General features: G+C 69.0%; 49 protein-coding genes (2 of these 49 only partly in view). 27 read left to right on the top strand and 22 right to left on the bottom strand.

The window, feature by feature from the left end; genetic code table 11:
- The 3 genes from QMO76_RS00520 to sigJ form a co-directional block, all read left to right on the top strand.
- A protein-coding gene (locus tag QMO76_RS00520; RefSeq protein ID WP_306359125.1) for a VCBS repeat-containing protein crosses the window boundary here: on the top strand, positions 1-631 show its 3' portion. Its footprint begins 497 nt before the window's first position; only the last 631 of its 1,128 coding nucleotides appear in the window; its start codon lies beyond the left edge, outside the window; it ends in the stop codon at positions 629-631.
- A gap of 59 nt (positions 632-690) precedes the next feature.
- Positions 691-1,620: a cobalamin biosynthesis protein gene (locus QMO76_RS00515; RefSeq protein WP_306359124.1), complete on the top strand. Its 930-nt coding sequence runs from the start codon at positions 691-693 to the stop codon at positions 1,618-1,620.
- A gap of 219 nt (positions 1,621-1,839) precedes the next feature.
- On the top strand, positions 1,840-2,775 hold the full coding sequence (sigJ, locus tag QMO76_RS00510) for an RNA polymerase sigma factor SigJ (RefSeq protein WP_306359123.1): 936 nt from the start codon (positions 1,840-1,842) through the stop codon (positions 2,773-2,775).
- 13 nt (positions 2,776-2,788) lie between these two features.
- Here the strand turns inward: sigJ and ald are convergent, their stop codons facing one another.
- A complete protein-coding gene (gene ald / locus QMO76_RS00505) occupies positions 2,789-3,904 on the bottom strand; it encodes an alanine dehydrogenase (protein ID WP_306359122.1) in 1,116 nt (371 codons plus the stop codon).
- A gap of 140 nt (positions 3,905-4,044) precedes the next feature.
- Here ald and QMO76_RS00500 point away from each other — a divergent pair, with 140 nt between their 5' ends.
- The 3 genes from QMO76_RS00500 (at position 4,045) to QMO76_RS00490 (ending at position 5,636) form a co-directional block, all read left to right on the top strand.
- Entirely contained in the window at positions 4,045-4,560 is a 516-nt protein-coding gene (locus QMO76_RS00500; protein WP_306359121.1) for a gamma carbonic anhydrase family protein, read from the top strand.
- A 142-nt stretch (positions 4,561-4,702) separates the two neighbouring features.
- Positions 4,703-4,876 (top strand): hypothetical protein, encoded by a 174-nt coding sequence (locus tag QMO76_RS00495; RefSeq protein WP_306359120.1) that lies wholly within the window; start codon positions 4,703-4,705, stop codon positions 4,874-4,876.
- A 121-nt stretch (positions 4,877-4,997) separates the two neighbouring features.
- The gene (locus tag QMO76_RS00490) at positions 4,998-5,636 is read left to right on the top strand and encodes a TetR/AcrR family transcriptional regulator (RefSeq protein WP_306359119.1); all 639 of its coding nucleotides are present in this window, start codon (positions 4,998-5,000) and stop codon (positions 5,634-5,636) included.
- Here QMO76_RS00490 and QMO76_RS00485 read toward each other — a convergent pair.
- From QMO76_RS00485 to QMO76_RS00475, 3 genes are read right to left on the bottom strand one after another with little or no spacing between them, the layout of a single operon-like run.
- A complete protein-coding gene (locus QMO76_RS00485; RefSeq protein ID WP_306359118.1) occupies positions 5,605-6,828 on the bottom strand; it encodes an acyltransferase in 1,224 nt (407 codons plus the stop codon). The two genes, QMO76_RS00490 and QMO76_RS00485, sit on opposite strands and share 32 nt — an antisense overlap.
- Positions 6,828-7,733, bottom strand: coding sequence for an SGNH/GDSL hydrolase family protein (locus tag QMO76_RS00480; protein ID WP_306359117.1), 906 nt, complete (start codon positions 7,731-7,733; stop codon positions 6,828-6,830). The genes QMO76_RS00485 and QMO76_RS00480 overlap by 1 nt, the downstream gene beginning before the upstream one ends.
- A gap of 12 nt (positions 7,734-7,745) precedes the next feature.
- Positions 7,746-8,138, bottom strand: coding sequence for a hypothetical protein (locus tag QMO76_RS00475; RefSeq protein WP_306359116.1), 393 nt, complete (start codon positions 8,136-8,138; stop codon positions 7,746-7,748).
- Between the two features lie 204 nt (positions 8,139-8,342).
- Here QMO76_RS00475 and QMO76_RS00470 point away from each other — a divergent pair, with 204 nt between their 5' ends.
- On the top strand, positions 8,343-10,031 hold the full coding sequence (locus tag QMO76_RS00470) for a hypothetical protein (protein WP_306359115.1): 1,689 nt from the start codon (positions 8,343-8,345) through the stop codon (positions 10,029-10,031).
- Positions 10,032-10,065: 34 nt separating this feature from the next.
- On the opposite strand, the gene gndA is transcribed toward QMO76_RS00470, so the two are convergent.
- The 4 genes from gndA to QMO76_RS00450 all read right to left on the bottom strand — a co-directional run bounded on the left by gndA (position 10,066) and on the right by QMO76_RS00450 (position 13,719).
- Complete coding sequence (gene gndA, locus QMO76_RS00465) at positions 10,066-11,508, bottom strand: NADP-dependent phosphogluconate dehydrogenase (RefSeq protein WP_306359114.1); 1,443 nt, start codon at positions 11,506-11,508, stop codon at positions 10,066-10,068.
- Between the two features lie 67 nt (positions 11,509-11,575).
- Positions 11,576-11,707: a hypothetical protein gene (locus QMO76_RS00460; protein ID WP_306359113.1), complete on the bottom strand. Its 132-nt coding sequence runs from the start codon at positions 11,705-11,707 to the stop codon at positions 11,576-11,578.
- Between the two features lie 280 nt (positions 11,708-11,987).
- On the bottom strand, positions 11,988-12,689 hold the full coding sequence (locus QMO76_RS00455) for a hypothetical protein (protein ID WP_306359112.1): 702 nt from the start codon (positions 12,687-12,689) through the stop codon (positions 11,988-11,990).
- A 100-nt stretch (positions 12,690-12,789) separates the two neighbouring features.
- Positions 12,790-13,719 carry a PDR/VanB family oxidoreductase gene (locus QMO76_RS00450; RefSeq protein WP_306359111.1) on the bottom strand — a complete coding sequence of 310 codons (930 nt, stop codon included), beginning with the start codon at positions 13,717-13,719 and terminating at the stop codon, positions 12,790-12,792.
- A 141-nt stretch (positions 13,720-13,860) separates the two neighbouring features.
- Between QMO76_RS00450 and QMO76_RS00445 the strand changes: the two genes are divergently transcribed.
- The 8 genes from QMO76_RS00445 to QMO76_RS00410 are packed head-to-tail and all read left to right on the top strand — an operon-like array spanning position 13,861 to position 21,637.
- Positions 13,861-15,021, top strand: a complete 1,161-nt coding sequence (locus QMO76_RS00445) for an acyl-CoA dehydrogenase family protein (RefSeq protein WP_306359110.1) — start codon at positions 13,861-13,863, stop codon at positions 15,019-15,021.
- Between the two features lie 14 nt (positions 15,022-15,035).
- Complete coding sequence (locus QMO76_RS00440) at positions 15,036-15,560, top strand: YiiD C-terminal domain-containing protein (RefSeq protein ID WP_306359109.1); 525 nt, start codon at positions 15,036-15,038, stop codon at positions 15,558-15,560.
- Positions 15,560-16,450 carry an alpha/beta fold hydrolase gene (locus QMO76_RS00435; protein WP_306359108.1) on the top strand — a complete coding sequence of 297 codons (891 nt, stop codon included), beginning with the start codon at positions 15,560-15,562 and terminating at the stop codon, positions 16,448-16,450. The genes QMO76_RS00440 and QMO76_RS00435 overlap by 1 nt, the downstream gene beginning before the upstream one ends.
- A gap of 10 nt (positions 16,451-16,460) precedes the next feature.
- Positions 16,461-17,591 carry an ABC transporter ATP-binding protein gene (locus QMO76_RS00430; protein ID WP_306359107.1) on the top strand — a complete coding sequence of 377 codons (1,131 nt, stop codon included), beginning with the start codon at positions 16,461-16,463 and terminating at the stop codon, positions 17,589-17,591.
- Positions 17,592-17,623: 32 nt separating this feature from the next.
- Entirely contained in the window at positions 17,624-18,991 is a 1,368-nt protein-coding gene (locus QMO76_RS00425) for an ABC transporter substrate-binding protein (RefSeq protein ID WP_306359106.1), read from the top strand.
- On the top strand, positions 18,988-19,872 hold the full coding sequence (locus QMO76_RS00420; RefSeq protein ID WP_306359105.1) for a metallophosphoesterase: 885 nt from the start codon (positions 18,988-18,990) through the stop codon (positions 19,870-19,872). Before QMO76_RS00425 ends, QMO76_RS00420 begins: the two co-directional genes overlap by 4 nt.
- Positions 19,873-19,926: 54 nt before the next feature.
- Positions 19,927-20,835, top strand: a complete 909-nt coding sequence (locus QMO76_RS00415; RefSeq protein ID WP_306359104.1) for a carbohydrate ABC transporter permease — start codon at positions 19,927-19,929, stop codon at positions 20,833-20,835.
- Positions 20,825-21,637, top strand: coding sequence for a carbohydrate ABC transporter permease (locus QMO76_RS00410; RefSeq protein ID WP_306359103.1), 813 nt, complete (start codon positions 20,825-20,827; stop codon positions 21,635-21,637). Before QMO76_RS00415 ends, QMO76_RS00410 begins: the two co-directional genes overlap by 11 nt.
- A gap of 117 nt (positions 21,638-21,754) precedes the next feature.
- On the opposite strand, the gene QMO76_RS00405 is transcribed toward QMO76_RS00410, so the two are convergent.
- The 7 genes from QMO76_RS00405 to QMO76_RS00375 form a co-directional block, all read right to left on the bottom strand.
- Positions 21,755-23,323 carry a PfaD family polyunsaturated fatty acid/polyketide biosynthesis protein gene (locus tag QMO76_RS00405; RefSeq protein ID WP_306359102.1) on the bottom strand — a complete coding sequence of 523 codons (1,569 nt, stop codon included), beginning with the start codon at positions 23,321-23,323 and terminating at the stop codon, positions 21,755-21,757.
- Positions 23,320-25,344, bottom strand: coding sequence for a beta-ketoacyl synthase (locus QMO76_RS00400; protein WP_306359101.1), 2,025 nt, complete (start codon positions 25,342-25,344; stop codon positions 23,320-23,322). The genes QMO76_RS00405 and QMO76_RS00400 overlap by 4 nt, the downstream gene beginning before the upstream one ends.
- A complete protein-coding gene (locus QMO76_RS00395; protein ID WP_306359100.1) occupies positions 25,341-31,628 on the bottom strand; it encodes a polyketide synthase in 6,288 nt (2,095 codons plus the stop codon). The genes QMO76_RS00400 and QMO76_RS00395 overlap by 4 nt, the downstream gene beginning before the upstream one ends.
- Before the next feature lie 33 nt (positions 31,629-31,661).
- Positions 31,662-32,261 (bottom strand): SGNH/GDSL hydrolase family protein, encoded by a 600-nt coding sequence (locus tag QMO76_RS00390; protein WP_306359099.1) that lies wholly within the window; start codon positions 32,259-32,261, stop codon positions 31,662-31,664.
- A complete protein-coding gene (locus QMO76_RS00385; RefSeq protein ID WP_306359098.1) occupies positions 32,258-33,511 on the bottom strand; it encodes an NAD(P)/FAD-dependent oxidoreductase in 1,254 nt (417 codons plus the stop codon). The genes QMO76_RS00390 and QMO76_RS00385 overlap by 4 nt, the downstream gene beginning before the upstream one ends.
- A gap of 140 nt (positions 33,512-33,651) precedes the next feature.
- A complete protein-coding gene (locus QMO76_RS00380; protein ID WP_306359097.1) occupies positions 33,652-35,328 on the bottom strand; it encodes a long-chain fatty acid--CoA ligase in 1,677 nt (558 codons plus the stop codon).
- 87 nt (positions 35,329-35,415) lie between these two features.
- Complete coding sequence (locus QMO76_RS00375; RefSeq protein ID WP_306359096.1) at positions 35,416-36,348, bottom strand: LysR family transcriptional regulator; 933 nt, start codon at positions 36,346-36,348, stop codon at positions 35,416-35,418.
- Between the two features lie 197 nt (positions 36,349-36,545).
- Here QMO76_RS00375 and QMO76_RS00370 point away from each other — a divergent pair, with 197 nt between their 5' ends.
- Positions 36,546-37,361 (top strand): amidohydrolase family protein, encoded by an 816-nt coding sequence (locus QMO76_RS00370; protein WP_306359095.1) that lies wholly within the window; start codon positions 36,546-36,548, stop codon positions 37,359-37,361.
- A gap of 10 nt (positions 37,362-37,371) precedes the next feature.
- On the opposite strand, the gene QMO76_RS00365 is transcribed toward QMO76_RS00370, so the two are convergent.
- From QMO76_RS00365 to QMO76_RS00355, 3 genes are all read right to left on the bottom strand, one after another.
- Entirely contained in the window at positions 37,372-37,749 is a 378-nt protein-coding gene (locus QMO76_RS00365) for a DUF5313 family protein (protein ID WP_306359094.1), read from the bottom strand.
- Positions 37,746-38,219: a MarR family winged helix-turn-helix transcriptional regulator gene (locus QMO76_RS00360; protein WP_306359093.1), complete on the bottom strand. Its 474-nt coding sequence runs from the start codon at positions 38,217-38,219 to the stop codon at positions 37,746-37,748. The genes QMO76_RS00365 and QMO76_RS00360 overlap by 4 nt, the downstream gene beginning before the upstream one ends.
- A 195-nt stretch (positions 38,220-38,414) precedes the next feature.
- A complete protein-coding gene (locus tag QMO76_RS00355; RefSeq protein ID WP_306359637.1) occupies positions 38,415-40,199 on the bottom strand; it encodes a cutinase family protein in 1,785 nt (594 codons plus the stop codon).
- Between the two features lie 274 nt (positions 40,200-40,473).
- On the opposite strand from QMO76_RS00355, the gene QMO76_RS00350 reads away from it, so the two are divergent.
- On the top strand, positions 40,474-41,715 hold the full coding sequence (locus QMO76_RS00350; protein WP_306359092.1) for a serine hydrolase domain-containing protein: 1,242 nt from the start codon (positions 40,474-40,476) through the stop codon (positions 41,713-41,715).
- A 2-nt stretch (positions 41,716-41,717) separates the two neighbouring features.
- Here the strand turns inward: QMO76_RS00350 and QMO76_RS00345 are convergent, their stop codons facing one another.
- Positions 41,718-43,076, bottom strand: coding sequence for a lipase family protein (locus QMO76_RS00345; protein ID WP_306359091.1), 1,359 nt, complete (start codon positions 43,074-43,076; stop codon positions 41,718-41,720).
- Between the two features lie 220 nt (positions 43,077-43,296).
- On the bottom strand, positions 43,297-43,659 hold the full coding sequence (locus QMO76_RS00340) for a helix-turn-helix domain-containing protein (RefSeq protein WP_306359090.1): 363 nt from the start codon (positions 43,657-43,659) through the stop codon (positions 43,297-43,299).
- A gap of 166 nt (positions 43,660-43,825) precedes the next feature.
- Here QMO76_RS00340 and QMO76_RS00335 point away from each other — a divergent pair, with 166 nt between their 5' ends.
- Positions 43,826-44,029 (top strand): hypothetical protein, encoded by a 204-nt coding sequence (locus QMO76_RS00335; protein WP_306359089.1) that lies wholly within the window; start codon positions 43,826-43,828, stop codon positions 44,027-44,029.
- A 116-nt stretch (positions 44,030-44,145) separates the two neighbouring features.
- On the opposite strand, the gene QMO76_RS00330 is transcribed toward QMO76_RS00335, so the two are convergent.
- Positions 44,146-45,624: a glyceraldehyde-3-phosphate dehydrogenase gene (locus QMO76_RS00330; RefSeq protein WP_306359088.1), complete on the bottom strand. Its 1,479-nt coding sequence runs from the start codon at positions 45,622-45,624 to the stop codon at positions 44,146-44,148.
- 90 nt (positions 45,625-45,714) lie between these two features.
- A complete protein-coding gene (locus QMO76_RS00325) occupies positions 45,715-46,806 on the bottom strand; it encodes a serine hydrolase (RefSeq protein WP_306359087.1) in 1,092 nt (363 codons plus the stop codon).
- A 79-nt stretch (positions 46,807-46,885) separates the two neighbouring features.
- Between QMO76_RS00325 and QMO76_RS00320 the strand changes: the two genes are divergently transcribed.
- The 9 genes from QMO76_RS00320 to QMO76_RS00285 all read left to right on the top strand — a co-directional run.
- Positions 46,886-47,272 (top strand): subtilase-type protease inhibitor, encoded by a 387-nt coding sequence (locus QMO76_RS00320; protein WP_306359086.1) that lies wholly within the window; start codon positions 46,886-46,888, stop codon positions 47,270-47,272.
- Positions 47,273-47,386: 114 nt separating this feature from the next.
- Positions 47,387-47,725, top strand: coding sequence for a YbaB/EbfC family nucleoid-associated protein (locus QMO76_RS00315; protein WP_306359085.1), 339 nt, complete (start codon positions 47,387-47,389; stop codon positions 47,723-47,725).
- 21 nt (positions 47,726-47,746) lie between these two features.
- Entirely contained in the window at positions 47,747-48,424 is a 678-nt protein-coding gene (locus tag QMO76_RS00310) for a hypothetical protein (RefSeq protein ID WP_306359084.1), read from the top strand.
- A 7-nt stretch (positions 48,425-48,431) separates the two neighbouring features.
- Positions 48,432-54,491, top strand: coding sequence for a putative T7SS-secreted protein (locus QMO76_RS00305; protein ID WP_306359083.1), 6,060 nt, complete (start codon positions 48,432-48,434; stop codon positions 54,489-54,491).
- An 8-nt stretch (positions 54,492-54,499) separates the two neighbouring features.
- The gene (locus QMO76_RS00300; RefSeq protein ID WP_306359082.1) at positions 54,500-54,952 is read left to right on the top strand and encodes a hypothetical protein; all 453 of its coding nucleotides are present in this window, start codon (positions 54,500-54,502) and stop codon (positions 54,950-54,952) included.
- A gap of 257 nt (positions 54,953-55,209) precedes the next feature.
- Complete coding sequence (locus tag QMO76_RS00295; RefSeq protein ID WP_306359081.1) at positions 55,210-55,587, top strand: hypothetical protein; 378 nt, start codon at positions 55,210-55,212, stop codon at positions 55,585-55,587.
- Complete coding sequence (locus QMO76_RS35230; protein WP_372341876.1) at positions 55,588-56,460, top strand: RHS repeat-associated core domain-containing protein; 873 nt, start codon at positions 55,588-55,590, stop codon at positions 56,458-56,460. It begins immediately after the preceding gene.
- A 15-nt stretch (positions 56,461-56,475) separates the two neighbouring features.
- Positions 56,476-56,739, top strand: coding sequence for a hypothetical protein (locus QMO76_RS00290; RefSeq protein ID WP_306359080.1), 264 nt, complete (start codon positions 56,476-56,478; stop codon positions 56,737-56,739).
- Positions 56,740-56,958: 219 nt separating this feature from the next.
- A protein-coding gene (locus QMO76_RS00285) for an HNH endonuclease signature motif containing protein (protein WP_306359079.1) crosses the window boundary here: on the top strand, positions 56,959-57,671 show its 5' end (the start). Its footprint extends 883 nt past the window's final position; only the first 713 of its 1,596 coding nucleotides appear in the window; it begins with the start codon at positions 56,959-56,961; its stop codon lies beyond the right edge, outside the window.

Genomic DNA, 57,671 nt, shown 5'->3' with positions numbered 1-57,671 from the left:
CCTGGTGCCCGCCGGGGTGAAGACCTGGATCGGCAAGGGCAACGGCGAACTCGACGGCAAGGGATCGACGATCATTCCGGGCGCGGCCGCGGCGTTCACGGTCGGCAACTTCGACGGGGACGGGAAACCCGATATCGCCATCAACAATGACGTGCTGCAACGGGTGCACGTGGCGACCAATCGCGGCGACGGCAGTTTCGAATTGCGCGGCGGCAGCACCTCCGGATTGATCACCGAGGATATTCGCGCCGGTGATTTCACCGGTGACGGTATCGACGACGTGATCACCGCCGATTCGTTCTCCTTCAGCACCACCCTGCTCGTTTCCGACGGCGAGGGCGACTTCTCGAAGACCAACCGCGTGCCACTGTCCGGACTCGGCCCCACCAGTATCGCGGTGGGTGACTTCGATCGCGACGGCAAGCTCGACGCCGTCATGTCCGCCGTACTGAACTCCAAGATCATGGTGTTCAGCGGGAACGGGGACGGGACCATCGACCGCGCCGGTGACCACGATGTCACCTCGCAGCCGCAGACTCCGGCACTGGCCGACTACGACGGTGACGGCAAGCTGGATGTGGTGGTGGCGGGCAGCGCCAACGAGCTCTCCTTCCTGAAGAACCAGTCCTGACCACACCGCCGCGCCCCCACCCGCCGGGGGCGCGGCGGCGCGTCGACTACCCTCGCCGGGTGCGTACCGGGACCTCGACCGCAGCGGGACTGCTGCTCGGATTCGCGCTGGATCGCCTGCTCGGCGACCCGCGCCGCTGTCATCCGGTGGCCGGATTCGGTTCGGCGGCAATGGCATTGGAGACCAAGACCTACCGGGACAGCCGGGCCGCGGGTGTGCTGCACGAAGTGGTGCTGGTGGGTTCGGCGACCGCCGTCGGGCTGCTGGCGTGGCGGGCGACGCCGGGCCGGGTGCTGCTCACGGCCGCCGCCACCTGGACCGTGTTGGGCGGGCGCAGTCTGGCCCGCACCGGCCACGCCATGGCCGACCGGCTGGCGGCCGACGACCTGGCGGGGGCGCGGGAGTTGCTGCCCTCGCTGTGCGGACGCGACCCCGAGGTCCTCGATGCCGACGGATTGGCGCGGGCCGCACTGGAATCCATTGCCGAGAATACCTCGGACGCGACGGTCGCCCCGCTGTTCTGGGGCGCGGTGGCCGGAATTCCGGGCCTGCTGGCCTACCGCGCGATCAACACCCTCGACGCCATGATCGGCTACCGGAACGAGCGCTACCGGAAGTTCGGCTGGGCGGCGGCCCGCACCGACGACGTTGCCAATCTCGCGCCCGCCCGCCTCACCGGCCTGCTCACCGCGGCGCTGGCCCCGCTCGTCGGCGGCCGCCCGACCGCGGCGTGGCGGGCGTGGCGGCGCGATGCGGACTCCCATCCCAGCCCGAATGCGGGGGTCGCCGAATCCACCATGGCCGGGGCCCTCGGCGTCCGCTTGGGCGGCCGCACCCAGTACCGCCACGGCGTCGAGATGCGTCCGACGCTCGGCGACGGCCCCCCGCCCCGCGTGGCGGACCTGCGCCGCGCAGTCACCCTCTCCGAAGCCGTCCAGCTCGCGGCGGCCCTCACCGCGGCGGGTATGGCGGCGGCTCGGGGACGCTGAACGGTGACCGCACCCCGCCGCCGGGGATTCCGCGGCGACCACCGCCGTACCCGCCGGCGAAAGCGGGCGACCGACCGGTTCGTGTAGAAATATCCCGACGCTCCGGACGACCGGTGGCCGCCTCCCGCAGCGGGATGTCACACCCGCCCGTCCCGTGTCGTCCTCCTGATACACAGGCAACACGTAGCCCCCGGGCGACCCCGAACGAACGGCGAGACAGTGGCGACCGACAACACCCCCGACCCGACCGACCTGGCCCGGCAGTTCGAGGAGCACCGTCCCTATCTGCGCCGGGTCGCCTACAGCACGCTCGGCAGCCTCAGCGACGCCGACGACGTGGTGCAGGAGGCGTGGCTGCGCTTGCAGCGGCACCACGAGGGCGATCCGGGAGTGGAGATCGAGAATCTGCGCGCCTGGCTGACCACCGTCACGGGCCGTCTGGCGCTCGACCACCTCGGTTCGGCGCGCGCCCGCCGCGAGCAGTACGTGGGCGAATGGCTGCCCGAACCGGAAGTGAGCGCCTGGGAGGACGATCCGGCCGACCGGGTCACCCAGGACGACCGGGTCACCACCGCCCTGCTGGTGGTGCTGGAATCGCTGTCCCCCGCCGAGCGCACCGCCTTCGTCCTCCAGGATGTGTTCGGCCTGACCGGCCCGGAGGTGGCCGAGGTGGTGGGCCGCACCCCGGCGGCGGTGCGGCAGTTGGCCTCCCGTGCCCGCAAACATGTGCAGCAGGGCACCCCGCGCTTTCCGGCCAGCCGCGACGAGCACGCCAAGGTGGTGTCGGCCTTCGCGGTGGCATGGCGTTCCGGCGATCTGAGCGCGCTGGTCGGCATGCTGGACTCCGACGTCACCTTCACCGCCGACGGCGGCGGCAAGGTGCTCGCCTTCCTGGAACCGCTGCACGGCGCGCAGACGGTGGCCGACACCTTCATGTCCTTCCTGCGCGCGGCGGGCGAGGTCGAGAACGCATGGCTGCGCAAGGTCACCGTCACCGGGCGGCCGGGTCTGGTGGTGTTCGACGGCAAGCACACCGGGGTCTTCTCCTTCACCGTCGACAACGGCCGGATCACGGCCATCGACGCGGTCCGCAATCCGGACAAGCTGCGCGACCTGCCGATGGACGGCGACCCGGACTGGACGCTCGGGCGCTAGCGCACCGACGCCGCTACGACCGCGTGGCGGCTCCGCCGACGCTGCCCAGGCCGTGCGCCTGGGCCACCTCCACCGCGTAGAGTTCGCCCGCATCGGCCGTGAGCCCCTGCGCCAGACCGGGATCGGCGTCGCAGGCTGCCCGCCAGCCCAGATCGGCAATGGCCGTCGCGTAGGGCAGCGTGGCATTGGTGAGCGCGGTGGTGGAGGTGTGCGGTACCGCGCCCGGCATATTGGCCACGCAGTAGAACAGCGAGTCCGCCACCCGGAAGGTGGGATCCGCGTGCGTGGTCGGATGTGAGCTCTCGAAGCAGCCGCCCTGGTCGATGGCGATGTCGACCAGGACCGAGCCGGGCCGCATGCGCGCCACCAGGTCGTCGGTCACCAGTTTCGGGGCGCGCGCACCCGGCACCAGCACCGAGCCGATCACCAGATCCGCGCTCAGCACCGCCCGCTCCACCTCGGCCGCATTGGAGCCGATGGTGGTGATGCGGCCGGAGAACCGGGCGTCGAGTTCGCGCAACCGCCGCGGATTGGTGTCCAGCACGGTGATGCGCGCACCCATCCCCACCGCGACGGCGGCGGCATTGGTGCCCGCCACCCCGCCGCCGAGCACCACCACATTGGCGCGCCGCACACCCGGCACCCCGCCGAGCAGCACCCCGCCGCCGCCCTGCGGCGACATCAGGTGATACGCCCCGACCTGGGTGCCGAGCTTGCCCGCCACCTCGCTCATGGGCGCGAGCAAGGGCAGCGAGCCGTCGGCGGCGCGGACCGTCTCGTAGGCGATGGCGGTGATCCCGGATCGCAGAATCGCCTCGGTGCATTCCCGCGAGGCGGCCAGGTGCAGGTAGGTGAACAGCACCTGTCCGGCGCGCATGCGCGAGTACTCCTCGGCGATGGGTTCTTTCACCTTCACCACGAGTTCGGCCGCGCGCCACACCTCGTCCGCCGTCGGCAGGGTCCGCACCCCGACCGCGGTGTAGTCGTCGTCGCCGAAGCCCGAGCCGACCCCCGCCCCGGCCTCGATCACCACCTCGTGCCCGTGGCGCACCAACTCCCCGGCCCCGGCCGGGGTGAGCGCCACCCGATATTCCTGCTGCTTGACCTCCCGCGGCACCCCGATCCTCATACCGCCATCGTGGACCACCCGACCCGCCCTCGCCATCACCGCCGCGCCCGACTCGCCGGTGTGATCAGCGACGACCCGTGATCGCTCCGGAATTCGATCCACTCTGCTCGGCTGGACGACCGTGCTCTAGGTTCAGCCTCATGAAGATTCGTTTGGGCGAGCACGAACCGCAGATCGACGAGAGCGCGTGGATCGCGCCGAACGCCACCGTGATCGGCCGGGTGAAGCTCGGCGCGCAGGTGAGCGTCTGGTATTCGGCGGTGCTGCGCGGCGATATGGACGACATCACCGTCGGCGAGCGGACCAATATCCAGGACGGCTGCGTCCTGCACGCCGATCCGGGCTTCCCGTGCACCGTGGGCGCGGGAGTCTCGGTGGGCCACAATGCGATCCTGCACGGCTGCACGGTCGGTGACGACGTGCTCGTCGGAATGGGCGCGACGGTGCTCAATGGCGCGGTGATCGGATCGGGCAGTCTGATCGCGGCCAACGCGCTGATTCCGGAGGGTGCGCAGATCCCGCCGAACTCACTGGTCGCGGGTGTGCCCGGCAAGGTGCGCAGGGAACTGGGCGAGCAGGAGTTGGAGCGGATCAAGCTCAATGCCGCGGTGTACCTGCACAACACGGGCCTGCATCGCGACGGTCAAGAGGCTTGACTCGCCACGGCATGTGAGACTCCACACACTGATCAAGCGACCATATAAGTCCGCTGCTAGCATCGTGCCCAGCGCTCCCGGCGGACCGGGCTCTGCCGTCGCCTGTCGGGCGCGCGCACGGGGCTAGCAGGAGGTTGCAACGGTGGCGTACGAGCAAGACGGTATGCACCGACGGCGGATCAGCGTGGCCGATATCGCGGCCCAGCCGGGGGGCATGGAGGCGCTACAGCGCCGGGTCCACGAATTACGCACCAATGGAATCGAATTCGCGGCGAACGCGATCGAGCGGGAAATGGCCGCGCTGAACGTGCGCTGACGCTCCCGACACGATCCTCCTCGACCGAGGAGTCCGCGCCACGCGGTGGCGATGCGATGAAATAATGACGCACGCCTTACCGCATCGACGCGGTCACCCCCACCGATCGACTGGAGATTCGATGCCTTCCGTGCCCAGCATGCTGCAGCGCATTCTCGACAAACCGCGCCACGACGGCGAGCAACTGCTCGAGAGCGCACTGTCGGCCTTCCTGGATTTCGGCATCAAGCGGACCAGCATGGGTGAGATCGCGCGCCGCGCGGGCATCAGCCCGGCCACGCTCTACCGCCGCTTCGAATCCAAGAACGAACTCGTCGAGGCCGTCAGCGTGCGCGAGGCACAGCGCTTCGTCGCCGAAATCGACAAGCGAGCACAGGCATTCGACTCGACCGAAGACCAATTGGTGGAGACCTTCGTCGCCTTCATCACCGCACTGGCGCGCAACGAGCTGCTGCGGCGGCTGCTGCGCACCGAACCCGACCTGGTACTTCCCCGCCTCACCACCGAGGCCGGGCCGATCCTCGAGGTCGGCCGCGTCTACCTGGCGGGCAAGTTGCGCGAACTCCAGTCCGCCCAGAACACCACCGACTTCGACGCCGATCTGGTCGCGGAGATCATGGCGCGGCTGGCGCTGTCGCTGGCCCTGACCCCGGACGGCCTCATCCCGCTCGGCGACGCGCAGGCGGCCCGCGATTTCGCCCGCCGCACCCTGCTGCCCATGGTGGGCGTCAAGCCCGCCGCCCGGCGAAGCGCTTCATGATCGGCACATCCGCCCAGTGATACAGCGCCGCGGCGGCCACCAGTGACACCACCAGGCTCAGGGCCGCGAACCCGGCCCAGCCGAGGAACCCGAACCGGTTGCCGCCGATGAGATACCGCGTGATCACCACCATCACCGGGAACTGGATCAGATAGAACGCATAGGACACATTGCCCAGCCACACCATGCGCGGACGCGCGTTCAACCCACGGATACCGACCAGATCCCGCGCCGCCAGGGTGGCCACCACCGCCGCCATCGGCACCAGCAGCAGCGCCGACATCTTGTAGTTCACCGGCACCACCCAGGTAGCGGCGTAAGCAACCGCCAACCCAAGCAGCGGCGGGCCCAGACGCGTACTGCGCCACCGTCCTTCCAGCACCATCCGGGCCGCCAGCACCCCGAGGAAGAACTCCGGCAGCCGCGACAGCGGAAAGTTGTAGCTCAGCCAGTACGACGGCGAGACGGGAATGTCCGGCTGCGCGAACCAGCGCGGATCGGCGTGCAACTCGAAGTACGGCGAGGCGTCCCCGGGCAGCAGACGCGGCGCGAAGGCATTGGCGATCCCCTTCGGCCCCGGCACCCACAGGTAATACGCCGTGTGCAGCGCGAAGACGAACAGCACCAGCAGCCCGGCGGCCAACAGCAGCCGCCGGGCCGGAATCCGCCGAATGAGCGGGTACACCAGCGGAAAGCTCAGGTAGAACAGCATTTCCGAGGCCAACGACCACGCCGGGACGTTCAACCCGCCCACCGTGGTCCACTTCGGCACCCAGGTGTGCACCAGGAACAGATTCGGCACCCACACCACCGCCCGCGACAGCGGCACACTCGCCGCCACCACGAACACCACCCCCGCCAGCACATGCGTGGGATAGATCTTCAGCACCCGCCGCCGATAGAACCCGCGCACCGACATCCCGGGCCGGAACGACCAGTAGATGATGAACCCCGACAACACGAAGAAGAACGTGACCCCCGCCGCCCCCAACTGCATCGGCACCAGATTGTGCAAGTGCCGGAACAACTCGGATTTCTGAAACGGATACACCGGCAAGAACACCAGCGCGTGCAGAGCGAACACCGCGAACGCCGCCCACCACCGCGCACCGGTCAACGACGGCAGCGCGGGCCGACGCTGCGCCGCCGACGCGAGCGCGCCGCTCGCGACGGCGGGTGCCACCTCGACCATCAGCGCTCGACCTGGGCGTAGATCCCGTCGGCCACCACGGCGTCACCCTGCTCGGACGGATGGAACGGAATGGCATCGGGATCGCGCGGATCCTGGAAGTCGTTGATCCACGGCTGCGGCGAGCACAGCCCGTGTCCGGCCGTCGCCGCCCGCGTGTCGTAGAAGTCGATATCGAGCAGCCGCGCCGCCTCCCGCTGCGCGCTGTCGAGCCGGTTCACGAATTCGATGGCCGCCCGCCCGCGCGGCTGGACGAAGCGCGCGACACCGAAGGCGTTGAAGCACACCGACTCCGGTCCCGAGCCGAAGAGTTCGGGATAACCGACCATGAGAATGCGGGCATTGGGTGCGTAGTACTGCACGTACTCCACCACCGGGCGAATCCGGGCGGCATAGGCGGTGCCGGTGACCTCCCGGTAGTCGGGAATGCGACCCTGTTCGGCGGCGTCGACACCGCATCCCTGGATGAGGTTGAGCACGCACTGCTGCAATGCGAACCACATGGTGGTGTCGTGTGCGCCCCAGCGGTCGTTGAGTCCGAATTGCAGGGTCACCAGTTCGGTGCGCGGACCGAACGCACCCTGTTTGTCGGCCTGTTTGGCCTCCCAGGCCGCGGTGTAGTTCGGCGGAGTGTCGAGTGACGCTCCGGGACAGGACATATCGAGGAAGTCCGGGGTGCCCGCCACACCCATGCGCTGGCTCAGCCGGGTGGGCCAGGAGGTCTCACCGTGCCAGCAGTCGATGGTCTCGGATTCCAGAATCCAGGCATTGGAGCTGAAAGAATCACCCAGGACGACAAGCGTTTTGCCCTCGGCGGGCGTGGCCGTGCCGACTCCCGCCCCCGTGACGGAGGCGGCGATCGCCAGTACCGCCGCCGCCACCCGGCGGACACCGATCCAGTTTCCCACCCGTGCCTCCGCTCAGTATCCGGCTCGCGGCTCGAATCCCGGGTCCGGCAGTGTCGGAGCGGGTTTCGGCGGTTCCGGCGCGGGCTGCTGCCCCGCGGGCACGGTCGGTGCGGCGGGCGGGGCGGGCGCCTGCGGCGTCTGCGCGGGTGGCGCCTGCGGCACGGCGCTCGGCGGCGCGGGGGCCTCCACGGACGGCGACGGCTCCGGCGACGGCTCCGGCGACGGCTCCGAGGCCGGTTCCGAGGTCGGCTCCGAAGTCGGTTCGGCCACGGTCGAGGGGGCCACACTGCTCGACGGCGCCGGGGCCTGCTCGTCATCACTTCCGGAACATGCCACCGCGCCCGACAGCAGTGCGATTCCGCCGACCACCGCCACCGCGAGCCGACCTCGGAGCCAAGACTTCATATGAACCTCGTACATAGATCTGAAACAACTACAGTTCACTAGGTCGAGAGTGTAAGCGCGCCGACACACAACCCGGACCGGTTCCGCGATCATTTCCCATGCGCGGTCCGCTGCCCATCCCCGAATTCCGTGGGCGGCGTGTCCGAAAGCGCTGCGCACCGCGCCCACCCGGCGTAAATCCGCCATCCTTCGTAAGCTGCCGCCATGACGAGATCGCACGCCGCCCCCGCCGAGACGGCGCGGTACTGGGCCCGCTTTCCCGACCGGCACGGCTGGACATCGGGTGAGCAGGCCACCACGGTCGTGCGGCGACGCGTGCTGCACGACCGCGTCTACGACGAATCGTTTCGCACCTGGGGCGGCTGGGCCCCCACCGCGGCCCTCTACGACATCGAGGACCCGCGCCCCTCGACGGTGCCGCATCTGGTGGAGATCAGCGCCGCCGACGCCGACCTGCTGCTGGTCGACCGGTTCGGCGTGATCGGCGCGACCGGGCAGGCGGAGTCTGTGATCGAGACTCCGGAACTGCCTGCGGCGGAAGCGGACTCGCTGCGCGCCCACTGGGATCACCTCACCCGGGTCGCCGGTGCGACGGCGAAAGCGCTCGACGAACTGCTCGGCGAGCTGCCCGCGTCCTATGCCGCGGGCCGGGTCGATCGCGCCCCCGTGAAATCGCCCGAATCGGTGCGGCGCCAGGTGGCGGTGCTGTACTCGGAGGGCGTCACGCTGCCCACCGCCCTGCGCGTGATCAACGACATCATCCGCTTCACCGTGGTGCTCGACGCCGACGCCTACACCGAGGCCGTCGACCGAATCACCGACCTGCTGGCGGCGCGCGGATTCACCCCGGTGCCCGGATCATCGGCGGACTCCTGGGAGAATCCGCGCTACCGCGACCGTCGCGCGGTGTGGACCGCCCCGGACGACACGGCGCGCCTCGAGATCCAGTTCCACACCGCCGCCAGTCTCGCGGCGCGAGAGCGCGACCAGCAGCTGCACGACTTCGCCCGGCAGTCCGAACTCTGGCCCGCCGGCGCCCATCCCGGCGGCGCGGCCTTCGTCCGGCACAGCTCGTGGTGGTGCGTCCCCGAATCCCCGGAGAACGGCCGCTCGATGGCCGCCCTACTCGGCTACCCCACCACCGAGGAGGCGCTGCGCGATCTGGTGGCCGCGCCCACCCGCCTGGCCTACCTGCTGAATCTCCCGACCAACGATCTGCACCCGCTGCTCCAGGTGCGCCGTCTGATCACGGCCTTCGTGACCGGTCCCCCGGTGCCGCATGTCGACGATGCCGACGCGGTGGCGGCGGCGACGGTCGCACTGACCTCCGCGCTGCTGTCCGAGATCGGCGAATCCGACGGCAGGGCGGTCATCTTCGGCGTGCCGCATCCGGCCACCGGCGATGCCGTCCTCGAGATCCGCCGAGCGGCTCGCCTGCTGATCGGCGCGGCCATCGTGCAGCGCGGTGATCTGGACGGGCAGCAGGGTGCGCGCGCCGCCCCGGCCGGATCCACGGGTGCGGTGGTCGCCGCACTGCTGGGTCTCGCGGATGAGGCCAGCGTGCACCGCGAGCCAGCCCTGGCCGCCCGGCGGCTCGCCTTTCTGCTGGGCATTCCCGCCCGCAACCCCACCGCGCTGCACATCCTCGCCCGCGTCCTGGAGACCTTCCTCGAACAGGCGCGGATCCCGCCGCTGGGCCATACCGACGAACTGATGGCGGAGACCGATCGGGTGGCGGGGGCGGCCACCCCGTCGTGTTCGGAGCTCTACCGCACGGCGGCCAGGGGTTTCGGCGTGTCCGACCTCAGTGCCGACGGTGCGGGCATCTACCGAATCTGTTCCCACGCCGCGGTTTTCCTGTTCAAAGCGGCACTGATCCGCCGGATCGACTGAGCGACCGCGGGTGCGCACCCGCGGTCGCTTCGCCTCACGCCCGTACTTCGCTGCGGTCGCCGCTCCAGAGGGTGTGGAACTTGCCCTCGGCGTCGACGCGCTCGTAGGTGTGCGCGCCGAAGAAGTCGCGCTGCCCCTGGGTGAGGGCGGCCGGGAGGCGTTCGGCGCGCAGCGCGTCGTAGTAGGACAGCGAGGACGCGAACGCCGGGACCGGGATGCCGAGCAGGGTGGCCGTGGACACCACGCGCCGCCAGGAGTCGATGGCGGTCTCGATGGCCTGCCGGAAGTAGGGGGCCAGGATCAGGCTCGGCAGGTCCGGGTTCGCCTCGTACGCCTCCTTGATCCGGTTCAGGAACCGCGCGCGGATGATGCAGCCGCCCCGCCAGATGGTGGCCATGTCACCGGGGGCGAGATCCCAGTCGTATTCGGCGGACCCGGCCGCGATCTGGTCGAAGCCCTGGGCGTAGGCGACGATCTTGGAGGCGTACAGGGCCTGGCGGATGTCCTCGGTGAACTGCGCGATGTCGGTGGGCCGCTCGGCCAGGGTGCCCGCGGCCAGCCCGACCGCGGCCTTGCGCTGAGCCCGCGAACCCGACAGCGCGCGGGCGAACACGGCCTCGGCGATACCGGTGACCGGTACACCGAGATCGAGCGCGGACTTGACCGTCCAGCGGCCGGTGCCCTTCTGCTCGGCGGCATCGACGATCACGTCGACCAGCGGCTTGCCGGTGGCGGCGTCGACCTGGTTCAGCACCTCGGCGGTGATCTCGACCAGGTAGGACTCCAGATCACCGGAGTTCCAGTCGGTGAACACGTCGGCGATCTGCTTGGCGTCCAGGCCCAGCGCGTCGCGGAACAGGTGATACGCCTCGCCGATGAGCTGCATATCGGCGTACTCGATGCCGTTGTGCACCATCTTCACGAAATGCCCGGACCCGTCGGGGCCGATATGGGTGCAGCACGGGGTGCCGTCGACCTGCGCGGCGATGGACTCCAGCATCGGCCCCAGCGACTCGTAGGACTCCGCGGGCCCGCCCGGCATGATGGCCGGACCGTTGAGCGCGCCTTCCTCACCGCCGGAGATGCCCGCGCCCACGAAGTTCAGCCCGCGCGCGGCCATCGCCTTCTCGCGCCGGATGGTGTCGGTGTAGAGCGCGTTGCCGCCGTCGATGATGATGTCGCCGGGCTCCATGGCGTCGGCGAGCTCGGCGATAACCGCGTCGGTGGCATCGCCCGCCTTCACCATGATCAGCACCCGCCGTGGCTTCTCCAGCGCGGCCACGAACTCGGCGATGGTCTCGGTGCGCACGAAATCACCCTCGCCGCCGTACGCCTCGAGCAGGGCGTCGGTCTTGGCGACACTGCGGTTGTGCAGGGCAACGGTGTACCCGTTGCGCGCGAAGTTGCGAGCGATATTGCTGCCCATGACCGCGAGGCCGGTAACGCCGATCTGGGCACGCGCTTCCGAGGTCGCCATGAAAGAGCCTCTTTCCGTTCGACAGGTGTGAATGCGAGGCAAACCCTACCCGGATGGCGCGGCCCGATCAGCGGGCGGTGAACTCCACCGGCAGTCGCTCCGGACCGCGGATCACCACGTTCGGTTTGAACACCGGCTCCGCCGTGCGCAGGCTCATCTCGCCCACCGTGCGCAGCAGCACCTCGAGCAGCACCTCCATCGGGTGGCGGCCTCCGTCAGCTCGCTCACGCGCGCGGCGACGGTGCCGTTGACCGGGGTGTCGGTGCTGGTCATGAATTTCCTCTCCTGCCGATCGAATGCCCGGCCATTCGATCGAATCCGGGTGAATTCCGCATGGCCGCAAGCCATTCCATTCCGATATCCGATCGGGTGATCGAGATCGCGGCCGCACCGAACTCCCCGTCCGACCGACGAGACCCCCGCCCGGACCGAGGTCCGAGCGGGGGTCCCTGTCCCCCCGGCGCTACGCGCCGGAGTCCTTACTTCGCCGGCTTGACGGGCATCGGCGAATTGATGGTGGTGAAGTACTGCACCGCCGCCATGATGGCGACCGGCGCGGTGATCAGGATCTGACCGGCGAGCGTGCCCAGCGACCCCATCGCGAGGATGCCGCCGATGCAGCCGACGGCCGCGGCCGGGATGAACGGACCGAACAGGCCGACAATGGTGGCCGAGGCGATGGTGGCGCCGGCGATGCCGCCCAGGATGCAGCCCACGCCCGCGCCGCCGATACCGCCGACCAGGGTCGCGACGGCCGCGCCCAAGCTGATGGTGGTGGTCATCCGGCTCCAGGCGTCCTTCTCCCGGTCGTATTCGGTCTTCCAGGACGCCCGGTCCTCGAACGGCAGCGCGACCGGCTTGTACTCCGCGTGCGCGAGGCTGAACAGCGGGGTGAGCGTGACGGTGCGGTCGACGACGTCGGCGGCGATCGGGAAGACGAATTCGTCCACCCGGAAGGACAGTTCGGTGCCCGCGATGACATCGCCGTTGGGGGCCTTGATCTTCAGCACGCCGTTGTCGACGTCCAGGGAGCCCGCGTCGGTCGTGATGACGGTGGAGGTTTCGGTGGTGGTCGCGGTGTAGTTGACGACGCCCCCGTCGGCGTGAGCCGTACCGGTGGCTCCGGCGGTGATGCCCAGCGCGGCGGCGAGCAGCGCGGACGCCGCGGCAGTTTTCCTCATCGGTGTGTGTTCCTTCTACTTTCTCGTGTTCCCGAACGGGAGACCGGCGCGTGGGGTACGCGCACGCTTGTGTGACCCGATTCCGGCACCGAACCGCGCACTACAGATCCAGCACCAGCACATCCGAATGCGCCCGCGAGACGCACAGCATCATGGTGTCGCCGCGCTCGCGCTCGGCGGCGGTCAGGATGGTGTCGCGGTGGTCGATCTCGCCGTCCAGGACGGCGGTCTCGCAGCTGCCGCAGGTGCCCTCGCGGCACGAGGTGATCACCGGCACGCCCGCGCTCTCCAGCACATCCGCGATGGACCGGCCGACCGGCACCCGCAGCGTGCGGGCGCCGGCGGCCAGGCGGATCTCGAACTCCCGGTCGACGGCGTCGCCGGTGTCACGGGCGGTGAAACGCTCGGTGTGCGCCGTGAGACCGCCGCTGCCGCAGAACTTCTCGACCGCGTCCAGCAGCGGCGCGGGTCCGCAGCAGTACACCGTGGCGGTGGTGTCCGCGAGTATCCGGTCCACCGGCAGCAGCCCGAATTCGTTCTGCGGCACCAGGTTCACCCGCGGATAGCGGCGTGCCAGCTCATCGGCGAAGGCCATGTGCGCCCGAGTCCGAGCGCCGTAGTGCAGGGTCCACCGTGCCCCGGCCCGCTCGGCGGCCGCGAGCATGGGCAGGATGGGAGTGATCCCGATCCCGCCCGCCACGAAGAGGTACTCCGGGGCCACGACGAGTTCGAAGTGGTTGCGGGGCAGCGAAACCGACAGCTCCGTACCGGGTGTCGCGGTGCGGTGCAGGTGATCGGAGCCACCCCGCCCGCCGGGCTCGTGCAGGACGGCGATGCGCCAGCGGCGGTCGTCGCCCGGGTCGCCGCACAGCGAGTACTGCCGTACCCCGGCCGCGCCGACACCCACGTCGATATGCGCGCCCGCCGACCAGGTCGGCAGCGCGCCGCCGTCGACGGCGGCGAGATCGAGTGCGAACACACCCTCGGCAACGTCTCGGCGATCGGTCACCCGGACCGTCAACTCGGTCATCGCATCCCCTCGGAATCGGTGTCGCCAACACCCTGACCGAGCCGCGCGCCCGATCCGCTCCCGCTCAACGGAGTCGATTAGACCGATCGAGATTGACTATCGCCCCGGTCGCGGCCACCGCCGTCGCCACAGACTGACCCCATGAGCGCTGTACCGGAACTGGTCGACAGGACCAGACAGTTCGTACTCGACCAGGTGATCCCGGTGGAACGCGAGGTGGTGGCGGGCGGCCGCGTCACCGACGACGCACTACGGCTGGATCTCCAGAAGAAGGCCAAGGAGGCGGGGGTCTTCGGCCCGCTCTCCGATCCGAGCCACGGCGGTCTCGGACTCGACACCCGCGGCCAGGCCGAGGTCCTCGAAGCGGCCGGGGCCAGCCTGCTCGGCCCCCTCGCGGTGAACGCCTGGGCTCCCGACGACGGCAATATCCATCTGCTCAGCCATGTCGCCGATGCCGAGCAGCGCGACCGCTACCTGGCCCCGCTGGCCTCCGGTGAGGTGCGCTCGGCCATCGCCATGACCGAACCGGCCCCCGGTGCTGGCTCGGATCCGCGCATGCTGCGCACCGTCGCCGAGGAGACCGACGACGGCTGGGTCATCAACGGGGACAAGCACTTCACCACCGGCGCGCAGGGCGCGGCGTTCGTCATCTGCGTGGCCGCGACCGCGGACGGCCCCACCATGTTCCTGGTCGACCAGGACAATCCCGGCATGCAGGTTGGCCGCCGCATGCCCACCCTGGACCACACCAGCGCCCCGGGCGGGCACTGCGAGGTGCGGTTCACCGACTGCGCGGTCCCCGACTCCGCGGTGCTCGGCGAGGTGGGCCGGGGCCTGGAGCTGGCGCAGGTGCGGCTGGCCCCGTCGCGGCTGGTGTTCTGCATGAACTGGCTCGGCCTGGCGGTGCGGGCGCAACAGCTCACCGTCGAGCACATCACGCACCGCTCGTCCTTCGGCGTCCCGGTGGCCGAGCACGGCATGGCGCAGGCGCTCGTCGCCGACAGCGAGATCGACATCGCCGCCGCCCGCAGCCTGGTGCGCAGCACCGCCGCCACCATCGACGCGCACGGCCCGACCTCGCCGCAGGCCAGGCACGAGGCGTCGATCACGAAAACCTTCGTCTCCGAGGCGGTCTGGCGGGTGCTGGACCGCGCCGTGCAGCTGCACGGCGGCCTCGGCATCTGCGAGGACCACCTGGTGGCCCGATTCCTGGTGGAGGCCAGAGCCTTCCGCATCTACGAGGGCCCCTCGGAGGTCCTGCGCTGGTCCATTGCCCGCCGCGTCCTGCGCGGACCCCGTTGAAGGGAATAGCACCGATGACCACGAGAACCCTGTCCGGCTTCGCCGCGGCGTACCCGGAACTCGACCCCGACGCCGTGGATTACGGCTACCTGCGCGATGTCTCGCAGGCCATGGTGCCGTTCGGCCGCCAGGTCGGCACCGTCGTGACCGAGATCTCCGCCGACCGCGCGGTGGTCGAGATCCCGGCGGGTGACGCCGTGCGCAATCACATGGGCACCGTGCACGCCGGAGCCCTGTTCACCGCCGCCGACATCGCGGGTGCGGCGGCCTTCGTGGGCGGGGCGGCCACCCGGCTACACACCATCGCGCAGCTGGTACTGCGTGGCGGGTCGGCCTCCTATCGCAAACCGGCGCTGGGCCGCATCCGCGCCGTCGCCACCGTCGATCCGCGCGAGCTGGCCGAGATCCTGGCCGCCACCGAGTCACGGCGCTTCGAATTGTCCGGCAAGGCCGCCCTGCTCGACGACAACGACGTGACGGTCGCCAAGTTCACCTTCGACTACGTGTGCGATGTCGCCGTCGCCGGGGCGGAGGCGTGATGACCAGCGCGCCCCCCGAATCGCGTTCGGAGTTCGGTGACCTCGCTTCGACCCGCGTCGAGACCTCCGACGGTGTCGCCTTCACCGTGCGGTGGCTGCCCGCCGAGCGCGCCGACGCGCCCGTCGTGCTGATCCTGCCCGCCATGGCCATGAAGGCGCGCAACTACCTGCCGCTCGCCACAGCGCTGCACGCCCAGGGACTTTCGGTCGCCACCGTGGACCTGCGCGCCCACGGTGAGGCGACACCGCCGCTCGGCGAGCACACCGATTTCGGCTACCGCGAAATGCTGGAGATCGACCTGCCCGCCATTGTCGGCGCGGTCGAGCAGCGCTTCCCGAGCGCGCCGCTGCACCTGTTCGGGCACAGCCTGGGCGGTCAACTGGCCCTGCTGTTCGCCGCCGCCGAACCCGAACGCGTCGCCGGGGTGACGGTGATCGGCACCGGCACGGTGTTCTGGTGGGCCTTCGGACCGCGCCGATGGTTCGAGGCGCTGAGCCAGATCCAGTGGATCGGCCTGGTGGCGCGGTTCAAGGGGCACTGGCCCGGCGGTGTGCTGATCCCCGCGCCCATGCCCGGCGGCGTCATGGTCGACTGGTCGGTCCACTCGCTCACCGGCTACTACCGCCCGCGCGGCACCTCCCGGCGCTACAACAGCCTGCTGGCGCGCATGACGCTGCCCGCCCTGGTCATCTCGCTCTCCGACGATGTGCTCGGGCCGAAATCCAATGTCGACTTCCTGGTGTCGCGCATGCCCGCCGCGCGGGTGAGCCGCTGGCATATCGACGAGAACTCGGAGGTGGCGCATCGCGACCACTTCCGGTGGGTGAAGGACGCCCCCGCCATCGCGGCCGGTGTGGCGACGTGGATCACGACCGGCGCGCCGGTCTGAAGGAGAACCGGTGGCCCGGCTGCACATCGACGCGGTATCCAAGAGGTTCGGCACGGAGTACGCGGTGCGCGAGGTGAGCCTCGACATCGCCGACGGGGAATTCATGGTGTTGCTCGGCCCCAGCGGCTGCGGCAAATCCACCCTGCTGCGCATGATCGCGGGGCTGGAGGAGCCGACGTCGGGGCGAATCCTGCTGGACGGCAATGACATCACCGACGCCGCACCGCAGCGGCGGGATCTTGCGATGGTGTTCCAGAGCTATGCGCTGTACCCGCACCTGACGGTGGCGAAGAATATCGGCTTCCCGCTGCGGTCGCGCCGTCAGCCGCGCGCCCGCATCGCCGAGCGGGTCGCCGAGGTGGCCCACACGCTGGAGCTGTCGGCGCTGCTCGAGCGCCGCCCGGCCGCGCTGTCGGGCGGTCAGCGGCAGCGAGTCGCGTTGGCGCGCGCCATGGTTCGCGATCCGGGCGCCTTCCTCATGGATGAGCCGCTGTCGAATCTGGACGCCAAACTGCGCAGCGCCACCCGCGCCGAACTCATCGCCCTGCACCGCCGCCTCGGGGCCACCTTCCTGTACGTGACCCACGACCAAGTGGAGGCCATGACCATGGCCTCCCGGATCGCTCTGCTCGACGCGGGCCGGGTGGAGCAGGTCGGCACTCCCGAGGAGCTCTACGACCGGCCCCGCACCGCTTTCGTCGCCGGGTTCCTCGGCTCCCCACCCATGAACCTGTTTCCCGCGGTCGTGACCCGGCGCGACGGCGGGTTGCGGGTGATGGCCGACGGCATCGACGCCGCTCTGGGCATCACGGCGGATTCCGGCGAGGACACCGTGGTCACCGCCGGAATCCGCCCCGAACGGCTGCGCGTCGACGCCGCCGCCACCGCCGTGCGCGGGCGCGTGACCATGGTCGAGAACCTGGGCAGCGAGGAGCTGGTGCACGTCGACACCGGCACCCGCACGCTGTGCGCCCGCACCCCGCGACCGGCCGGGGTGCGGGCGGGCCAGGAGGTCGGCTTCCGGGTCGACCCCGCCCAGATCCACCTGTTCCATCCCGACTCCGGACTGCGCCTGACCTGGCAGGAGCCGCACGCGGATCCGACGCCGACCCCGGACGCGGCAGCCGTGCCCGTCCCCTGATATCCGCACCACCATTCGATGAGGAGAATCCCGTGAAACGCACCGCGCCCTTCCTGGGCCTGGTGTTCGCCACCGCCGTCGCAGTCAGCAGCTGCGGCCTCGGCGGCACCACCGCCACCGAGGCCACGACCACCGCACAGGTCCCCGAACTGCGACCCGACCAGCAGGTGTCGATCGTGTTCGAGTCCTACAACTACGGCCTGGCCGGGGCGTGGACCGACACCTTCAACGAACTGATCTCGGAGTTCGGCGAAAAGCACCCCAATATCAAGGTCACCGCGCAGAAGCCGCAGGGCAACAGCCCCAACCCGGCCACCGACACCATCTCCAGCATCCAGAACCAGATGGTGGCGGGCACCACTCCCGATGTGGCCCAATTGGGTTTCAGCGACCTGGATTTCACCATCAACCAGTTGCAGGCCAAACCGCTCGACGTGCTGTTCGGCGCGGACGAGGTGCAGCGCAACTTCGACGGCCGCATACCGTACGCCGACCGCGCCCGCACCCTCGACGACTGGGACGGCCACACCTACGGCGTGCCGTTCGTGTTCTCCACGCCGGTGCTGTACTACAACGCGACACTGTTCACCGAGGCCGGTCTCGACCCGGCCGACCCTCCGGCCACCTGGGCGGAGGTGGCCGACGCGGCACAGGCCATCAGCACGAAGACCGGCAAGGGCGGCGTCTACATCGACTGCCTCACCAAGACGTCGAAGGACTGGTGCTTCCAGGCGCTGGTGCGCTCCAACGGCGGCCGCGTCATCTCCGAGGACCGCCGCACCCTCACCTACGCCGACGCCCCCGCCGTCGAGGTCACCCGGATGGCACAGGATCTGGTGAACTCCGGCGGTATGCCCAAGCTCGCGCAGAAGCAGGGCTACGAGGGTTTCGCCCGCGGTGAGATCGGCATGATCCTGGAGACCAGCGCCGTGCAGGGTGTCTTCGTCAAGGGCGCGAAGGACAAGTGGGATCTGCGCTCGACCACCATGCCGCGCTTCGGTGACAAACCGACCGTGCCCACCAATTCCGGTGCGGGCCTGCACATTCTGTCCAACGACCCGGCCAAGCAGCGGGCGGCCTGGGAGTTGATCAAGTTCCTCACCAGTGAGGAGTCGTATGTGAAGATCTCGCGGAACATCGGCTATCTGCCGCTGCGCACCGGACTCATGGACGAGCCCGGCTCGCTGGGCGCGTGGGCGGCGGCCAACCCGCTGCTGGCCCCCAATGTGGCGCAGCTGGCGGCCATGGAGCCGTGGGTGCCCATGCCGGGCGACAACTATCTGCAGATCCGCGACGGCATGATGGACGCCGTCGAGGCGATCGTCTACCAGGGCGCGGATCCACAGTCCACGCTGACCGCCGCCCGCACCGAGGGCTCGAAACTCCTTCCGGCCGCATGAGCTCCCCTCAGATGCGGGACCTGACCGTCGTCCAGCTCACCGACACCCACATCCGTCCCGCCGGTGAACGCCTCTACGACGCGGTGGACACCTACGAGAATCTGCACCACGTGCTGGATCGGCTGCGGGCCTCCGGGCCCGTCGACGCGCTGGTGCTGTCCGGCGACCTCACCGACAACGGGTCGCCGGAGGGCTATCGGCGGCTGCGGGAGGCGGTGGAGCCCGCGGCGGCCGAGCTGGGCGCGGAGGTGGTGTACGCCATGGGCAACCACGACGAACGCACCGCGTTCGGGGTCGAACTGCTGGGTCGCGCACCGGAAGCGGTGGCGCAGGACGTGCCGCACGATCAGGTGGTCGAGGTGGCGGGCCTGCGCATCATCGCGCTGGACAGCACCACGCCGCGACGGCATACGGGCAGGCTGGAACTCGACCAGCTGGCCTGGCTGACCGACCAGCTGCGGCGGCCCGCGCCCCGCGGCACCCTGCTGGTCCTGCACCATCCGCCGCTGCGCTCGGCCATCCCGGCGGCCGAACTGCTCGGCCTCGGGCAGATCGAACTGCTGGAGGCGGCGGTGGCGGACAGCGATGTGCGGATGATCCTGAGCGGGCACAACCATATGACCGCGGCGGGCAGCCTGGCCGGTATCCCGGTGTGGGTGGGTCCGGCGCTGGCCTACCGCATCGACGCCATGGCCCCGATGGGCCGCCAGCGGGCGGTGAGCGGATTCGGCTACAGCCGTGTCGATGTGCTCGGTCCGTCCTTCGTGGTGAGCGCGGTGGAGGCCACGCCCGCCCCGGAGCTCTACAACCGGGCCGAGGGCGACATGCTGGAGTATCTGCGGTCCATCGACCAGCGTGGCGATCACGCGGGAACCCGGTGAGCGGTGTTCGTCGTCGCTGAACGAGCTGAACGACCGGCGGCGTCGCGGCCCACAGTGGCCGCGGCGCCGCCGCCGCGTCGCCCCGTTGTCCGGCGGATCGTGCGGGGGCTGGCCCCGTACCTGTATCTCGCGCCCGCGCTGTCCCTGCTGTTCGTGTGGACCTATCAGCCACTGGCCCAGGCGTTCCAGCTGTCCACCTACTCGTGGAACCTGCTGCCCAGTTCACCGATGCGGTCGGTCGGCACCGCCAATTACGAACGGCTGCTGGACCTTCCGGCGTTCTGGGACTCCCTGGGCCGGACGGCGGCGCTCATCGTCGGCATGCTGCCCTTCACCGTGGTGCTGCCGGTGCTCATCGCGCTGGCGAGCCGTCGGGTGCGCGGGCGGTCCCGCACCGTCTATCACGCGCTGGTTTTCGCGCCGTTCCTGGTCGCGCCGGTGGCCGCCGCGGCGGTGTGGCGCTGGCTGCTGCATCCCGGCAGCGGGTTCGTGGACCAGGTGCTGGGCACCCACCGCAACTGGGCCTACGACGCCGCCACCGCCCACGCCGTGATCATCGGCATCACCGGTTGGCAGCTGCTCGGCTTCGCGGTGCTGGTGGTGTGGGCCGGATTGGCCGGTATCAGCGGGGATTACGACGAGGCGGCTCGGGTGGACGGCGCGAGTCCGGGGCAGATCCGGCGCTGGATCACCCTGCCGCTGCTGTCGCCCACGCTCATGTTCCTGGTGCTCACCACCGTGTTGCTCAGTCCCACCCTGACATTCCCGCTCATCGACTCGATGACCCAGGGCGGTCCCGCGCAGGCCACCACCAATATCTACTACCTGCTCTGGGACTACGCCTTCCACAGCTTCGACGCCGGGCTCAGCGCGGCGGCGGGGGTGCTGCTGTTCCTCGGCTTCGGCGTACTCGCCGGAATCCTGGTCTGGATCTCGGAAAAGGTTGCTTTCCATGACGATTGACCGCATGCGGACCCTCGGCAGCCATCTGCTGCTGGCGGCCGTCTCGCTGCTGTGCGTCTTCCCCATCTACTGGCTGTTCGCGACGGCGCTGCGCCGTCCCGAGGACATCACCTCGCTGTCCCCCATCCCTTGGCCGCTGTCGCTGGGCAACTACGCCGACGCCGCGCACAAGGTGGACATCACCGGCCTGATCGCCAACACCTTCTTCGTGGCGGTGCTCTCGGCGGCCGGACAGCTGCTCATCGCGCTGCTGGCGTCCTACGCCTTCGCCATGTACACGTTCCCGCTGCAACGGCTGCTGTACCTGGCCTTCGTCGGCACCTGGCTGGTCCCCTTCCAGGTGACCATGCTGCCCAACTACATCCTGCTCAACCGCCTGGGTCTGATCAATTCCCTGATCGGCGTGGTACTTCCGACGCTCTGCTCGGCGCTGGCGGTGCTGCTGCTGCGCCAGCACATGGCGGCCTTCCCCAAGGAACTCATCGCGGCCGCCAAGATCGACGGGCGCTCCTCCTGGTCGATCCTCTGGACCGTGGTCGTACCCAACCTGCGCCCGGCCCTGGCGGCGCTGGGCATCCTGCTGTTCATCAACGCCTGGAACGAATACTTCTGGCCCGCGGTCGTTCTCCGCCAATCCAACAGCGTGCTGCAACTGGGCCTGCGCAGCTTCATGGGCACCGAGGGCGACCAGTGGGGCCCCATGATGGCCGTGGCCAGCCTCGCCTGCCTGCCCGTCCTGCTGCTCTACCTGGTCCTGCAACGCCACATCGTGAACGCCTTCGTCCGCTCGGGTCTGAAGTAGCGCCACCGAATACGCCTGCGGCCCACCACGGATCATTCCGTGGTGGGCCGCTCGATCGTTGTCAGGACGGGCACAGCAGCCACGCCGTGCCCGTATCGTTGCGGGCTTCGAGTGTGGTCATGATTCCTCCCTCGGACGCGGCACGTACCGGGAGCAGACGGCGGGCAGCCGCAGTCCGGCGGTGCGCAACTGGGCGACACGGGTGAGATGGGCGGCGCCGACCATCATCTGGTGCGCCATATCGGCGACATAGCGGTTCTCGGGTGCGGCGAGATAGGTGCCGGCGGCCCAGCGGTTGAATCCGCCCATGGCGGGGCCGCACCAGATCTGGTAGTCGGCGGCGCGATCGGCCTCCCCGCGAATGCTCCAACCCGACGACAGACCCAGATACCACCGGAAGACCAGGGCCATCCGGGCTTTCGGATCGCCGGCGGCGCGGGTGAGCTGGCCGGGATCGCGTTCGGTGAAATACTCCACGCACTCGCGCCACACCTGGTCCAGGGGCCGCCGGAACAGCGTGGTCTCCAGATCCCGCCGTACCGCCGCGGGCAGGGCGTCGATGCCGTCGTGAGCCCGGTACAGGTCGTAGAGGCGCTGCGCGCGGGTGGCGAACATGGTGCCGCGCCGCAGCACCTGCACCTGCACCCCCAGTTCGAACATGTCCGAGGACGGGGCCATGACGCAGTCCGCGAACTCCGCCGCGGCGAGCAGCCGTTTGGTGTCCCGGCACTGATTCGCCTCGCGGGCGGCCTGATTGATGGAGCCGGTGACGATATAGGCCGCGCCCATGGCGAAGGCCGCGGCGGCGGCATCGGGGGTGCCGATGCCGCCCGCCGCGCCGATCCGGACCTCGGCGGCGGCCGCGACCGTGCGCGCGACCCGGTCGCGGGCCGCCACGAGTTCGGGCAGCAGCACCACCAGCGGCCTGCGATCGGTGTGTCCGCCCGAATCCGCTTCGGCGGTGATGTCGTCGGCCAACGGGATCTGCTCGGCCAGCCGGGCCTGCTCCGCGGTGAGCACACCGCCCTCGACCAGCGGGCGCAGCAGCCGAGCCGGAGCCGGACGCAGGAACAGTTCCGCCACCTCGACCCGGGAGACCTTGGCGATCAACCGGTTGCGGCTATCGATGCGGCCCTCCCGGTTCACCGACAGCCCGGCGGCACGGTAGCGCACCACCTCGGGGGTGAGGTCCATGAAGGCCGACGCCTCCACACAACGCACGCCGTGCCGCAGGCAGGAGTCGATGATCGCCCGCTCCAACGCCGGCTCCGACGGACTGTGAATCAGGTTGCAGGCGAAGGGTTTGTCGCCCAGCCGCCGCGACAGCTCCGCCAGCGCGGCCTCGACCGCGGCGGGCGGTACGCCCGCCGCCCCGTAGGAGGCGAGGTACCCGGCCTCGGCCATGGCCGCGACCAGCGCCGGGGAGGCGATGCCATTGGCCATGGCACCCGCCGCGTAGGCCGCGCGCACTCCGTGCGCGGCCCGGAAACCGCTGTCCCCGAGCTGTTCCGGTGGCAGCGGCCCGACGGCTGCGAGCACCCGCGCGCGGGCCGCCGTCGCCTCGTGGGCGGTGCCGGCCACCCGGCCCTCGTGCCGGATGATCCAGCAGGGACGGTCCGGGTCGAGCAGCAGCGCGTTGATCTCCTCGGCCGTTTCGGCCACGGCCGGGTATCCGAGTGTCGTCACGGTCGGGCCTTTCGGTCGACGAGTTCGATGGCGAGGTCGGCGAGTTCGTAGATGCGCAGGCCGGGCTTCCAGAGCGAGCCGTCCACGGTGACGGTCACCCGCCCGGGCTCCCGCCGCACCGATTTGATGTGCGCCTCGAGTTCGACGGTGCCGTCGGTGGGCAGGAACTGGCCGCGATAGCGCCAGCCGAACGCGGTATCGGCGGGGATGCGGAAGGCGGGATCGCCCATGTCCGAGGCGAATCCGGCGTCGATCATCCACTCCTGCACCGCGTGGATCACCGATTCCACGCCCAGTGACCCCGGAATCACCGGATCGAGGTGGAAGTGGCGGGCGAAGAACCAGTCCGAGGGGTCGATCTCCCGCAGCGATCGCAGGTACCCCGCGCCGTGCTCGCCGCCGCCGTCCACCACTTCCACGCGGTCGACGAGGGCCAGCGTGCGGCGGGCGCACAGGCGGGCGGCCGGATCGGCGCGGCGGGCCGCCACGTCGATCACCCGGGTGCGCGCCTCGGGATGCCGTGCCAGCCAGGTGGGTACGAAACGTCCGGCGTCCAAGCCGGTCTGATTGGCCAGGGCCTCGTCGCTAAAGTAGCCGAACATGGTTTCGCCCCGATAGAACGGCGCACCGTCCACGCTGAGCGTGTAATCGAAGGTCTGTAGCGAGGATCCGGGCAGGATGGTGGTGGACAGCAGCCGCGAGGACTGCACGATGGTGCGATCGCGCAGGTCGACCTGCCGCAGCACGGTGGCGGTACCGCCGAGGTTGCGCAGGCTGAGCGTGGTGCCGGGCTGGGTCAGCGTCGGTCCCGCGTAGTAGCCCATGAGCAGCGCCGCCTGTAGGGAGGTCTCCATGTACACGAAATGCGGCATGGATTCGTTGGCGGTGTCCGCGTAGTACCAGGAGTCGGCCGGGGAATCGTATTCGGTGGTGTAGGAGGCGCTGTCGAGCTGTCCGCGCGCGCCGTCGAAGGTGAGCACCCGGTCCACCAGCAGCAGCCCGCCGGTCGGCAGCCGGGTCGCCCGTACGCCCGTGTACGCCTCGAATTCCGGTCCCATGGCGATGCCCTGATCCCCGCGGGCCAGGTGGGCCAGGTGGAATTCGTTGAGCAGCGGCCCGCGCACCGCCGCGCCGGGACCGACATCCGCTCCGGCCGCCTCGATCACCATGGTGGTGACCTCGAGCGCGGCGTCCCGGAACTCCGCCCGCGCCCGCACGAACGGCCGCGGCACCAGATCCAGTGCCTCGACCACCAACTCGAGCGCGCCGGAGGCGACCACCGGCGTCCCGACCACCCCGGTGCTGAGGGTGCTCCCGGACAGGCACAGCGGCATCCCGGTGAACAGGGCGAACAACTCGGCCGCCTGGGTGGCCGCCGCGCCCGTATCCCCGTCGAAACGCGCGACGACCCGACCGTTCCCGGCCCCGCCGTACAGCTCGATGGCGGTGATCTCGGTCAGCACGAGCGCACCGTGACCGGCGAGCCGCGCCGCCGAGTCCACCCCGGCCCGCCGGTAGGACGCCCCGAACACCTCGGCGACCTCACCGCGCGCCAGCGTCTCCAGAGCCGCGCGGTCCAACCGGGTGCGCCCGCTCCGGGCGAGCGGCTTGAACGCCCCTTCGTGCGCGGTGACCCGGCGGCTGCCGTTCGTCGTACCGGTGCCCGCACCCGCCATCTCGACCCGCTCGCTTCCGTGGTTCAGCAGGGCCGGTGGCGTCGCGGCCGGTCGCGGTTCGCCGTTCGCATCGGGCGGTTCCGGCTGCCCCGCCCTCGAACCCACCCGCCGCCACAGCGCCCATTGCATGGCCGACTGTGCCGACAGCGCGGCGCGATGCGCGGCCACCACTCCGGCTCGAATCTCCGCCAGCGGGTTCGCGGCCGACGCGCCGGGCACATCGACGCGCGATTCCCGTCCCGCCGCCGCATGCGGCCGCTCGACCTCCGCACCCATGGCTGCGGGTTCCGCCCGCACCACGCCCGTCGGGTCGAAGGCGATTCCGTCGAATTCCAGCGCTGTCATGCCGTCCACCGCCTCACCGAGGTCCGGAACTTCTCCGTCAGATCGGGGGTCGTCACCACGGTGACGTCCGAGAACCGTTGCAGCACCGTGCCGTCCGCGCTCAGCGCGGTGGCGTCGATGCGGGCCTCCATGCGGGCGGCCCGGGGGTTGTCGACCCGGAGCAGGAAGGGCTCGCCGGGCGGGAGGGGTGCGTGATAGTCGATGCGGCCGACGCCGAGCGGGAGGCAGGCCGCGCCGAGCAGGCGGTGGCCCAGGACCGGCGGCCCCTGCAGCACGAGGTCCGCCGTGACCGGGTTGTGCAACCGGCCGGCGTATGCACCCAGGGCAACCGGCTCGGCGGGGAGGGCGCACTCGAACACGATCTCGGCGTCGCTCTCCGACCGAATCCGGCGCAGCCCCTGGAGCGCGGGGGCATGGAACTGCACCGCGTCGCGGTAGATCCGCTCGGCATCCGTGCCCGTGCCGTCCGGAATCCGCTGCCGGGCAGCTGGTTCCATTGCGTCACCGAACAGCAAGGTGGCCCGGAAGTGGGCGGTGGCGTCACCGGAGACGGTGGCGCGCACCGCATCGTGACCGTCGATCGGCCCGATCGGCTCGATCTCCAGTTCCAGCGCGGTCACCGGATGGTCGAAGACCAGTCCCTTGAGCACCTGGAAGTCGCGCACGCCCACCACCGTTCGTCCCGCTCCGGCGCGCTCGGCGAGATTGACCATCGCGCCCAGTCCGAAGGTCGCCGGGAGCACGATGTGCTCACCGATCCGGTGTGCGGCGATGACCGGCTCGTCGACGAGTCCGGCCAGCCCACGGCGGGCCCGAACCGGCGCGGTCTCGACCGCCCCCGCCGACAACGGTGTCGCCGCCCCGACGAGCAGCACCGGTTCCGGACGCCGCGCGGTGCTGAACTGCGCGGTGAACGCCGCCGCACCGGCCGCCGGATCCAGCAGCGGTATGCCCCGGCTCCGGAAGTGTTCGCGCAGTTCGGCGGTCACCATGCCGCCGTCCCACGCGCCCCAGTCCAGCGCCGTCACCCGGCGTTCCGGGTAGCGGCGGCCCCAGCTGACGGCGAAGCGGCTCAGCGCCTCGTTGGCCGCCGCGTAGTCCGCCTGACCGGTATTGCCGAACAGTCCGGCCACCGAGGTGAACAGCACCAGGTGCCGGGGCGCTGCGACGACGTCCAGCACCGCGGCGAGTCCGGCTAGCTTGGGCCGCAGCACCCGTTCGACGGATTCCGGCGTCTTGGCGGGCAGCAGGGAATCCGCGAGCACCCCGGCCCCGTGCACGACCCCGGTGATGGCGTCGCGCCACGGCAGCAGCGCCCAGCGCAGCGCTTCGGCATCGGTGGCGTCGACCGCCACGTAGTCGGCCCGCTCGCCGAGTTCGTCCAGCACGGACCGGATCTCGCGCACAGCACGCACTCCCGCGCAGTGCCGGTCGAGCTCACGCGGCGTCGCGCCGCTCCCGGCGAGTGCCCGCACCGCCGCGGCCTCGAGTTCCGCATCGGGCACGCCGTCCGCCCACTCCGGCTCCGCCGCCGGTTCGGTCCGGCCCAGCAGCACGAACCGGGCCGGGCATACGCGGGCCAGCGCCCGCACACAGATCGCCGTCACCCCGCGCGCACCACCGGTGACCAGCAGCACGTCGTCCTCGGTGAGGTCGTCGACCGCGAAGGCGGTGTCGGCGTGCACGATATCGCTGTCCCGCGCCGCCGCGTGCCGACTCGGCACCGGGGTGCGCCGCGTCCCCGCCGCGTCCACGCCGACCTCGACGGTGTCCCGCGCCGCATCGCACAGTTCCTCGAGCACGATCTCGGCCAACTGCCCCGGCAGTACCGCCGGATCGATGTCCAGTGCCCGGCAGAACAGCGACGGCTGCTCCGCGGCAAGGGTTTTCACCACGCCGCCGAGGCCGCCCAGCAGGGCCGCCACCGGCGCGGCGCCCACGAATCCGAGCTGCCCGTCGATCCGCGTGACGGTGACGAATCCGGCCCGGCCGCTCGCACCGCCCAGTCCGGGCAGCGCCCGTCCGGCCACCAGGATGCCGTCGCTCAGGACCCGTTGCGCCTGTTCCCATTCCGACGCCACCCCCGCGACCACCACGCACACATCCATCGGCGCACCGCCGAGGTCGGCGGCGCCGTCGGCACGGCGTACCTGCCAGCCCCGCTCGCGCAGTTCCTCCTCCACCGCCTCGCAATCGGTTTCGGCGGAGGGGTCCAGGCACACCACCGCGGCGCGCCCGGCCGTCCGATACGGATCCACGGCGAGATCCACCGGCGCGAGTTCGACGAGGTGCCGCGGCGTCCGAGCCGCGGCCTCAGCTTTTGGGTGGACATCACCCCCGGCCAGCTCCGCCACGATCTGATCGAGCGTGCGCAGCGTCCCCAACTGCTCGGGGCCGAGACTCGGCAGCGCCGGAAAGCGTTCCTGAAGCGCCCCGATCACCTGCACCCGCTTGATCGAATCCACACCCAGATCCGCCTCCAGATCCATGGCGGGATCGATCATTTCCACCGGGTAGCCGGTCTTCTCGGCCACGACCTCCAGCAGGGTCCGCCGGAGCGCGTCATCCGACGCCGCCTCGGAGACGGACGGTCCGTCCGCCGGGGCCACGATATCCGTATCGGGCTGTGCCCCGGTCGATCCCGCCAGCAGATCCGCGATCTGATCCAACGTCCGCAGCGTCCCCAACTGCTCGGGACCGAGACTCGGCAGCGCCGGAAAGCGTTCCTGAAGCGCCCCGATCACCTGCACCCGCTTGATCGAATCCACACCCAGATCCGCCTCCAGATCCATGGCCGGATCGACCATGTCCACCGGATAGCCGGTCTTCTCGGCCACCACGTCGCGCAGCGCCTGCCGCACGGCGTCGCTGGAGACGACCGAATCGGCCGCGGCGGCGACGGACGCGGATTCGATCCCCGGCGACGTGGACTCGGTATCGGCCCGATGCGACAAGTCCGCTCCGTTCCCGGTCGACCGCGATGCGGTATCGGCGGGCGGCGGCACGGTCGCCTCGTTGCCGGAGATCAGCGACCGCGGTGCGGTGTCTTCCGGTACACGCGTTGTGTGGCCCGGCGCGAACGACCGCATCGGCTCGGCGTCCACCGTGAAGGCCGTGGCGCGCGGCGGCACCGGCCCCCCACCCTCCAGTTCGGCCAGCTGCGCCAGCACCTCGCTGGCCCGGGAGTGGCTGTCGCTGATGGCCACGCCGTGCTCCTTCACGGCCTCGATGGCGCGCACGGTCAGATCGTCGAGCGCGCCGTCGCGCAGCGCTCCCGCGAGCCCGCGCGCCAGCTCGAGCTGGCCGTCCAGGTAGTGGCGGTGGGTGTGCAGATGTTGGGCGAGGGCGCTGTCCAGGGCGCTCGCGGGCTCTCGGTACTGCGGGTCCGCTGACACGTGGTTCTCCGATTGTCCGTTCGAGGGAATGATCGCGGGGGTGGGGGCCGAGGGGGCCGGTGCGGGAGCGTCCACGGTGACGCGGTAGCCGTCCGACAGGGCGGCGGCATAGGCGGCGCGACGGCTCTCCGGCACGTATTCGGGAGCCGACAGCGTCACCGCCATGGCGGGTTTCGAGGCGACCGCGGGTACGTCGGCGGCGAAACGATTGATGCCGCGAATGTCGAAGCCGAGCACGGCCAAGCGCACCGCCGCCCGCGTGAGCGCGAGGTCGCCGTTGCCGATGGGTCCGGAATCGGTCGCGATGGCGATCACCTCGTCGCCGTAGGTGCGCCGCACCAGCGAGGTCAGCACCTGCTTGGGACCGAACTCCACGAAGACGGTGCAGCCGTCGGCCCGCATGGCGGCCAGCGCGTCGGCGAACTCCACCGGATTGCTGAGCTGCGCGGTGAGCGTGGCCCGGTTGGCGTCTGCGTCGGCCCCGTACGACGCACCCCGGGTGTTGGCGTACACCGGAGCGTCCGGCGCACCGATCTCCACCTCCGCGACCGCCGCCCCGAACGCGGTCACCGCATGGCCGACATAGGGGGTGTGGAAGGCCCCCGATACCGGCAGATGCCGCAGCGCCCAGCCGTTCTCGGCACAGCGCTCGGTCACCGTCGCGATCCCGTCGGTGCCCCCGCCGACCACGATCTGGTCGGGGGCGTTGTGATTGCAGATCCACACGTCGTCGATGCCGTCGATGAGCGCCTCCACCGCGTCGCGGGCGGCGGCGATGGCGACCATGGTGCCCGCGTCCACCCCGTCGGCCACGGTCATGGCGGCACCGCGTGCCCGCGCCAGCCCGAAGAACCGCTCGGTGGTGATCGACCCGGCGGCCCACAGCGCGGTGAGCTCACCGAAGCTGTGTCCGAGATATCCGTCCGCCCGGAATCCGTACTCGGAGAGCACCCGATACTGGCCCGCCGACAGCGCCCCGATGGCGGGCTGCGCGAATTCGGTGCGGCGCAGGGTGTTCTCCTGCTCCTCGCGCGTGGACTCGTCGAAGGCGGGCGGCGGGAACACCACCGCGCCGAGCCGCACCGGCGCATCGGCGAATCCGGCGTTGGCGGTGTCGAAGGCCGCGCCGACGGGCGGATTGTTCAGCGCCGCATCGGCACCCATGTCGACGTACTGGCTGCCCTGACCGGCGAACAGCGCCCCCACCCTGCGGTCCGGCAGCGCCGCCGCCCGGAAGTACACGCCCTCCGGGTGATCCCAGTGCGCCGCGTCGGGATCGCGCACCAGTTCGTCCACCGCGAGCGACCGCAGATGCTCGGCGGAGTCGTCGTCGAGCGAGACGAATCCGATGCGGGCGTGGCTCTCCGGAATATCCCCGCCGTCACCGCCCGTGCTGCCGCGCACCGCGTCGATGAGCCCGGCCACGTCGGGCGCGTGCCAGAGGTGGGCGCGCGGCACCCGGTGCAGCACCGGCCCGCGCGTCGCGTCGGCTTCCTCCAGCACCAGGTGAAAGTTGGTGCCGCCGAAGCCCATGGCCGATGCGGCCGCACGCCGCACCGGCCGCCGGGGGTCGCGGATCCACGGCCGGGTGCGGCTGTTCACGTAGTACGGCGCGGTCGCCGCGTCGATCTCGGCATTGGGGGCGTCGACATTGATGGTGCCGGGCAGCACCTTCTGGTGCAGGGACAGCGCGAGTTTCATGACGCTCGCCGTGCCCGCCGCGCCCTTGGTGTGGCCGATCTGCGATTTCACACTGCCCAGCGCCGCGAACCGGGTTTCCGGACTCGCCTCGGACAGCAGCCCTTTCAGCGCGGTCAGCTCGGTCCTGTCGCCGACCGCGGTACCGGTGGCGTGCGCCTCGATGAGCTCGACATCGGCGGGCGAGCAGTCCGCGTCCGCGTAGGCGCGGTCCAGCGCCACCCGCTGCCCCTCCGCCCGCGGCGCGTAGATGCTCTTGGAACGCCCGTCACTGGAGGAGCCGAGACCACGGATGACCGCGTAGATCCGGTTGCCGTCGCGCCGGGCGTCGGCCAGGCGGCGCAGCGCCAGCATGGTGATGCCCTCACCCAGCAGGGTGCCGTCCGCCCCGGCGGCGAAGGGGCTGATCCGACCGCTCGGTGACAGCGCGCCGACCTTGGAGAAGCACAGGTAGATGAAGATGGTGTTCTCGGTGTCGACGCCGCCGGTGATCATCATGTCGGCCCGGCCGTCGCGCAGTTCCGCGATGGCGGTGCGGATGGCGGCCAGCGAGGCCGCGCAGGCGGCGTCCACCGTGCAGTTCATCCCGCCCAGGCCGAGGCGGTTGGCCACCCGCCCGGCGACCACATTGGCCAGCAGGCCCGGGAACGAATTCTCCTCCCAGGGCGCGAAAGCCGCGACGAAGCGGTCGGCGATGGCGTCGGCGTCGGCATCGGCGAGGCCCACCGAGCGCGCGGCCTCCTTCACTACCGGCGTGGACAGCCGCGCCGCCAGCGGGTGCATGAGCGGCACCGGCCCGGTGGTGCCGAGCACCACGCCGGTGCGGGACGGGTCGTACCACGGCGATCCGGTCGCGCCCGCGTCGGTGAGCAGATCCCGCGCCACCCCCAGACTGAGGGTCTGCATGGTGCTGGTCACCTCGAGCTGGTTGGGCGGCAGTCCGAACTCGAGCGGGTCGAAGTCGATATCGGGCAGGAAAGCGCCACGGCGCGAATAGGTTTTGTCCGGGGCATCCGGATCCGCGTCGTAGTAGTCGTCCAGGCTCCACCGCGACGGCGGCACCTCTTCGGTGCAGTCGACGCCGTCGATGATGTTCTGCCAGTACTCACGGTGGTTGCGTGCCTTGGGCAGCAGGCCCGACATCCCGACAATGGCGATCGGGTCGTGTGCCAGGCGTCTGTCGTCCGTCACGGTATTCCTCTCGAACCGGGGCGTATCCGTCACTCAGGCGGCGACGATGGAGGCGGTGCTCGAAGCGATGAGTTCGGCCGCACCGGCGGCGAACAGGCGGTGGCCCAGCGGGCTCGGATGCAGTCCGTCCTCGGTCCACACCTGCGGGCGCGCCCATTCGGCGTGGTCCGCGATCGGCAGCACCAGGGTGCCGGTCTCGGCGGCCACCCGCCGCAATGCGTCATTGGCGTAGGCGAAGCGTTCGCGCAGCAGTGCGCGGAAGTTCTCCGGAACCGGCAGGCGCGCCGGGATATCCGGGTAGTCGGCGGTGAACACCGTGGCCCCGCCGCGGGTCAGCGTGCCGAGGATCGCGGTCAGATTGTCCTCGAAGCGATCCGGATCGTAATCGCTGACCAGGTCGTTGACACCGACCACGACCCCGTACAGCGGCGCGTTGGACGCCACCGCCGACGGCAGCTGAGTGCGCACCACAGCGCCGGTGGTGGCCCCGTGCGTGCCCAGATTGCGAATCATGCCGGGGCGCAGTCCCAACTGCCCGCCCAGTCGCGCCACCCAGCCCCGGTACCCCCCGGACGCGGCCGGATCGCCACGTCCCTCCACGAAACTGTCCCCGACCGCGGTCAGGCTGGTCATAGCGCCGCCTCGGGCGTGTTGGTCACATGCCGCGCGTGCTCGGGGAACCCGACCTGCTCGTACAGTTCGGCCAGCTCCTGCTCGCCGAAGAACTTGTCCGGCGGGTACAGGCCCGCGATCAGGCCGAAGAACTTCTTCGAGTAGTCCGGGCTCATGCTGGCGGCGCGGAACACCGAGTCGTAGTAGGGGGTCAGCGTCAGCTCGGAGATGCTCTGGGTCAGTTCGTAGGTGCTGGCGCTCTGGGCGTCGCGCTCACGCTGGTACTCCGGCATGGTCTCCTCGAAAGGCCGGTCGCCGGCCAGGCTTTCGCCGGCCAGGTCGGCCAGCAGCTGCGCGTACTTGAAGGCATCGGTGATGCCCCAGCCGGTGAACGGGTCCTTGTGGTATCCGGCGTCGCCGACCAGCGCCCAGCCGGGTCCGTAGGACCGGCGGCGGTAGTTGTCCGGGTACAACATGGGGCGGAAGGGCTCCACGCGGCGGCCCGAATCCCGCAGGCGCGCACCGATCTCCGGGTCGACCTGCTCGACGATCTCCTGCACGCCAGCGTCCGGATCGGCGCGGAACTCCCGGAACCGGTCGCGCTTGCGCATGACCGCGACCAGTGACAGCTCGTCATTGGTGGGCCAGGCGGCGAACTGCTGCTCGCCGAATCCGGTGCGGTGGTGCATGCCCCAGTCCACGCCCTCGTAGTACGAGTAGTAGATGAAGCAGGCGGCCGGGGAGCCCTCGTAGACCGGTGCGCCGACCTCCTTGGCCACGATCGAGTTCGCGCCGTCCGCGCCGATCACCAGCGGAGCCCGGAACTCCCGCTCCGCACCGTCGCCCACCCGGCCGCGGATGCCGGCGACCCGGTCGCCGTCGCGCAGCAGTCCGGTGACCGTGAAGCCCTCGATCAGTTCGGCCCCGGCCGCACCGGCGGCGTCGACCAGGACCTTGTCCAGCACCGTGCGGCGCGGGCAGTACACGGCGTCGATGCCGTCGGCCGACGGATCGGCCATGCCGTTGATGACGATATCGGTGTAGGTGAAGTTCAGATGGCGGATGGGCGGGCAGCCGGTCGCGGTCACCCGATCCAGCAGGCCCCAGGTCTTCAGCAGGCTCAGCCCGGCCTGGTGCACGTAGTGGGTGGAGGGGGTGTCGCTGGGGAAGGTGGCCCGGTCCACGGCCAGCACCCGGAAGCCCTGGCGCGCCAGCAGCATGGCCAGTGGCGCACCCGCCACGCGAGTTCCGACAACAATGACGTCGTACATGATCGCATCACTTTCGGTGGTCGAATGTCGTATTCGAGTCTGCGGCCGAATTCATGCGGGGCTACTGTGGGACAAAGCAATTCATCGGCCGATCGGTCCCGGCTATCGTCGGCGGGAAGTGGGCGGAATTTCGCGCGATGTCACCCGCGCGACATATACAGCTGATCGATATCGGCGGCGAATGCGGCGGAAATGGCCTCGCGGCGCAGTTTCTGAGACGAAGTGAGCAGGCCGTTGTCCACGGTGAAATCACCGGAGACAATGCGGAAGGCCCGAATGGATTCGGCCCGGGAAACCAGCGAATTCGCCTCGTCCACGGCATCCTGGACGGCCGTGGCCGGATCCTGTCCCGGACGGTCCGCCCGCCACTGCTCGGCCCGCTGGGCGTCCAGGGTCACCAGGGCGGTGATGAAGGGGCGGCCCTCGCCCACCACCATGCAGTTGCTCACCAGCGGATGCAGCCGCACCCGGTCCTCCAGCGGCGTCGGCGCGACATTCTTCCCGCCGGAGGTCACCAGGATCTCCTTCTTGCGTCCGGTGATGCGCAGGAAGCCGTCGTCGAGTTCGCCGATATCACCGGTGTGCAGCCAACCCTCGGCGTCCACCGGACGCTGGTCGGCCGCCGCACCCCAGTAGCCGGGCGAGACGTGCGGACCGCTCACCAGCACCTCGCCGTCGGCGGCGATGCCCACGCCGGTCCCCGGGATGGGGCGGCCCACCGTGCCGAGCCGATTGGTCTCCGGCGCGCTCACCGTCACCGCGGTCGCCGCCTCGGTCAGCCCGTAGCAGTTGAGGATCACCACGCCGAAGCCCGCGTAGAACCCGGCCGTCGACTCGTCCAGGGACGCGCCGCCGGAGATGACGTAGCGCAGCCGTCCGCCGAAGGCGTCCGCCACCGGGTGCCGCACCGACTCGGGTGCGCCACCGGCGGTGAGCAGCCGCACTCCGCGCTCCACCGCCGCACGTTCGTCGTCGTCGGTGAGCAGCGCCCGGCAGTGCTTGCGAATCTTCTCCAGCGCGTACGGAATCAGGGCCAGGAAGGTGGGCCGCAGCCGCGCCAGCGCCGGCACCAGGTCCGGCACGCTCGGCAGCAGGTGGGTGCGGCTGCCGCCGTAGAGGCAGGCGAACAGGATGGTCTGGCCGAAGACGTGGGACAGCGGCAGGGCCAGCACGGTGGTGCCGTCGAAGATGCCGCCGGTCTGGCGCACCGTGTTCGCGGCCGTCACCATCATATTGCGGTGGGTGATCATGCAGCCCTTGGACAGCCCGGTGGTGCCGCTGGTGTAGACGATCATGGCGAGGTCGTCGGCGCGCACGCGCTCGATGCGGGCGTCGAGTTCCGGACTCGCCGCGCCCTTGGCCCAGACCGCGACCTCGTCGAAGGTCCACACCTCCCCCGCGCCCGCGGCCACCAGCCGGTCGGCGTCCGCGGCGGTCTCGGCGGCGAAATACGCGCTGCCGCTGTCGCGCAGGATGTGCTCGATCTGGGCGGGTGACGAGGTCGGGTACACCGGCACCACCACCGCGCCGACGGCCAGCGCCGCGCAGTTGAGCAGCGCCCACTCCAGTCCGGTGCGGCCCAGCACGGCCAGCCGGTCACCGGCCGCCACCTCGCGTTCCAGCAGCGCGGAGGCCAGCGCCCGGACGCGGGTGTCGAGTTCGGCGCTGGTGAGCTGGGTGCCGTCGGCGCCGCACAGCGAATCCCGTTCCGGGTCACGCCGCGCCGCCTCGGAGATTATCGTGTACAGACTCTCGGTGTCGGGTGGGTCGAATCCGTTCGCGGTGAAAGACCTCGCGGTGAGAAACACTGTGTTCACGACACGAATTCTTCACGGCGACAATGATTCTCGTCGCCGTCGATACCGCGGTTCCTACCGCGCGAATGTCATCTCCTATCGAACCGATCAGGCCGACAGGGCTTGGGCATCATCGAGCTGTGCCGGTTCCGCGGATTCCATGCAGTCGAGAAACAGCGACAGCGCCGGATTGGTTTCCGCGGCCCGCCATACCGCGTACAGATCCAGGGTCGGCACCGGGTCCGACAATTTCACCGCGACCGACGCACTGCCCGGCGCACCCATTCCCATCGAAATCGCCCGGGGCAGCGAGGCGAAGCCCACGAACGGCCGCACCGACACCATATGGGCGGTGGCCCCCGGATCGTCGGCGGTGTGCGAGACCGTGAGCGAGATGCGGTTCTGCGCGGCCGCCCGGAAGATGGAGTCGTACATGGCGGGGCACTGTTCGCGGGCGAAGAGCACGCACTCCTGCCCCTGGAGTTCGGCGAACGGCACGCTCGGCCGGTCGGCCCAGCGGTGCCGACGACCCACCACCGCCACCAGCGGCACCCGGTGCAGCAGCCGCCGATACCGGAATTCGGCGGTGGAGGGATGCCCGTAGACCAGGGCGAGATCGAGCGAACCGTCCGAGAGCGCCGCGAGCTGCGGGCCGGTGCGCTTCTCCCACAGCGACACCACGATATCGGGGTGCCGCTCGGTCATCCGGGCCAGTGCGTCCGGCAGCACGTGTCGACTGGCCGGCAGGTTGTACCCGATATTCAGGGTGCCCGCGCGGCCCTCGGCGGTCGCCTTCGCCACCTGCGCGGCCCGGTCGAGCTGGGCGACGATCAGGCGGGCCTGGAGCTCGAACTCCCGCCCCGCGGCGGTGAGCCGCACCTCGTGCGAGTTGCGGGCCACCAGTTGGACTCCGAGAGATTTCTCCAGCTTCTGCAGCTGGGCGCTGAGACTTGGCTGGGTCAGATGCAGGCGCTGCGCCGCACGGCCGAAGTGCAGCTCTTCGGCGATCGTGATGAACGAAACGAGATGTCGGAATTCCATGATGCCGACTCCTTCCGAGTACCCGTCACGGTAGCCGGAGGAGGTAACAGGCGATGAATCGCGTCCACACGGACAACACCATCCGGTTTGCCGAACAGTGAATCTCACTTGTAGCGAGAACCTCTGTGCTAGTGAGGAAGTGCGGGCGCATACCGGCGACCGGCCGCTACACCTGCGGGAAGACGAGGAGAACCACGATGGCGATCATCGACGCGTGGGCGCAGCATCCCACACCACGACTCATCGAGCACGACATGTTCGATTCGCTGCGGCGCTGGGGCGCTCCGCTGCCGACCGAACCACTGCCGGTATCGGCGACCGTCTCCGCCATGGCGGCCGGTAGCGTGGACATTGCCCTGATCAGCGCCTGGTACGCCCCGGAGGGCGTGCTCGTCTCCAACGACGAGGTGGCCGAGTTCGTGGCGGCGTCGCAGGGCCGCCTGCTCGGTGTCGCCTCGGTGGATCTGCGGCGGCCCATGGCCGCGGTGCGGGAACTGCGCCGGGCGGTCACCGAGCTGGGGCTGCGGGCGCTGCGCGTGGTGCCGTGGCTGTGGGGGCTGCCGCCCAACGACCGCCGCTACTATCCGCTCTACGCCGAGTGCGTGGAGCTGGGCATTCCGTTCTGCACGCAGGTCGGGCACACCGGCCCGCTGCGCACCTCCGAAACCGGCCGCCCCATCCCCTATCTCGACGACGTGGCGCTGGAGTTTCCCGAACTCACCATCGTGGGCGGGCACATCGGCTATCCGTGGACCACCGAGATGATCGCGCTGGCCACCAAATACCCGAACGTGCACATCGACACCTCGGCCTACACCGTGCGCCGCTATCCCGAGGAGCTGGTGAAATACCTGCGCGGCCACGGCCGCCGGAAGGTGCTGTTCGGGACCAACTTCCCGATGATCACCCCCGAGCACGCGCTGGCCGGACTCGACGACCTCGGCCTCGACGCGGAGGCCCGCGAGCTGTTCCTGTCCGGCAATGCCCGGCGGGTGTTCGGACTGCCGGAATAGCTCGCGCGGATCAGCCGCGCCCGTGCCGCGCTTCGTAGGCGGCGCGTTCGGCGGCGTGGCGCCGGCGTTCGCCGATATCGGCGAGTTCCGGGTCCAGGCCGTGCTTGAGCAGCCGGTGGCGGCGGTACACGTACATGAGCGCGATGGTGAAGTACACCAGCGGCAGATACAGCAGCGCCATCATGGACAGGCCGATCCAGAGCGGTCCCGGTACCAGCAGGAACAGACAGAACACCGGCAGCACCGGAATCAGGAAGCGCACCAGGTAGCGGCGCGCCGCGCCCGGTCCGGTCAGGTCCGCGAGCACCCAGTCGCGCATGTCGGGCGGCAGCGTGGCACCGCAGATATAGCGCACACGCTGAACGAGATTCGGCTTGCCGGTGCTCACATGTTCTCCCTGTGCATCGGTGCCGCTCGCCGAGCGGCCTTGTTCACGCGGGTGAGCACATCGCGCAATTCCTCGAGATCCGCCAGGCTCACCCCCAGTCGGTCCACCACGGCGGGCGGAATCCGCTCCGCCTCCCGTCGCATGGCCCGCCCCCGCTCGGTCAGGTCGACCAGCAGCGTCCGCTCATCGCGGCGATCGCGGCGGCGGGTGATCAGTCCGGCCGCCTCGAGCCGCTTCAGCAGCGGCGAGAGGGTGGCGGAATCGAGTTCGATGGCCTCGGCGATGGCCTTCACCGACATCGGCGACTCGCCCCACAGCGCCAGCATCACCAGATACTGCGGGTGGGTGAGGCCCAGCGGTTCCAGCAGCGGCCGGTACACCGCCAGTACGGAGCGGTTGGCGACAGCCAGGGCGAAGCACACCTGTCGATCGAGGCGCAGGGGGTCGTCCGGTGCGTCGGTTCCGCTCACGGCCGCGAGCTTATCGCGCTAATAGTTAATGCACAAACTATTGCCCGTCAGCCCAGCACGGGCAGCTCCCGCTCGTCAGCGAGCTCGGAGAGTTCGCGCTGCATGCGCGTTCATCACCACAGGCGTGCCCGCCCGCAGACGTTCGAAACCCGGTGCGCGAGCACCGGGTTTCGACTACTACAGGACCTTCGAGACCTACGGCGTAGGCGTCACACTCGGCGTAGTCGTGGTCGTCGACGGCGTGGTCGTCGTTGTCGTCGACGGCGCGGTCGTCGTCGAGGGCGCGCTGGTCGTAACCTCCGACTCCTCCGCGATCGGCGCATTCGCGGTCGTCGACTCGGCCGACGGCGCGGTCGTGGTGGTCGACGGTGCGACCGACGTGGACGGCGCGGTCGTGGTCGACTCGGGCGAGGTAGTGGTCGACTCGGGGGAAGTCGCAGACGACTCCGGCGAAGTCGTGGACGACTCAGGCGCAGTCGTGGACGACTCGCCCGACGTCGTGGACGGAGCCGTCGACGACGACGCCACCTCCCCCTTCGCCTCGGTCTTCGTCACGCTCGTACCGCTGGTCGTGGAACTCGTGGCCTTGGTGGTGGACGTCGTCTTGCTCGCCGCCGCCTGCACCGAGTTGGTGTAACCCTGCACCGCGGGCAGCGGCTCGGCCTTCCGCTCGACCGGCTCACCCGCCTGCGCCTTCTTGGCCAGTTCGGTCAGCCACGCCGCCGCGTACTCGGCGGAGGTCAGCTCCTTGCCGTCCTCGGGCTTGGCATCGCGCCAGTAGTCGAAGTGGTGGCCGCTGCCATTGGGTCCGAGTGTCAGGTTGTACGGATCGCTGAGGATGACCGGAATGGTGTTCTGGTTGGTCACGATCAGCCCGACGACCTCGTTGAAGATCTTCTGCGGCAGGTAGGCCAGCGGCGAGAGCCCCTCGGCGGCCACATTCTCCGCCTGCGCGGGCGGGGTGTGCTCACCCGGCTTGTAGGCCGGATCCGACACCCGCAGCAGCACTTCCAGGAAGGTCTCGTCGCTGGCCATCCAGTTCGGCTGCGCGGCGATATCGGAGAAGGCGGTCATGGCGATACGACCGAGCACGACCGCGACATCCTGTCCGGTCGCGGGGGTGAGCCCCTCGCGTTCGAGCTGGTCGGCATTGACCTGCCGACCCACATTGACCACCAGTTGCAGCAGCGAGATGTTCTGCGGCGCGGCGCAGGTCAGGTCGCCCTCGGAGCAGAACGACGCGATCTTGCCGTTCAACTTGCCGAAATCACCGCTGGTTCCCGGTAGCGCGCCCTGGCCGGAGATGGGGTTCGTGCCGTTCTGGTACTTGCGGTCGAATCCGTCGGGATTGCTGAACGGATCCTCCGCGCCGATGAACGGGCCCTCGCCCGCCTGCCGTCCGGAGTCGGCGAGGATGACCACGCCGAGCACATCGTCCGGGTTCACGCCGGATTCCTCGTTGCCGATCTTCATGGCGACGCGGCGCACCACGTCCGCGCCCTCGCTGTAGCCGACGATGGAGAACTTGGTGTCCGGGCAGGCCGCCGAGATCTCGCTCATCACCTGTTCGGCATTGGCCACACCGGTATTGACGGCGTCCTCGTAGGTCGCCATGTTCGCCGGATAGGCGATGTACACGGCGGCGTACGAGCCCTGGCCGACATCGTCGGACGGCGCGTTGACCACCGGGTCGAGCCATTCGCTCTTGTGATCGCCCGACAGCGCGGCGGGCAGCGGGTTCCCGTTGGCGTCCACCAGCAACGCCGTGGTGCCCTCCTTCGGGGTGTCGCCACGACCGGCCACCGAAACGGTCACCATATCGTGGCATTCGGTCACCGACGACCTGAGCTGCGTATCCACCGCGGGCTGCTCCGATTCCGGAGCCCAGATCACCGCCGCGGCCGCCGCCACGCCCAGCGTCGTCAACGCGGCGGCCGCGGAGGCGGTGCGGTGCCGCACGAAGAAATCACCGAAGGCCATGCCCTTGATCCCCATTCCAGTACCGATGAGCACACGGAAGGCCCTCCCCGGATGGGCCGTATGTCACCGGAGACGTCGTCGCGGGGCACGGGAACGTTACGGATCGCCAACCGGCCGCAATGCCCACGACCGATCGAATGTGTTTCAGATCACAGTGATTCGCATTTCGCATGAGCCACTGCGCATCCGGCGGCACATCGCGGACAGAGCTCGAGAGAATAACTGTCTCAGACAATCCTTGTCCCCGGCGCGGTCTTGCCGCTACCGTTGACACATGGACGCACACCGCCGATCCGAGGTCGAACTCCCCGCCGGGGTGCAAGGCCGTGCCACGGCTGGATACGACTCCGCCGCAAGGCTTTTCGCAAGAATGTTCGCGGGCAAGCGAGGCAACGGCGCGGGGCTCGCCGTGTACCACCGCGGTGAACCGGTGCTGGACATCTGGGCGGGTGCGGCCGACGCGGCGGGGACGCCGTGGACCCGCGACACCGGCGCGATGGTGTACTCGGCGTCGAAGGGCGTCACCGCCACCGTGATGCACCGGCTGGCCGATCGCGGGCTCATCGACTACCACGTCCCGATCGCCGAGTACTGGCCCGCGTTCGGCGCGAACGGCAAGGGGGACATCACCCTTCGCGATGTGATGACGCACCGGTCCGGACTCTCCGCACTCCCGGCGAATACCTGGGAGGAGGTCCTCGACCACGAGCTGATGGAGCGGCGGGTGGCCGCGGCCGCTCCGGATCGCCTGCGCGGCAAGCCGATCTACCACGCGCTCACCCAGGGCTGGATTCTGGCCGGCGTGGCCCGCGCCGTCACCGGTCACACCATGGCGGAGCTGTACCGCACCGAGGTCGCCGAACCGCTCGGCGTGGACGGCATCCACCTCGGACGGCCGCCCGCCGACGCGCCCACCGTCACCGCGGCTCTGGTCGGTTCCGCCAAGGCGCTGTGCGAGAGCGCCTACGCGCGCCCCACCGCCAGCCTCGCCGCGCGCCTGCCCGGCCCCTTCCGCGCATCGCTGCGGTCGATCTACTTCCCCGGCCTGGAAGCGGCGCTCGCGGGCGAGGATCCGCCGATCCTGACGACGCAGCTGCCCGCGGGCAATGCCGTCTGCACCGCCGACGGCCTCGCCAAGATGTACAGCGCCCTCGCCTGCGACGGCATGGTAGACGGACAGCGATACCTCTCGCCCGAGACCGTGCGCACCCTGGAGATCGTGCAGACCATCCAACCGGATCGCACCCTCATCGTGCCCTGCTGGCATCTCGGCTACCACATCTTCCCGTCGCCGCGCGCCCCGCGCGGATACGGCCACCTCGGCGCGTTCGGCTCCGGCGGCTGGGCGGACCCGGCCTCGGGCATCTCCATCGGCTTCGTGCACAACCGCATGTCGGTCGGCTGGGTCTCCGCCGATATGACGCTGCTGGCCTGGCTGATTCCCGCCATCCTCGCGGGAGCCCGCGGCAGCGCGGCCACCGCGGGGAGCGCCGGCGCGACCACCCACGTGGCGTGACGTCAGCGCCCGTCGCCGAGCGGCCGCCCGGTCAGCACCCGCCCGGCGACACCGAGCAGCCGCCGGTAGCCCGCCAGCGCCCCGCTCGAAAAAGCCAGTGACCACACGGTTCTCGGGGCGGTCGGGGGCAGCGGCTTACCCGCCAGGCGGTCGGCGAGCCAGTCCGTCACCAGCGGAGCCGCGATCACCGCGAGCGTCACATGACCGCTGAGCCGGTCGCGCACGTACTGCACCGACGCCCCGGCCGCGCGGTAGCGCCACACCTGCTCGTCCATATCCTCCACGGCCACGACGGCGTCATTGGTCGCCTGCACCACCAGCATGGGAAAGGCCGGGGCCGCGGTGACCGGGCGCAACGCGTCGAAGATCGCCTCGAACTCTGGCTCGGTCATCAACTCGCCGATCGTGGTGGCGCTGTGTTTGTCGAGATCGCGACCCAGGCTCCGGAAGACGATGGGCAGGATGGTGCTCGACTCGGCGTGCGCGATCAGCTCGTGGAACGGCCCGTCGAAGTGGGTGCGCACCGCATCGCGCAGATCCGGGTAGGCACGGCAGAGCGCCGACAGCACCAGCACGATCAGCCCCGAATACGCCGTGCCGTTCAGCCGCGCCAGGACACTGCGCGGATCGCCGACCGGGGAACCCGCCGAGGCGCCGACGATATCGATCTCCGGCGCGTACTCTCCGGCCATCTCCGCCGCCCAGGTAGTGGCCAGCCCGCCGCCGGAATACCCCCAGAGCGCGACCCGGGTGCGCTCGTCCAACCCGAGCGGTTCGAAGGACAGCGCGGCGCGAATCCCGTCCAGAATGCGGTATCCGGGCTCCCTCGGCACCCCGAAATGCCCGTCCGTGCCCACATGGTCGGGCACCGACAGCACCCAGCCGCGCGCCAGCGCGTTCGCGAACAGGAACAGTTCCAACTGCGGCACCGAACCGAAGGCCCGCGCACCCTGCCGCAGGTTGTAGGACGGCAGTCCCTTCGCCACCACGGCGTCGATGGCGCACTGATACGACACCAGCGGCCGACGCGCACCCGGTTCGGCGTGTTCGGGGAGCAGGACCGTGGTCACCACGGCTTCCGGCGTCCCGTGCACGGTGGTGGTGCGGTACAGCAGCTGCCATGCCGAGATCCGTTGCGGCACCATGCCGAGCAGTCCGAGTTCCACCTCGCGGGACCGGATGACGGTGCCGGGCGCGAGTGCCGCCAGATCCGGCGGCGGCAGGTAGAAGGGGTCGTCCAAGGGCGGCAGCGGCCCCTTCGACGTCGTGTCACCCGCGGTGGCCTCCGTGTCGACGCGCACGCGCAGCGGCGCGACCTCCGATGCGGTTGCCTCCGCGGAGTTGGTGAAATCGACGCTCATAGCCACCCCTTGCTGATTCGTCCGGCGATTGCTTCCGGACCGTAGCAACAGCCACCGATCGCCTCCGTAGCCCGAAACATGCGCGGCCCCAAGGTCATTGCGCACAGCAACCGGGTATCGATCCCGATCGGCGGAAGTGACGCGGGTCGACGCGAATGCCGTGCAATCCTCCGGAATAGGGGACGGCTAGGGGCCGATGCGCACCGCCCGTGGCCGTTCACTACCGGATATCCAGCGTCACACGGGCATCGAGGGCGGTGGTCAGGGAGGCGCCGAAGGTGCGGCGGACGGTTTCGCTGAGGTGGGAGGGGGAGGCGAAGCCGGCGTCGGCGGCGCAGCGGGTGAGGTCGTATCCGGCGGACATGCCCGCCAGCACCAAGCGCACCCGTGCCCACTGCCGGTATCGGCGGAAGGTGGTGCCGGTGTGCGCGGCGAACAGCCGCAGGAAGTAGTGCTCCGACATGCCGATACCGGCCGCCGCGCGGTCGGCGCGCGGGTGCGCGCCCGGATCCTCGCGGATATCGCGCACGATCGCCTCGATGCGGGGATCCAGGGCGGACGCCGGATTCGATGGCCGTGGCATGCATGCCCACGCCCAGATCCGGTCCGAGGTATCCGGCGTGCCGGGGCCGCATCCACACCACGGGCGCGGCAGCGCACGTTTGTGAAAGCGCGGCCCCGGTCATATCCGCCAGGCTAATCCGTACCCGGCGCACATCGCGTCGGCGAGTACGACAGAGGGATGCGCCATGACCACCGACCCACACGCGAAGCCCAGCTGGCGGACCAGAGCGGTCACCGCGCTGTTGCGGGCGCGCGGCGAGAAGAAGCTGCTCGCCACCGCGGCGGGGGTGCACGCGGATATCGCGAAGCGGGACCGGCGCGACACCGAGGTGCGGCCTCCCGCCGCCCGGCGGAAGCGCGCGTCCCGATCGACTATCACGAGGCCGTGAACCTGCCGCACAACTACGCCCTGTTCCCCGCTCCGGAAGGACGCGCGGCCCGCGAGATCATGGTCGAAGCCTGCCGCGGCCCGATCCCGGCCCGGCGGCGCTGAGGTCGCGATCGACTACTGAGCGACCAGTTCGGGTACCGCGGCGGCGCTGTCGTGCCCGCCCAGCCGCGGGTAGGTCGGGTACTCGATGCCCGAGACGTACTGCACCGTGCGCACCACCTGGCACGAGTAACCGAATTCGTTGTCGTACCACAGGTACAGGATCGCGGTGTCACCGTCGACGATGGTGGCGTTGGCATCCACGATGGAGGCCGCGCGCGAACCGATGAAATCGCTGGACACCACGTCGGTGGCGGCGGTGTAGTCCAGGTTGCGGCTCAGCGGACCGGACAGCGACACCCGGCGCAGGTACTCCAGCACCTCCGCGCGCGTGGTCTCGCGCTCGAGTTGCAGGTTCAGGATCGCGACCGAGACGTCCGGGGTGGGCACCCGGATCGAGTTGCCGGTGATCTTGGCCTTGAAGTCCGGCATCGCCTTGGCCACCGCGGACGCCGCGCCGGTCTCGGTGAGCACCAGGTTGAACGGCGCGGAGCGGCCGCGGCGGTCGGCCTTGTGGAAGTTGTCCAGCAGGTTCTGGTCGTTGGTGAACGAGTGCACGGTCTCCACGTGGCCGCGCACGATGCCGAACTCGTCGTCCATGGCCTTGAGCGGCGGGACGATGGCATTGGTCGTGCACGAGGCGCAGGACACGACGCGCTCCGACAGGTCCAGCCCGCGGTGGTTGACGCCGTGCACGATATTCGGCACATCGCCCTTGCCGGGCGCGGTCAGCACCACCTTGGCGATGCCGGGGCGCAGATGCTGGGCCAGTCCCTGCCGGTCCCGCCACTTGCCGGTGTTGTCGATGAGGATCGCCTCGTCGATGCCGTACGCGGTGTAGTCGATGGCGGTCGGGTCGTCGCTGTAGATGAACCTGATCACATTGCCGTTGGCGATGATCGAATCGTTCTCGGCGTCGACCTTGATCGTGCCGTTGAACTGCCCGTGCACCGAATCCCGCCGCAGCAGCGAGGCGCGCTTGGCCAGATCGCCCTCGCCGCCCTTGCGCACCACCACGGCCCGCAGGTTCAGCCCGTTGCCGGAGCCGGTCTTCTCGATGAGCAGCCGCGCCACCAGCCGCCCGATCCGGCCGAAGCCGTACAGCACCACATCCCGGGGCCCCTGCCCCTCGGCCTTGTTGCCGTCGGTGACCTCGGCCAGCACCGCGGCGGTGAACTCGGCCGCCGACCGCCCGCCACCGTCGGCGCGATACGCCATCACCAACCGTCCGAGGTCGATCTTGCACGGCCCCAGATCCAGCCCGCCGAGCACCTCGAGGAACGGCAGCGTCTCCTCGATCGACAGCTCCTCCCCCTCGATCTGCCGCGCGAACCGGTGCGTCCGCAGAATGCTGATCACCGACTTGTTCACCAGCGATCGGCTGTGCAGGAGAACGGTCACCCCCTTCTCGCGGTACAGCTTCCCGATAATCGGAATCATCGCCTCCGCGGAAGCCTCGTGAGCGTTCCAGCGGTCAAGGTGCTCGGTAGTCAACACACGTCCTAGGGGTGTCCTCGATCAGTACGAAAATCGACTCTAGCCAGGCCCGCGGTATCACACGGGCCCGCCTTCCCCTTGTGAGGTTCAGCCCGCGCACATGGTGGACCGGACGAAGCGGTCCACGGCGGCGGTGAAGCCGTAGCCGGTGGTGTCGGTGATCGAGAGTGCGACGCTGTGGCGGCCGTCGGGGCTGCGCAGGGCGAGGGAGCCGAAGCCGTTGACGTAACCGTTGTGGCCGAGGCCGAGGCAGCCGGGTCCGAGGCGGAATTCGTAGAGTCCCAGGCCGTAGCCGTAGGAACCGTTCACGTGCCGGAAGGCGCGCATCTCGGCCAGCAGATGCGGGGGCAGCAGACGCCCGTCCAACAGGCCGGTGAGGAAGGTGTGCAGGTCCTGGGTGGAGGAGACGATGCCGCCGGCCGCCCACACGTAGGAGGGGTTCTGGTCGGTGACATCGGTCAGGCCGCCGCCGTAGTCGTAGTAGCCGTGTGCGTGCGGGCCGAGAATCCCGTCGAAGGTCTGCGGGACACCGGTGCCGAACATGAGCAGCGGCAGGGTGATCCGGGTGTAGATGTTCACGTGGTAGGGCAGTCCCGACGCCCGTTCGATGAGCAGGCCCGCCACGATGTAGTTGGTGTTCGAGTAGGCCCATCCGCTGCCCGGCTCGAACTGCAACGGCTTCTCGGTGGCCCACCGCACGAAATCGGGCGGCTGCCAGGTGCGCCGGATATCGGCGAGCGTGTCGCCCACCATGGGCGGGTAGCCACCGCCGCCATTGAGGTAGTCGAGCAGCCCGCTGGTCTGCGCCAGGACCATGCGCACGGTGATTCGCGGATCGACCCCGAATTCGGGCAGCCAGCGGCTCACCGGATCGTCCAACCCGATCCGTCCCTCGCCGACCAGCTGCAACAGCGCGGTCGCGGTGAACGTCTTGGTGATGCTGCCGATGCGGAACCGCCCGCCGCTCGGCACCGGGTCCGGCCGCCCCAACCGCACCACACCCGCGGACCCGTCCCACACCCCGGCGGGCGTGCGCACCTGCGCCTGCACCCCCGCCGCCCCGTGCGCGACGATGTCCTCCAGCGCCCGCTGCCACCTGCCGGGCTCGGCGACGGCGGACGTGTGCGCGGACCCCGCGAACGACAGAGCGATGGTGAAGACGAGCAGAACTCGACGCATTTCGCGCACAGTAATAGGCAGACCGCATCGAGTACGGTCAACACGCCCGACACACCACAACGACCGAAGGAGCATCCCCATGCGCGCCCTGTTCCCGATATGCGTGCTGGCCGTCGCGGTCGTGGCGGTCGGCGGTTGCGCCGATTCCGAACCGGAACGCACCGAACTGACCTTGACCGTGGCGGCTCCGGACAACCGTGACACCGCCCGCACGGCAACCCTGCGATGCGCAACCGGCGCGGGCGGCGACCACCCCGCCGCGGACCGGGCCTGCGCCGAACTGGACGCCGTCGACGGCGACTTCGACGCCTTGAACGTCGACCCCGGGGTCATCTGCACCCAGGAGTACGACCCGGTCGTCTACGCCGCCAGCGGCACCTGGCGCGGCCGAGCGGTCGCTTTCACCAAGACGTTCCCGAACGACTGCCACGGCAAGGGCGCGACCGGGAGCGTATTCGACTTCTGAGCTTCGACTTCCGAGCCCGGGCAGAGTGATCCGCGGAACAGCGTCGGGCAGCGCGGATGGTCACGGTCGTGGATTAGCATCGGGCGAGACGCAGAGGCAGAGGGGGTGGTGAGCGTGGCCGCGGAACAGCAGGGTGCCCACGCTCAGCAGATCGACCGGGCCATGTCGGCGGTGCGCGGACGTGCTGAAGCATCCCAGGGCGCGGTGATCGTCGAGACCGATGCGTACGGGACGATCACCGACCTCCAGATCTCCCCCGCCGCGATGACCGTCGACCCCGCACGGCTCGCCGCCGCCATCACCGGCTGCCACCGTCGTGCCCGGGAGGAAGCGGAAGCCGCCGCCGCCGAGCTGCTCGGCCGGCTCGCCCGGGACGGCCGTCCGGCGCCGCCCGCCGCCGCGACCGAGCAGTGGGATGACGACGCCCCGGTCCGGATCACGTACCGGTTGTAGGAATGACGAGGGAGGGCGACAGTGTCGGTTGACAGATTGCAGGTCGATCCCGCGGCCTTGGAGCAGACCGCCAAGGGCATCAACGGAATGATCGACGCGCTGGCCGAGGTGGGGATCAAGGAAACCGCGTCGTCCGGGCGAGGGTTGGCGCTGCTCACCCTGTCGGCGCTGGAGGCGGGCAAGCAGTCGGTTCAGTCCGAATTCGAGTCCTATACCGAGCGGTGGTCGTGGGGTGTGCGGGCACTGGTGCAGGCGGGCAACCAGATCGCGCAGGCATTGGGGTTGAGCGCGGGCCGCTATCAGGCCATGGAGGACAAAGCCTCCACCATGTTCAAGGTGTTGTGGACCAGCATGGCGGGCAATCCGCACCTGACCCAGGACCAGATCGCCGCCCGCGACTGGGGCGAGACACTCGCCGACAACTCGTTCAATCACATCCGCAATCCGGACTACAGCCGCGAATCCTTCGACCGCGCTGCCCTTGCCGCGCAGATGAATTGGGAGATTGTGCAGGCCGTCGGCCCGCAGGCCGCCGCCAACCTGGGCGTGCTGACCAATCCCGCGTCGATCGGCACCGGCGGCGCGACCCCGGACGGGCTCCCCGCGCCCGGCTGGAACACCGGCGCGGCCGCCCAGGTGGAACAGATTCAGCAGAAGTACGCGCCACTGCTGAATCCGCAAGGCGCCCAAGGGGAGTAATCGGGGCGTGGGCATCGGGGACTGGCTGGAGGACAAGGCCAATCAGATCGGGGAGGCCGTCGAGGACGCGGCCGAATCCGCCACCGCGGCGGTCGGCGAGGCGATCGACGATGTGCTCGACGTCGGCGCGGACGCCGCCCGCTCGGTCGGCTGGGACGGGGTCGGCGACGCACTGGACGATGTCGGCGACCAGGTGTCCTCCGCATTGGGCGGGGAGGTCGAGGAGCGGGAGCTCGGGGAGACCGAGGACCCGAAGGAGCTGATCCGCGGGGAGCCGTCGGCGATCACGGAGGCCGGAAACAGTCTGGAGAAGCTGTCGCAGGCGGCCGATCAGACCGGCGAGGGGTTGCGCGCGGTCGGAAATATCAGTGACTGGCACGGTTTGGGCGCGGACGGATATCGGGTCGGGTTCTCGCCGCAGCCAGGCAAATGGACCGAGGCCGCCGACGCCTTCACCGACGCCAAGACCGCGTTGGACGCCTGGGCGGCGGCGGTGTCGGCGGCCCAGGGTCTGGCCGCCGACGCCATCGCCGAATGGAAGGCGGGCGTACAGGAGCGGCGGCGGGTGCTGGCCTGGTGGCGCTCGCTCACCGACGAGCAGAAGGACAAGGCGACGGTGACCGATACCTGGTCACCGCACTTCCAGGCCGCCCGCGACATCCTGTCGCGGGCGCGGACCAACCGCGACACCGCGGCCGACCAGGCGGTGAGCTCCCTGTCGGCGGCCAAGGCCGCTGCGCCGGAGGAGCCGCCGTTCGTCTCCCGCATGGCGGCCAACGTCGAAGACGCTATGCAGATCGGCGAGTACGCGAATCTGAGCTTCACCGACGGCGTGCTCAGCGGTGCGTCGGGACTGCTGCAATTCGTCCGCAAGGTCAACCCCACCGACACCTACAACCTGACCCATCCGGGCGAGTACCTGGAGAACATGTCGAATCTGGCCGGGGGTCTGGCGACCACCGCGGCCGATCCGGGGCCGGTGGTGGACGCGCTGATCGACGACGCGCGGGCCAACCCGTTCGAGGCGCTCGGCACCGTGGCCTTCGATGTCGCGACCGCCGTCCCGACGGGCGGTGCCGGACTGGCCGCCAAAGCGCCGTCGCTGCTGAACAAGGTCGACAATCTGGCCCCGTCGGTCCGGCCGAGACCCGATGTGCCGACCCGTGCGCCCGTCGATCGGGCCGCGCCCGAAGGGTTCAGTCCCCGACCCGAGCCGACGACGACTCCCCGGGCCGATATCGATACCCCCGCGCCGCAACGGGATACGCCGGGTACGGATACTCCGCCTCGCGACGCCGACGCCCCGGCGCAGGACCGAGGCGCGGGCGCGGCCCCGGAACCGGATCGCCCCGACCCCAACGTACAAGCCGCCCAACACGATCAGCCCGCCCCGGCGCGGGAGCAGCCCACCGACCGTGCCGACGACGGCGGGCAGGTCGACGTCACGGTCGATCAGCCACGAGGCGAACCGGATGCGCCCGCCACGCGTCCCGAGCCGACACCGGAGGGACCGACGCAGCGGCCGGACACTCCCTCGGCGGGCCCGGCACGGGTCGACGACCCCGGTACGCCGAGCCCCCGCCCGGACTCCGATCCGCCCGGGCCGCTGCGCGATACCTACACACCTCCCACACACCCGGATATCTCCGATGCTCCGGGTGCGACGCGACCCGACGCCGATCCGGCCACGACGCCGAACGAATCCGCCCCGGACAGACCGCGCGACACCGACCCGGCCGGTACGAACCCGCCGGACAATCAACCGGCCGCGAATCGACCGGAGCACCAGCCGCATTCGGACACCGACGTGGATGCGGGCGACAGGCAGCCCGACTCCACCCTCAACCCGGCATCGACAACCCCGGACAACCCGCACGCCGACAGCGGCGGCCGCACACCCGCAGACGCAGCGACCCGTCCCGACAGCACGAGTCCGACCGACGCGCCCGGCACCCGCACATCCGACACGACCGCGCCCGCCCACACACACTCGACACCCGCCCACACTCCAGCACCGCCCCGAGACGCCCCCACGCCGCGCGCTGATCCGATGCCCGGTCCCGCACGCGCCGACACCCCGGCGAGCCGAGGGCCGATGTCCCCCACGCAGACCACTCCGCACAGCCCCACGCCGCGGCCCACTCCGGACACCCCGACCGGTCCACGCGCCCAACCCGGGGATGCGAATCCGAGAACCAATCTGGACGCCGGAACCTCGACCCGCCCGCTGCCCGATGGCCCGAATGCCCCGCGCTCGGATCCGGCACCGGATACGCGCCAGACGCCCGATCAAGGATCGGCACCCGACCGCAACCCCGCCGACGAGCCGGATGCACGAAACGACGACGGTGCCCGAGACCGCGACACCGACGATCGCGATACCGATACCGACCGCGATAATGAAGACAGGCAACAGGATTCGGATCCATCGGAGCCCGAACCCGACGTCGCTGACGCCGCCAAGGACCCGGCGAATACGCAGACCGCGGACAAGGTCGCCGAATGCGGCGATCCCGTAGACGCCGCGACCGGCGAATTCCTGCTCCCCGAAACCGATCTCACGCTACCCGGCGTGCTCCCCCTGGTCCTGACCCGGCGGCATCGCTCGAACTACCGCTGGGGCCGCTGGTTCGGCCCCACCTGGTCGTCGACCCTGGATATGCGCGTGGTCGTCGCCGAGCATCAGGTGACCTTCCTCGGCGAGGACGGCCTGCTGCTGGCCTACCCGCACGCCGATCCCGGCATCGCGGTGGAGCCGCTGGTCGGCGGCGCGCGGTACACCTGCTCCCGCACCGATACCGGCACCTACCGCGTCTCCGACCCCGAGCGCGAGATCATCTGGCACTTCACTCCCGAACCCGAACTCGACGGGCTGCTCGGGGTGTACCCGATCTCGGCGATCACCGACCGCCACCTCAACCGCGTCCGCTTCCACTACGCCCCCGACGGCACACCCACCGCCATCACCCATACCGGCGGCTATCACATCGAGGTCGCCACCGATCCCGCCGTCGGACGCGTGACCGGCCTGACCGTCGTCGATACGACCACCCCGGACGGCCCCGAATCCAGCATTGCCGTCCGCCGATTCGACTATGCCGCAGGCAATCTGACAGCGGTCACCAACGGTTCCGGTGCCACCACCCGCTACACCTACGACGACCGTGACCGCATGCTGTCGTGGACCGACTCCCGCGGCACCACCATGGTCAACACCTACGACAGCGCCGGTCGCGTCATCCTCCAGCACGGCACCGACGGCATCCTCAATGCCGGATTCGACTACCTCGACTACCCCGACGGCACCGGCCACATCACCCGCCACATCAACTCCCAGGGTGCGGTCACCACCCGGGGTTTCGACCACGACCTGCGCGTCCGCGACATCATGGACCCGGCGGGCGGCCACACCCGCATCGACTACAACGCCGACCGCCGCCCCCTCCGGGTCACCGCCCCCGACAACGCGGTCACCGGCTACACCTACTCCCCCGACGGCGACGTCACCCGTATCGTCCGCCCCGACGGCCGCTCCATCGACATCGCCTACGCCTGGCGCAACCGCCCCGAAACCATCACCCACCCCGACGGCAGCACCGCACGCCGCGACTGGGACGCCCACGGAAACCTCACCGCCACAACCACTCCCGGCGGCATCCACACCACCTACACCTACCACCCCAACGGCGCGGTAGCGACCGTCACCGAGCCGAATTCGGCCCGCACCACCGTCACCGTCGACGCCGCAGGTCTCCCCGTCACGGTGACCGACCCCCTCGGGGCCACCACCCACATCACCCGCGACGCCTTCGGCCGCCCCACTGCCGTCACCGACCCCCTCGGCCACACCACCCGCTACCACTGGTCCCCCGACGGCAAACTCCTGCGCCGCCTCGACCCCGACGGCCACCACGAGTCCTGGACCTACGACGGCGAAGGCAACCTCCTCACCCACACCAACCGCGCCGGCGGCATCACCCGATTCACCTACGGCAGTTGGGATCTCCCCACCTCCCGCACCGACCCCGACGGCGCCACCACCCGATACACCTACGACACCGAACGCCGCCTCACCACGGTCACCAACCCCCTCGGCCACACCTGGCACTACCGCTACGACGCCGCCGGCCGCCTGACCTCGGAAACCGACTACAACGGCGCTACCACCACCTACACCCACGACCCGACCGGCCGCGTAGCCACCGTCACCCCCGCCACCGGCGTCACCCGCCACCACCGCTACGACATCCTCGGCCGCCTCACCGAAATCACCACCGACTCCGGCCACTGGCGCCGCTACACCCACGACCCCCTGGGCCGCCTCCTCACCGCCACCAGCGGCGAAGCCGAAAACCCCATCCACACCCTCGATTTCACCCACACCCCCGACGGCCAACTCGCCACCCAAACCCTGGACGCGGGCACCCCCATGCGGTTCGAGTACGACCCCCTCGGCCGCCGCGCCCGCCGCATCACCCCCACCGGCTCCGAAACCCGCTGGCGCTGGGACTGGTCCGGCCGCCCCACCGCCCTCGAAACCGACGGCCACACCATCTCCTTCGCCCACGACCCAGCAGGCCGACTGACGGAATGGACCATCGGCGAACTCGCGATCAACCACACCTACGACCCCCTCGGCCGCCTCCAACAACAAACCGTCACCGGCTTCCCCACCCGCCTCTCCACCCTCGGCCTGGACAGCACCCCCCGCCCCGAACCCCGCCGACTCCGCACCGACGAATACACCTGGCGCCCAGACGGATACATCACCACCCACACCACCCACACCGAGAACACGACAACCCACGTCGACTACACCCTCGACCCCATAGGCCGAGTCAACACCCTCACCCGCAACGGAGTTCTCGCCGAGCAGTACGGCTACGACGCCCTCAGCAACATCACCGAGAGCTACACACCGGGCGCACCAAGCGCACCCACCCCCGAACCACCCACCACCCCCGACCGATCAACCAGCGGCAGCACCCGCCGCGAATACCACAACAACCTCCTCATCCGAGACGGCCGCACCCGGTACCACTACGACGCGGCGGGGCGCCTGATTCGCAAGACCACTACCCGGTTGTCGCGCAAACCGGATGTGTGGCACTTCCGCTATGACGCTTTCGATCAGCTGACCGATGTGTGGACTCCGGAACAGCAGTGGTGGCGATACACGTATGACGCCCTTGGGCGACGGACCTCGAAACAGTGCCTAGAGACCGACGAAACCGTCCTCGAACGTATTGATCATATATGGGACGATGTGCACCTCATCGAGCAGAGCGGCGCTATAACAACCCGGTGGCATTATCAGCCCGGTACCCATATCCCGATAGCCCAGGCAACCGTCGAGTTCGACGTGCATCCCCGAGTGTACGCGGTCGTTTCCGATGTAATCGGTTCACCCATAGCCCTTGTCGATCCAGCCCGCACGAGTGTCGCCTCTTGGGCTCTCGGCGAGCTATGGGGATCAACATCCTGGCAAGGAGATGCGAGTTCCGATATCCGGTTTCCAGGACAGATTCACGATAAGGAAACCGAGCTTCACTACAACTTGTGCCGAGTTTATGACCCAGCGATCGGGCGTTACCTCACGTCAGACCCCTTGGGGCTCGCACCCGCAAAAAATCCAAGTACGTATCCCGCCAACCCAACGGTATGGTCAGACCCACTTGGCCTGATTCCCGGATACAGCGATAGAGCGAGAAACGACCCGGTTTCGTCAGGACCCGACCATATTGCACTCGGCATAAACGGAGTTGTCGAGGATTTCGCGGAAGCAGTCGGCGCTCGCCATCTCATGAATGAGAGATCCTGGATCCGACACTTTGAGGAAGCCATTCGTAACCCCGAAGCCAGGTTCAGTGTAATCTTGGATGGAGCAGAAATAACCGGAGCCATCGAACGAGGTCTGGCAAGAGCGCAACGAAACTTCTTTGAGATAATTGCCAACCGACAGCCCTCACCTTTCGACTGGGAGATGTACCGACTCCATGAATCCGGCGCTATCGATAGAGCAACCTTCTACCTCAACGGAAGAGTTATGCCAAATCCATTCCAATAGGAGCTGAGATGAACATCCTAGAGCCCGAGCAGTCAGACGTCGCAAGGTTGCCGGTATCATTTGACCGGCATTTTTCAGTTGACTGCATAACACGCACACATCGACAGCTACTACTGCGCAGTGAAGTCTACAATCCCAGTGGCACCAACCACTCCACCAGAATCGATATAGTCTTCAAGGTCGTTAAGGCCATGAAAATGCCTTTTACGCTACCGCGACTCGAGATACGATTGGCAACCACTGAAGAACGTCTAGCAATCCAAGATGATTGGCAGGACGCCGTTTTCAAGTACCACTACGAACGAGCCTACACCATCCTGGGAGGAGCTACCCCGGGTTACATCGTCGCAGGTTCTGCCTTTTTTGCCGAGATTGACGAAAACGAGCAGCCTCAACCGATGTCTTTACTGTACGAGGTTGAGCATAATTTTCCACCCAAGATGGTGTACGATCTGATCTGAATAGCGACAAGCTTATTACGAAATCTACACCAATCGAGTTTGTACGCGCATCCTTTCCGAAAGCATCCTCATCGACTCGTCGAGGTCTGCCTGACTTCGACGGACCGACAGGCATTCGTTTCGGACCGCACGAGATGAGCAGCAAACCTATAGAGTTCTATTTTCATAAAGGGACATGGAACTACGATTCCAGCACAAGAATCCATTCACCTAGACAATCGAGTAGTGCGCGCACACTTTCCGAAAGCTTCCAGACGATGGAGATCACACTTCTCGATGATGCTCACCCAGGAGAACCCGTTTCAGTTCACTCCCAGAGCGGAGACTGGACTGCTATTTGGAGAGGTGGATCAATAGAACATAGGGGCCGTAAATTCCAAGTCGAGGTGGACATTGAAGACGTCGATACCTGGAGCACCAGAGATGCCGAATCAGAGTTTATCGGCATCAAGACCACTGGTGGCAGAACTATAGTATGCGGACTTGTATCAGTTGCTTATGACGATGGAACAGTAGCGCTCGACCTCAAGCCAGGTGTTGTTCTTATCGATCAAGACTTCGCATCGAACGTCCGAACTGGACAGCGCATCTGCCTAGCCTGTCGTGTAATGGAAGTATATCCGACAGGAGCATAGCTGACCGATGTTTGGACTCCGGATCAGCAGTGGTGGAATTACACATATGACGCTCTTGGTCGTCGCCTCACCAAGCAACACGTCAGTACGGATCACAGCATCCTTGGGCGTGTCGACTATACATGGGACGACACGCATCTCATCGAGCAGTGCACCAACGGCACGACTAAAATCTGGCATTATCAGCCGAGCTCATTCAAGCCGATAATTCAGGTAACGCACGGCACCACGGTCGACCACTCCTCTTATGCCATAGTCGCCGACTCAATCGGCACGCCCATTTGCCTGTTCGATTCCGAAACCGCACACTCAACATCGACCGCGATCAGCAGTCTCTGGGGGTCTTCCTCATGGCACGGCACTGCCGAGACATCTCTGCGATTTCCCGGCCAGATCTACGATCCTGAAACAGGGTTCCACTACAACCTGCACCGGTACTACAACCCCGCAACGGCACAGTACCTCTCGGCAGACCCACTGGGCTTGCTTCCTGCTTCAAACCCCCGCAGCTACCCCCACAATCCGACAGTATGGAGTGACCCACTCGGACTCGTTCCAGAGAGGTGCCGCGAGCCGACCTATGGCAATGGCGGGCACATAGACAATATTTCGCCATCCGATGCTCGCCGTATCCAAAATGCCGCAAATCTGCGGGGCGTCGAGATTCATGTTGTCGGAAGTCGCGCCTCGGGCACGGCCGGACCCTGGTCGGACTGGGACTATTCGATACCTGACGCCAACTCGAGGATGCGGAGCAGAATCAAGGGCTCACTACCCCAAGGATCACCAGAATTGGGGTATGGTCGTAGAATAGACATCTTTCCACATCCACCTGCGGAAGGTCTTCCCTATGTCACCTTCTACCCAAACTAAGGATGCAGACAACCGATGGAATACGAAGCTCGAATTCTAGAGACCCAAGGAGACTACTCACTCATATCCTGGGAAGGACGAAAATTCCCCGGACTCACGATACAAGGCGACAGCCTGCATCTCTTGAAGGAAAGCATAGCAGAGGCAGAGAACGAACTTTCCAATGGACGCTTCGAAGACGCTGGATTCGCACTACGCGAAGCGTTGGAAACTTTATCAGCAATGGAGGATGCCTATCTCACGATGATGAATAGGAAGGGACTTCCGCTACCCTATTGACCTACTAACTGTAGTTACTCCAGCAGCGAGGGCCGAGTTCTCTCGCTCGATAATTCATGGACTTACAGATAAACTCGGCTGAGCGGTGAGCCTTCAGCAGAGCCCGACTGCGAACGCAAATCGCGTTCCGCTGTGAGTGGGTACAAATTTCTAGATCGGTTCGGCATGTCGCGTGTGCTGGGCTTTCGTGTCGCTACCCCGACCGGTAGATTCGAACGTATGAGCGATCCCGCCGAGGTCGAGGACACCAGCTACGAGCTGGTGCGGCGGCTGCAGGCCGTGCACGCGCAGGTCGCCGCCACACAGGCCGAAGAGGTCGCCTTGATGACACGGCTGTATCGGCTGCGGCGGGCACAGCAGCTCGAGGCCGGGGTCGCGCCACGGTATGCCGGGGAATCGGCAGCGACCGAAATCGGTGTGGCGGTGCGGGTCTCGCATCGCAACGCTGATGGGTTGATCGCGCTCGGGATGGGGTTGGGGCGGCTGCCCGCGACCCGGCGAGCCTTCGCGCAGGGTCGCATCGACCTGGCGCGGGTACGCGCGATCCACGACACCCTGGTCAACGCCCCCGACGACACCGTTACCGAGATCGAGGACACGGTCGTCGCCCGCGCCGAACGCTGCGATCCCGGCCGGTTGCGGCGCACCATCCGCAAGAAGCTGCTCGAAGTCGACCCCGCCGGACAGGCGCGACGCCGCCAGGAGGCCGAGCGCGAACGCTACGTCGCCGTACGCGCGGCCGATGACGGCACCGCACTGGTCGATGCCGTGCTGCCCGCCGCCGGAGGGTGGACGCTGTTCGAGCGACTGCGCGAGATGGCGATCACCCAGTGCTGTACCGCGGACCCGCGCAGCATGAATCAGCGTCGCGCCGACGCCTTGGTCGCGCTCGCCGACGGCAGCGGGCAGCTCACCTGTGGCTGCGACCTGCC

Origin of the sequence: Nocardia sp. CC227C, from assembly GCF_030767025.1 — a bacterium.
Taxonomy (GTDB): Bacteria; Actinomycetota; Actinomycetes; order Mycobacteriales; family Mycobacteriaceae; genus Nocardia.
The sequence above is the reverse complement of the archived record's forward strand: the minus strand, read 5'-3'. Positions and strand labels throughout refer to the sequence as shown.

Bases quoted from the DNA above. Each gene is read 5' to 3' on its own strand.
- ald (WP_306359122.1), bottom strand. From the start codon at position 3,904: ATGAGGATCGGGGTGCCGCGGGAGGTCAAGCAGCAGGAATATCGGGTG.
- QMO76_RS00500 (WP_306359121.1), top strand. From the start codon at position 4,045: ATGAAGATTCGTTTGGGCGAGCACGAACCGCAGATCGACGAGAGCGCG.
- QMO76_RS00490 (WP_306359119.1), top strand. From the start codon at position 4,998: ATGCCTTCCGTGCCCAGCATGCTGCAGCGCATTCTCGACAAACCGCGC.
- QMO76_RS00485 (WP_306359118.1), bottom strand. From the start codon at position 6,828: ATGGTCGAGGTGGCACCCGCCGTCGCGAGCGGCGCGCTCGCGTCGGCG.
- QMO76_RS00475 (WP_306359116.1), bottom strand. From the start codon at position 8,138: ATGAAGTCTTGGCTCCGAGGTCGGCTCGCGGTGGCGGTGGTCGGCGGA.
- QMO76_RS00470 (WP_306359115.1), top strand. From the start codon at position 8,343: ATGACGAGATCGCACGCCGCCCCCGCCGAGACGGCGCGGTACTGGGCC.
- gndA (WP_306359114.1), bottom strand. From the start codon at position 11,508: ATGGCGACCTCGGAAGCGCGTGCCCAGATCGGCGTTACCGGCCTCGCG.
- QMO76_RS00460 (WP_306359113.1), bottom strand. From the start codon at position 11,707: ATGGAGGTGCTGCTCGAGGTGCTGCTGCGCACGGTGGGCGAGATGAGC.
- QMO76_RS00455 (WP_306359112.1), bottom strand. From the start codon at position 12,689: ATGAGGAAAACTGCCGCGGCGTCCGCGCTGCTCGCCGCCGCGCTGGGC.
- QMO76_RS00450 (WP_306359111.1), bottom strand. From the start codon at position 13,719: ATGACCGAGTTGACGGTCCGGGTGACCGATCGCCGAGACGTTGCCGAG.
- QMO76_RS00445 (WP_306359110.1), top strand. From the start codon at position 13,861: ATGAGCGCTGTACCGGAACTGGTCGACAGGACCAGACAGTTCGTACTC.
- QMO76_RS00440 (WP_306359109.1), top strand. From the start codon at position 15,036: ATGACCACGAGAACCCTGTCCGGCTTCGCCGCGGCGTACCCGGAACTC.
- QMO76_RS00435 (WP_306359108.1), top strand. From the start codon at position 15,560: ATGACCAGCGCGCCCCCCGAATCGCGTTCGGAGTTCGGTGACCTCGCT.
- QMO76_RS00420 (WP_306359105.1), top strand. From the start codon at position 18,988: ATGAGCTCCCCTCAGATGCGGGACCTGACCGTCGTCCAGCTCACCGAC.
- QMO76_RS00410 (WP_306359103.1), top strand. From the start codon at position 20,825: ATGACGATTGACCGCATGCGGACCCTCGGCAGCCATCTGCTGCTGGCG.
- QMO76_RS00400 (WP_306359101.1), bottom strand. From the start codon at position 25,344: ATGACAGCGCTGGAATTCGACGGAATCGCCTTCGACCCGACGGGCGTG.
- QMO76_RS00390 (WP_306359099.1), bottom strand. From the start codon at position 32,261: ATGACCAGCCTGACCGCGGTCGGGGACAGTTTCGTGGAGGGACGTGGC.
- QMO76_RS00385 (WP_306359098.1), bottom strand. From the start codon at position 33,511: ATGTACGACGTCATTGTTGTCGGAACTCGCGTGGCGGGTGCGCCACTG.
- QMO76_RS00375 (WP_306359096.1), bottom strand. From the start codon at position 36,348: ATGGAATTCCGACATCTCGTTTCGTTCATCACGATCGCCGAAGAGCTG.
- QMO76_RS00370 (WP_306359095.1), top strand. From the start codon at position 36,546: ATGGCGATCATCGACGCGTGGGCGCAGCATCCCACACCACGACTCATC.
- QMO76_RS00355 (WP_306359637.1), bottom strand. From the start codon at position 40,199: ATGGCCTTCGGTGATTTCTTCGTGCGGCACCGCACCGCCTCCGCGGCC.
- QMO76_RS00350 (WP_306359092.1), top strand. From the start codon at position 40,474: ATGGACGCACACCGCCGATCCGAGGTCGAACTCCCCGCCGGGGTGCAA.
- QMO76_RS00345 (WP_306359091.1), bottom strand. From the start codon at position 43,076: ATGAGCGTCGATTTCACCAACTCCGCGGAGGCAACCGCATCGGAGGTC.
- QMO76_RS00340 (WP_306359090.1), bottom strand. From the start codon at position 43,659: ATGCCACGGCCATCGAATCCGGCGTCCGCCCTGGATCCCCGCATCGAG.
- QMO76_RS00335 (WP_306359089.1), top strand. From the start codon at position 43,826: ATGACCACCGACCCACACGCGAAGCCCAGCTGGCGGACCAGAGCGGTC.
- QMO76_RS00325 (WP_306359087.1), bottom strand. From the start codon at position 46,806: ATGCGTCGAGTTCTGCTCGTCTTCACCATCGCTCTGTCGTTCGCGGGG.
- QMO76_RS00320 (WP_306359086.1), top strand. From the start codon at position 46,886: ATGCGCGCCCTGTTCCCGATATGCGTGCTGGCCGTCGCGGTCGTGGCG.
- QMO76_RS00300 (WP_306359082.1), top strand. From the start codon at position 54,500: ATGAACATCCTAGAGCCCGAGCAGTCAGACGTCGCAAGGTTGCCGGTA.
- QMO76_RS00295 (WP_306359081.1), top strand. From the start codon at position 55,210: ATGGAGATCACACTTCTCGATGATGCTCACCCAGGAGAACCCGTTTCA.
- QMO76_RS00290 (WP_306359080.1), top strand. From the start codon at position 56,476: ATGGAATACGAAGCTCGAATTCTAGAGACCCAAGGAGACTACTCACTC.